52 protein-coding genes, 1 tRNA gene and 1 other annotated feature (2 of these 54 only partly in view) are annotated in these 55,542 nt (G+C 63.9%); of the genes, 24 read left to right on the forward strand and 29 right to left on the reverse strand.

Annotated features, from left to right (window positions below):
• Both ACELLULO517_RS17055 and ACELLULO517_RS17060 read right to left on the reverse strand, forming a co-directional pair.
• A protein-coding gene (locus tag ACELLULO517_RS17055) for a hypothetical protein (protein ID WP_227308604.1) crosses the window boundary here: on the reverse strand, positions 1-146 show its 5' end (the start). The gene continues 478 nt to the left of window position 1, outside the view; the window shows 146 of its 624 coding nt (coding positions 1-146); it begins with the start codon at positions 144-146; the stop codon falls past the left edge of the window.
• Between the two features lie 293 nt (positions 147-439).
• Positions 440-1,894, reverse strand: a complete 1,455-nt coding sequence (locus tag ACELLULO517_RS17060; RefSeq protein WP_227308605.1) for an NCS1 family nucleobase:cation symporter-1 — start codon at positions 1,892-1,894, stop codon at positions 440-442.
• 260 nt (positions 1,895-2,154) lie between these two features.
• On the opposite strand from ACELLULO517_RS17060, the gene ACELLULO517_RS17065 reads away from it, so the two are divergent.
• The 3 genes from ACELLULO517_RS17065 (at position 2,155) to bla (ending at position 5,246) form a co-directional block, all read left to right on the forward strand.
• On the forward strand, positions 2,155-2,946 hold the full coding sequence (locus tag ACELLULO517_RS17065) for an aldolase (RefSeq protein ID WP_227308606.1): 792 nt from the start codon (positions 2,155-2,157) through the stop codon (positions 2,944-2,946).
• Between the two features lie 72 nt (positions 2,947-3,018).
• Positions 3,019-4,386, forward strand: a complete 1,368-nt coding sequence (locus ACELLULO517_RS17070; RefSeq protein WP_227308607.1) for a short-chain fatty acid transporter — start codon at positions 3,019-3,021, stop codon at positions 4,384-4,386.
• Positions 4,387-4,409: 23 nt separating this feature from the next.
• Positions 4,410-5,246 (forward strand): class A beta-lactamase, encoded by an 837-nt coding sequence (gene bla / locus ACELLULO517_RS17075; protein ID WP_227308608.1) that lies wholly within the window; start codon positions 4,410-4,412, stop codon positions 5,244-5,246.
• Here bla and ACELLULO517_RS17080 read toward each other — a convergent pair.
• The gene (locus ACELLULO517_RS17080) at positions 5,243-6,121 is read right to left on the reverse strand and encodes a LysR family transcriptional regulator (protein WP_319796437.1); all 879 of its coding nucleotides are present in this window, start codon (positions 6,119-6,121) and stop codon (positions 5,243-5,245) included. The two genes, bla and ACELLULO517_RS17080, sit on opposite strands and share 4 nt — an antisense overlap.
• Positions 6,122-6,242: 121 nt before the next feature.
• On the opposite strand from ACELLULO517_RS17080, the gene ACELLULO517_RS17085 reads away from it, so the two are divergent.
• The gene (locus ACELLULO517_RS17085) at positions 6,243-6,983 is read left to right on the forward strand and encodes an SDR family oxidoreductase (RefSeq protein WP_227308610.1); all 741 of its coding nucleotides are present in this window, start codon (positions 6,243-6,245) and stop codon (positions 6,981-6,983) included.
• A 123-nt stretch (positions 6,984-7,106) separates the two neighbouring features.
• On the opposite strand, the gene ACELLULO517_RS17090 is transcribed toward ACELLULO517_RS17085, so the two are convergent.
• Complete coding sequence (locus ACELLULO517_RS17090) at positions 7,107-7,313, reverse strand: hypothetical protein (protein WP_227308611.1); 207 nt, start codon at positions 7,311-7,313, stop codon at positions 7,107-7,109.
• Between the two features lie 667 nt (positions 7,314-7,980).
• Between ACELLULO517_RS17090 and ACELLULO517_RS17095 the strand changes: the two genes are divergently transcribed.
• Both ACELLULO517_RS17095 and ACELLULO517_RS17100 read left to right on the forward strand, forming a co-directional pair.
• Positions 7,981-8,907, forward strand: a complete 927-nt coding sequence (locus ACELLULO517_RS17095) for an ABC transporter ATP-binding protein (RefSeq protein WP_227308612.1) — start codon at positions 7,981-7,983, stop codon at positions 8,905-8,907.
• Positions 8,904-9,674, forward strand: a complete 771-nt coding sequence (locus ACELLULO517_RS17100; RefSeq protein WP_227308613.1) for an ABC transporter permease — start codon at positions 8,904-8,906, stop codon at positions 9,672-9,674. Before ACELLULO517_RS17095 ends, ACELLULO517_RS17100 begins: the two co-directional genes overlap by 4 nt.
• Here ACELLULO517_RS17100 and ACELLULO517_RS17105 read toward each other — a convergent pair.
• Entirely contained in the window at positions 9,664-9,834 is a 171-nt protein-coding gene (locus ACELLULO517_RS17105) for a type 2 periplasmic-binding domain-containing protein (RefSeq protein WP_227308614.1), read from the reverse strand. The two genes, ACELLULO517_RS17100 and ACELLULO517_RS17105, sit on opposite strands and share 11 nt — an antisense overlap.
• 161 nt (positions 9,835-9,995) lie before the next feature.
• Entirely contained in the window at positions 9,996-10,583 is a 588-nt protein-coding gene (locus ACELLULO517_RS17110; RefSeq protein WP_227308615.1) for a TetR/AcrR family transcriptional regulator, read from the reverse strand.
• Between the two features lie 189 nt (positions 10,584-10,772).
• On the opposite strand from ACELLULO517_RS17110, the gene ACELLULO517_RS17115 reads away from it, so the two are divergent.
• Positions 10,773-11,093, forward strand: coding sequence for a DoxX family protein (locus tag ACELLULO517_RS17115; protein ID WP_227308616.1), 321 nt, complete (start codon positions 10,773-10,775; stop codon positions 11,091-11,093).
• A 20-nt stretch (positions 11,094-11,113) separates the two neighbouring features.
• On the opposite strand, the gene ACELLULO517_RS17120 is transcribed toward ACELLULO517_RS17115, so the two are convergent.
• The 3 genes from ACELLULO517_RS17120 to ACELLULO517_RS17130 form a co-directional block, all read right to left on the reverse strand.
• Positions 11,114-11,893 carry an RNA methyltransferase gene (locus ACELLULO517_RS17120; protein WP_227308617.1) on the reverse strand — a complete coding sequence of 260 codons (780 nt, stop codon included), beginning with the start codon at positions 11,891-11,893 and terminating at the stop codon, positions 11,114-11,116.
• A complete protein-coding gene (gene cysS, locus ACELLULO517_RS17125) occupies positions 11,890-13,257 on the reverse strand; it encodes a cysteine--tRNA ligase (protein ID WP_227308618.1) in 1,368 nt (455 codons plus the stop codon). Before cysS ends, ACELLULO517_RS17120 begins: the two co-directional genes overlap by 4 nt.
• A 126-nt stretch (positions 13,258-13,383) precedes the next feature.
• Positions 13,384-13,710, reverse strand: a complete 327-nt coding sequence (locus ACELLULO517_RS17130) for a hypothetical protein (protein ID WP_227308619.1) — start codon at positions 13,708-13,710, stop codon at positions 13,384-13,386.
• Between the two features lie 230 nt (positions 13,711-13,940).
• Between ACELLULO517_RS17130 and ACELLULO517_RS17135 the strand changes: the two genes are divergently transcribed.
• Positions 13,941-14,636, forward strand: a complete 696-nt coding sequence (locus ACELLULO517_RS17135) for an aspartate/glutamate racemase family protein (RefSeq protein WP_227308620.1) — start codon at positions 13,941-13,943, stop codon at positions 14,634-14,636.
• On the opposite strand, the gene ACELLULO517_RS17140 is transcribed toward ACELLULO517_RS17135, so the two are convergent.
• Positions 14,597-15,118: a GNAT family N-acetyltransferase gene (locus ACELLULO517_RS17140; RefSeq protein WP_227308621.1), complete on the reverse strand. Its 522-nt coding sequence runs from the start codon at positions 15,116-15,118 to the stop codon at positions 14,597-14,599. The two genes, ACELLULO517_RS17135 and ACELLULO517_RS17140, sit on opposite strands and share 40 nt — an antisense overlap.
• A gap of 145 nt (positions 15,119-15,263) precedes the next feature.
• Positions 15,264-15,320: a sequence feature (sul1 is cis-regulatory element that is thought to sense ions involved in sulfur or methionine metabolism; They are found in Alphaproteobacteria), on the forward strand.
• 68 nt (positions 15,321-15,388) lie between these two features.
• Here ACELLULO517_RS17140 and ACELLULO517_RS17145 point away from each other — a divergent pair.
• Positions 15,389-16,867 carry a SulP family inorganic anion transporter gene (locus tag ACELLULO517_RS17145; RefSeq protein ID WP_227308622.1) on the forward strand — a complete coding sequence of 493 codons (1,479 nt, stop codon included), beginning with the start codon at positions 15,389-15,391 and terminating at the stop codon, positions 16,865-16,867.
• A gap of 158 nt (positions 16,868-17,025) precedes the next feature.
• On the opposite strand, the gene ACELLULO517_RS17150 is transcribed toward ACELLULO517_RS17145, so the two are convergent.
• A complete protein-coding gene (locus tag ACELLULO517_RS17150) occupies positions 17,026-17,676 on the reverse strand; it encodes an HAD family hydrolase (protein WP_227308623.1) in 651 nt (216 codons plus the stop codon).
• An 84-nt stretch (positions 17,677-17,760) separates the two neighbouring features.
• Here ACELLULO517_RS17150 and glmU point away from each other — a divergent pair, with 84 nt between their 5' ends.
• Together glmU and glmS are read left to right on the forward strand one after the other, a co-directional pair.
• Positions 17,761-19,107 carry a bifunctional UDP-N-acetylglucosamine diphosphorylase/glucosamine-1-phosphate N-acetyltransferase GlmU gene (glmU, locus tag ACELLULO517_RS17155; RefSeq protein WP_227308624.1) on the forward strand — a complete coding sequence of 449 codons (1,347 nt, stop codon included), beginning with the start codon at positions 17,761-17,763 and terminating at the stop codon, positions 19,105-19,107.
• A 6-nt stretch (positions 19,108-19,113) separates the two neighbouring features.
• Positions 19,114-20,943 carry a glutamine--fructose-6-phosphate transaminase (isomerizing) gene (gene glmS / locus ACELLULO517_RS17160; RefSeq protein WP_227308625.1) on the forward strand — a complete coding sequence of 610 codons (1,830 nt, stop codon included), beginning with the start codon at positions 19,114-19,116 and terminating at the stop codon, positions 20,941-20,943.
• Positions 20,944-21,285: 342 nt separating this feature from the next.
• Here glmS and ACELLULO517_RS17165 read toward each other — a convergent pair whose 3' ends face one another.
• Together ACELLULO517_RS17165 and ACELLULO517_RS17170 are read right to left on the reverse strand one after the other, a co-directional pair.
• Complete coding sequence (locus ACELLULO517_RS17165) at positions 21,286-22,872, reverse strand: tetratricopeptide repeat protein (protein ID WP_227308626.1); 1,587 nt, start codon at positions 22,870-22,872, stop codon at positions 21,286-21,288.
• Between the two features lie 119 nt (positions 22,873-22,991).
• Positions 22,992-23,068 (reverse strand) — tRNA-Pro (locus ACELLULO517_RS17170).
• A 298-nt stretch (positions 23,069-23,366) separates the two neighbouring features.
• Between ACELLULO517_RS17170 and ACELLULO517_RS17175 the strand changes: the two genes are divergently transcribed.
• The 3 genes from ACELLULO517_RS17175 to ACELLULO517_RS17185 all read left to right on the forward strand — a co-directional run bounded on the left by ACELLULO517_RS17175 (position 23,367) and on the right by ACELLULO517_RS17185 (position 25,166).
• Positions 23,367-24,248, forward strand: a complete 882-nt coding sequence (locus ACELLULO517_RS17175; protein ID WP_227308627.1) for an NmrA family NAD(P)-binding protein — start codon at positions 23,367-23,369, stop codon at positions 24,246-24,248.
• 31 nt (positions 24,249-24,279) lie between these two features.
• Complete coding sequence (locus tag ACELLULO517_RS17180; protein ID WP_227308628.1) at positions 24,280-24,654, forward strand: hypothetical protein; 375 nt, start codon at positions 24,280-24,282, stop codon at positions 24,652-24,654.
• 101 nt (positions 24,655-24,755) lie between these two features.
• Positions 24,756-25,166, forward strand: coding sequence for a MarR family winged helix-turn-helix transcriptional regulator (locus tag ACELLULO517_RS17185; protein WP_227308629.1), 411 nt, complete (start codon positions 24,756-24,758; stop codon positions 25,164-25,166).
• 97 nt (positions 25,167-25,263) lie between these two features.
• On the opposite strand, the gene ACELLULO517_RS17190 is transcribed toward ACELLULO517_RS17185, so the two are convergent.
• The 3 genes from ACELLULO517_RS17190 to ACELLULO517_RS17200 all read right to left on the reverse strand — a co-directional run bounded on the left by ACELLULO517_RS17190 (position 25,264) and on the right by ACELLULO517_RS17200 (position 26,798).
• Entirely contained in the window at positions 25,264-25,530 is a 267-nt protein-coding gene (locus tag ACELLULO517_RS17190) for a hypothetical protein (RefSeq protein WP_227308630.1), read from the reverse strand.
• A 134-nt stretch (positions 25,531-25,664) separates the two neighbouring features.
• Positions 25,665-26,492 carry a sulfotransferase domain-containing protein gene (locus tag ACELLULO517_RS17195; RefSeq protein ID WP_227308631.1) on the reverse strand — a complete coding sequence of 276 codons (828 nt, stop codon included), beginning with the start codon at positions 26,490-26,492 and terminating at the stop codon, positions 25,665-25,667.
• A gap of 12 nt (positions 26,493-26,504) precedes the next feature.
• Positions 26,505-26,798 carry a hypothetical protein gene (locus ACELLULO517_RS17200; RefSeq protein ID WP_227308632.1) on the reverse strand — a complete coding sequence of 98 codons (294 nt, stop codon included), beginning with the start codon at positions 26,796-26,798 and terminating at the stop codon, positions 26,505-26,507.
• Positions 26,799-27,094: 296 nt separating this feature from the next.
• On the opposite strand from ACELLULO517_RS17200, the gene ACELLULO517_RS17205 reads away from it, so the two are divergent.
• From ACELLULO517_RS17205 to ACELLULO517_RS17215, 3 genes are all read left to right on the forward strand, one after another.
• Positions 27,095-27,865: an ImuA family protein gene (locus ACELLULO517_RS17205; RefSeq protein WP_227308633.1), complete on the forward strand. Its 771-nt coding sequence runs from the start codon at positions 27,095-27,097 to the stop codon at positions 27,863-27,865.
• Entirely contained in the window at positions 27,777-29,357 is a 1,581-nt protein-coding gene (locus tag ACELLULO517_RS17210) for a Y-family DNA polymerase (RefSeq protein ID WP_227308634.1), read from the forward strand. The genes ACELLULO517_RS17205 and ACELLULO517_RS17210 overlap by 89 nt, the downstream gene beginning before the upstream one ends.
• Positions 29,358-29,705: 348 nt before the next feature.
• Entirely contained in the window at positions 29,706-29,864 is a 159-nt protein-coding gene (locus ACELLULO517_RS17215) for a hypothetical protein (protein ID WP_227308635.1), read from the forward strand.
• A 238-nt stretch (positions 29,865-30,102) separates the two neighbouring features.
• Here ACELLULO517_RS17215 and ACELLULO517_RS17220 read toward each other — a convergent pair whose 3' ends face one another.
• On the reverse strand, positions 30,103-32,583 hold the full coding sequence (locus tag ACELLULO517_RS17220; RefSeq protein WP_227308636.1) for a hybrid sensor histidine kinase/response regulator: 2,481 nt from the start codon (positions 32,581-32,583) through the stop codon (positions 30,103-30,105).
• A 191-nt stretch (positions 32,584-32,774) separates the two neighbouring features.
• On the opposite strand from ACELLULO517_RS17220, the gene mtnK reads away from it, so the two are divergent.
• Positions 32,775-34,076 (forward strand): S-methyl-5-thioribose kinase, encoded by a 1,302-nt coding sequence (mtnK, locus tag ACELLULO517_RS17225; RefSeq protein ID WP_227308637.1) that lies wholly within the window; start codon positions 32,775-32,777, stop codon positions 34,074-34,076.
• A 5-nt stretch (positions 34,077-34,081) separates the two neighbouring features.
• On the opposite strand, the gene ACELLULO517_RS17230 is transcribed toward mtnK, so the two are convergent.
• From ACELLULO517_RS17230 to ACELLULO517_RS17250, 5 genes are all read right to left on the reverse strand, one after another.
• Positions 34,082-35,575: a Hint domain-containing protein gene (locus ACELLULO517_RS17230; protein WP_227308638.1), complete on the reverse strand. Its 1,494-nt coding sequence runs from the start codon at positions 35,573-35,575 to the stop codon at positions 34,082-34,084.
• Between the two features lie 288 nt (positions 35,576-35,863).
• A complete protein-coding gene (locus ACELLULO517_RS17235) occupies positions 35,864-37,210 on the reverse strand; it encodes an MATE family efflux transporter (RefSeq protein ID WP_227308639.1) in 1,347 nt (448 codons plus the stop codon).
• A complete protein-coding gene (locus ACELLULO517_RS17240) occupies positions 37,207-38,469 on the reverse strand; it encodes a cation:proton antiporter (RefSeq protein WP_227308640.1) in 1,263 nt (420 codons plus the stop codon). Before ACELLULO517_RS17240 ends, ACELLULO517_RS17235 begins: the two co-directional genes overlap by 4 nt.
• Before the next feature lie 2 nt (positions 38,470-38,471).
• Complete coding sequence (locus tag ACELLULO517_RS17245; protein WP_227308641.1) at positions 38,472-39,221, reverse strand: GntR family transcriptional regulator; 750 nt, start codon at positions 39,219-39,221, stop codon at positions 38,472-38,474.
• 162 nt (positions 39,222-39,383) lie between these two features.
• The gene (locus tag ACELLULO517_RS17250; protein WP_227308642.1) at positions 39,384-40,454 is read right to left on the reverse strand and encodes an NAD(P)H-dependent flavin oxidoreductase; all 1,071 of its coding nucleotides are present in this window, start codon (positions 40,452-40,454) and stop codon (positions 39,384-39,386) included.
• Between the two features lie 168 nt (positions 40,455-40,622).
• On the opposite strand from ACELLULO517_RS17250, the gene ACELLULO517_RS17255 reads away from it, so the two are divergent.
• Both ACELLULO517_RS17255 and ACELLULO517_RS17260 read left to right on the forward strand, forming a co-directional pair.
• Complete coding sequence (locus ACELLULO517_RS17255; RefSeq protein WP_227308643.1) at positions 40,623-41,636, forward strand: alpha/beta fold hydrolase; 1,014 nt, start codon at positions 40,623-40,625, stop codon at positions 41,634-41,636.
• Positions 41,637-41,683: 47 nt separating this feature from the next.
• On the forward strand, positions 41,684-42,628 hold the full coding sequence (locus tag ACELLULO517_RS17260; RefSeq protein ID WP_227308644.1) for an alpha/beta fold hydrolase: 945 nt from the start codon (positions 41,684-41,686) through the stop codon (positions 42,626-42,628).
• A gap of 33 nt (positions 42,629-42,661) precedes the next feature.
• Here ACELLULO517_RS17260 and ACELLULO517_RS17265 read toward each other — a convergent pair whose 3' ends face one another.
• Positions 42,662-43,147, reverse strand: a complete 486-nt coding sequence (locus ACELLULO517_RS17265; protein ID WP_227308645.1) for a MarR family winged helix-turn-helix transcriptional regulator — start codon at positions 43,145-43,147, stop codon at positions 42,662-42,664.
• A 174-nt stretch (positions 43,148-43,321) separates the two neighbouring features.
• Here ACELLULO517_RS17265 and ACELLULO517_RS17270 point away from each other — a divergent pair, with 174 nt between their 5' ends.
• Positions 43,322-44,032, forward strand: a complete 711-nt coding sequence (locus ACELLULO517_RS17270) for a GNAT family N-acetyltransferase (protein ID WP_227308646.1) — start codon at positions 43,322-43,324, stop codon at positions 44,030-44,032.
• Positions 44,033-44,108: 76 nt separating this feature from the next.
• Here the strand turns inward: ACELLULO517_RS17270 and ACELLULO517_RS17275 are convergent, their stop codons facing one another.
• The 6 genes from ACELLULO517_RS17275 to ACELLULO517_RS17300 are packed head-to-tail and all read right to left on the reverse strand — an operon-like array spanning position 44,109 to position 50,913.
• Positions 44,109-45,095, reverse strand: a complete 987-nt coding sequence (locus tag ACELLULO517_RS17275) for an aldo/keto reductase (RefSeq protein WP_227308647.1) — start codon at positions 45,093-45,095, stop codon at positions 44,109-44,111.
• Positions 45,096-45,104: 9 nt separating this feature from the next.
• On the reverse strand, positions 45,105-45,950 hold the full coding sequence (locus tag ACELLULO517_RS17280) for an oxidoreductase (RefSeq protein ID WP_227308648.1): 846 nt from the start codon (positions 45,948-45,950) through the stop codon (positions 45,105-45,107).
• Between the two features lie 30 nt (positions 45,951-45,980).
• Positions 45,981-46,970: an aldo/keto reductase gene (locus ACELLULO517_RS17285; RefSeq protein ID WP_227308649.1), complete on the reverse strand. Its 990-nt coding sequence runs from the start codon at positions 46,968-46,970 to the stop codon at positions 45,981-45,983.
• Positions 46,971-46,981: 11 nt separating this feature from the next.
• A complete protein-coding gene (locus ACELLULO517_RS17290) occupies positions 46,982-47,809 on the reverse strand; it encodes an aldo/keto reductase (protein ID WP_227308650.1) in 828 nt (275 codons plus the stop codon).
• Positions 47,806-48,843 (reverse strand): dipeptidase, encoded by a 1,038-nt coding sequence (locus ACELLULO517_RS17295; protein WP_227308651.1) that lies wholly within the window; start codon positions 48,841-48,843, stop codon positions 47,806-47,808. Before ACELLULO517_RS17295 ends, ACELLULO517_RS17290 begins: the two co-directional genes overlap by 4 nt.
• A gap of 48 nt (positions 48,844-48,891) precedes the next feature.
• Positions 48,892-50,913 (reverse strand): AsmA family protein, encoded by a 2,022-nt coding sequence (locus ACELLULO517_RS17300; protein WP_227308652.1) that lies wholly within the window; start codon positions 50,911-50,913, stop codon positions 48,892-48,894.
• Positions 50,914-51,044: 131 nt separating this feature from the next.
• Between ACELLULO517_RS17300 and ACELLULO517_RS17305 the strand changes: the two genes are divergently transcribed.
• From ACELLULO517_RS17305 to ACELLULO517_RS17315, 3 genes are all read left to right on the forward strand, one after another.
• Positions 51,045-51,725 carry a glutathione S-transferase family protein gene (locus tag ACELLULO517_RS17305; protein ID WP_227308653.1) on the forward strand — a complete coding sequence of 227 codons (681 nt, stop codon included), beginning with the start codon at positions 51,045-51,047 and terminating at the stop codon, positions 51,723-51,725.
• A gap of 21 nt (positions 51,726-51,746) precedes the next feature.
• Positions 51,747-53,348 carry a gamma-glutamyltransferase family protein gene (locus tag ACELLULO517_RS17310; RefSeq protein WP_227308654.1) on the forward strand — a complete coding sequence of 534 codons (1,602 nt, stop codon included), beginning with the start codon at positions 51,747-51,749 and terminating at the stop codon, positions 53,346-53,348.
• A gap of 82 nt (positions 53,349-53,430) precedes the next feature.
• Positions 53,431-55,542, forward strand: the 5' portion of a protein-coding gene (locus ACELLULO517_RS17315) for a mechanosensitive ion channel family protein (RefSeq protein ID WP_227308655.1). Its footprint extends 555 nt past the window's final position; 2,112 of the gene's 2,667 nt are visible here — the first part of the coding sequence; it begins with the start codon at positions 53,431-53,433; the stop codon falls past the right edge of the window.

Consider the following 55,542-nt stretch of genomic DNA (forward strand, 5'->3'; position numbering starts at 1 on the left):
GTAGAAAAAATAGTGGCAACGACTACTTCGATAATGGCATCTGAAATCTCGTCCCGAGAGCAATAGGAAAGACGCCCGATAAAGGGACAGAATTTAATCCCGTCCAGGAGACGGGAACAAATAGCCTTGGCTTGCTCTCCGCCCAAAATACGCCCTCTGCCGTGTCACAAATCAAATTATTGTAGCTTCACAAACAATAATGTAGGCCCCTTGTGGGCTAGTCAAGACGACTTAGGCGCTGGACTTTGACACGGCCGCGCTTTGCTGCTTGGTCGTATGTAATAATTAACCTTGCGGCGAATGAAATTTTGTGCCGCGGGGTTGGCTGGCTACGCAATTTAGCCTGCCACGGTTCAATATTCGTCGCGCTTTAGACACAAAAATACGCCACGCCCTTTCGGGACATGGCGCTTACGCGAGGCGCCGCAGAGACTGAAAATCAGCTGCGCATCTTCGAAATCGCCGTATAGATCACGGCCGCGAGGATGCCACCGATGAACAGCGAGAAGGTCGCGATCTGGCCGGGGATGAAGTTCAGCGCAATCGCAATCAGCGTCGCGGGCACAACGGCCATCACCGCCACCGGATTGACGCCGCCCTGATACCAATAGGTATTGCCGGGACGGTCGCTGAACAAAGCCGGCACATCCACTTTCTGCATCTTCACCAGATAATAGTCGGCGAGCAGAATGCCATACAGCGGCCCGATGGCGGCAGCCAGCAGATCGACCGTGTAATGGATCGCCGCCGGGTTGCTGAACAGGTTCCAGGGCGTCAGGAAGATCGAACCGACAGCCGCGATCATGCCGCCCATGCGGAAGCTGATGCGGCTGGGCCAGACATTGGAGAAGTCGAAGGCCGGCGAGACGAAATTCGCCACGATATTGATGCCGATCGTCGCCGTCACGAAGGTAAAAGCGCCGAGCAGGGCGACGGCGGTATTGCCGATACGGCCGACCGTAATGACAGGGTCGGTGATCATCTTGCCGAAGACCGGAATGGTCCCCGAGACGACGACGACGGTGATGATGGAGAAGAACAGGAAATTGACCGGCAGACCCCATAGATTGCCGCGCTTCACATCCTTGTAGCTTCTGCAATAACGCGCGAAATCGGCAAAATTCAGTGTGGGACCCGCGAAATAGCCGGCAACGAGGGCGATGGCGACGATCATTTCCCACACGACCGCAGTACCGTGCAGATGCGTCGCCGACAGATCAAAGCTGATATTGCCCATGCCCGCCACTTCGACGATCCAGAGGGCGAGGGCGATCATCACCGCATAGACGGCAGGGCCTGCCCAGTCGATGAAGCGCTTGATGCTCTCCATGCCGCTCCAGAAAACAATCGCCTGCAGCACCCAGACGAGCAGGAAGCTCAGCCAACCCAGACCGTCCAGCCCGACGAAGCTGGAATGGCTCATACTCTGCATGCCGGGGAAGAATTTCAGCAGCACGATCTCGAGCGCGCCGGAGGCCAGATAGGTCTGAATGCCGTACCAGACGACGGCGATCAGCCCGCGAATGATGGCCGCGATATTCGCGCCATAGACGCCGAAGGAGATGCGCGCCACCACCGCATAAGGCACGCCGGCATTCTGCCCGGCCTTGCCGAGAAGATTGGCGAAGACCTGAACGATGGAAATGCCGACGAGCAGGCAAATCAACACCTGCCAGCCGGTCAGGCCCAGTGCGAACAGCGAGGCCGCAAAAACATAGCCGCCGACGCTATGCACGTCCGCCATCCAGAAGGCGAAGATATTGTACCAGGTCCAGTGCTGGGTTTTTTCACGCGCGGCGCCACTGCCGTCGCGGGCGAGGGGTGCCAGATCATCATTATAGAGCCGGTCCGAATAGGCGGCCGGAATATCATGGGGGGATGTCGCGACACTCATGGCGCGTCTCCCAGCCGGCGCGCTGTGCGCCTGTTGTTCTTTTCCGCCATCATCAGAGGGCTCCTTGCAATGACATGCATTATGGAGCCGCGCGACTAGTGTGACCTTCCTGTGACCAAGCTACCCGAAACCATGCCTCTGTCCAGAAATTTCAACCAAACTGTGTACACTTTTTGTGGCTGGTCGCCTGCGACTTGCCGCGCCTGGGGTGACGATGCCAAGCTTGCGGCTGGAATGCAGCTTCAGGGACGTGCCGCTTCATGGCTCATGAATTCTCGACCGCCGGCCAGTATGCCGGCGCCAATAGTCTGGGTGAGATTGACCAGGCGGCGCTGCGTCAGGCGCGGATCGATCTGGCGGCTTGTTTCCGCATGGCCGCGAAACTGGGGCTGGAGGAGGGGATCTGCAACCATTTCTCCGCTCTCGTGCCGGGGCGGGATGATCTGTTCCTCGTCAATCCTTATGGCCTCGCCTTTCGGGAAATCACCGCCTCCAGCCTGCTGGTCTGCGATTTCCACGGCAATGTGCTGGAAGGCGAGGGCAAGCCGGAAGCGACCGCCTTCTTCATCCATGCGCGTCTGCACAAGCTGCTGCCGCGCGCCCGCGCTGCCTTCCATACCCATATGCCCAATGCGACCGCGCTCAGCATGGTCGAAGGCGAACCCTTCGTCTGGGCCGGGCAGACCGCGCTAAAGTTCTACGGCCGTACGGCGGTGGACGATGCCTATAACGGTCTGGCACTGGACGAGGCGGAAGGCGACCGCATCGCCGGGTCCATGGGGGACGCCGATATCGTTTTCCTGCGCAACCATGGCGTGATGGTCACGGGTGCCTCCATCGCGGAAGCCTGGGACGATCTCTATTACCTGGAACGGGCGGCGGAGGTGCAGGTCAAGGCGCTGTCGACCGGCCGCAAACTGGTGCCGGTGCCGGCCGATATCGCGGCCCGCACGGCGGCGCAGATGCGCGAGGGTGACGCGGAATCCGCGCGTCTCCATCTGGACAGCGTCAAGCGCGTGCTGCGGCAGGACGATCCGGCTTTTGCGACGTAAGACCCGCGCAACCTCCCCAACCGCCCGAAAATCAGGCAGGAAGGGAGAATAGTCGGGGAAACGAATCGGATAATGAGCCAGAACGCCGCGCGACCAGCATCGCCACTCGCCCGCATCACCGGGGTTTTCGTCTATCTGTTCGAGCGGCTGCTGCCGGAACCCTTCGTTTTCGCCATTCTGCTGACGCTCCTGACCGCCTTGCTCGCTTTCATCTTCGCGCCGAAGAACACGGTGACGGAGGTGCTGACAGGCTGGTACGGCGGTATTTTCCAGATCTTCCCCTTTGCCTTCCAGATGGTGCTGATCCTGGTGACGGGCTATGCGCTGACCAGCGCGCCGCCGGTATCGGCCCTGCTGCGGCGGATCGCGGCCATCCCCCGCACGCCGCGCGGTGCCGTGGCGCTGACGGTCTTCGTCGGCCTTACCACCGTCACGCTCAACTGGGGTTTCGGTCTCGTCGCCTCGGCCGTCTTCGCCCGCGAAATCGCCAAGCGCCATCGGCTGGATTTCGCCTGGCTGCTGGCCGGCGCCTATAGCGGTTTCCTGATGTTCCCGCCCGGCCTGTCCAGTTCCATCGCGCTGGCCGAGGCCACGCCGGGGTCGCCGCTCAATATCACGCAGAAGCTGACGGGGGAGATCGTGCCCCTCAGCCATTCCCTGCTGGCGCCCTTCAACCTTGTGCCCTCCATCCTGCTCTTCATCATCCTGCCTTGGCTCTTCAGCCGCATGGAACCGCCGGAGGCGGAGATGCAGCCGGCCGATCAGGCGCGTCTGGCGAAGGAGGACGAGCCCAAGCCGCGTGTGGAAGCCAGCGGTCTGGCGGGCGTGCTGGATCGCGCCTGGATTCTGAACCTCGCCCTTGTCGTCGCGGCCTTCGGCTATATCGGCATGCAGCTTGCGCACGGAACCTTCCATCTCGACATCAATACGCTGATCCTGATTTTCCTCGCCCTTGGCCTGCTGCTGCATTGGCGCCCGATCGCCTATGTCGATGCGGTGAACGGCGCGGCGCGGGTCACGGGGTCGTTGCTGCTGCAATACCCGATCTATGGCGGCATCATGGGGATGATGACGGCGACGGGCCTGGCCGGTGTCATCGCCAAATGGTTCATCGTCATCTCGACGCCCATGACTTTGCCCTTCTGGGCCTTCATCTCCTCCATCATCATCAGCCTTTTCGTGCCGAGCGGCGGCGGACATTGGGCGGTGCAGGGGCCCTTCATCGTGCCGGCAGCGGTCGCCCTTCACGTCAATCAGGCGGCGGCGGCCCAGGCGGTGGGTTACGGTGAGGCGGTCGCCAATATGATCCAGCCCTTCTGGGCGCTGCCCTTGCTCGCCATCGCCGGTATCGGCATGCGGCGCGTGCTGGGCTTCACGGTGATGAGCTTCTTTGTCTCCTTCATCGTTTTCGGCGCTTCCGTTCTCTTCCTCGTCCGGTGATCTCCTTCACCACGCGTCGCGCCATGATGGCGACGGTTATCGCGGTCGCGGCGTCACCGGCCCGCGCCGCGACCGCGACGGATGCCATTGCCGCATTGGAAAGACAGAATGGCGGCCGGCTAGGGGTTTTCGCCGTTGATACCGGCACCAGGCGCAGCATCGCCTATCGGGCCGGGGAAAGATTCCCCCTGTGCAGCACGCATAAGCTGCTGACGGTGGCTGCCGTGCTGCATCGTGTGGACGAAGGCAAGATCACGCTCGACCGGCCTGTGCCGTATGGTCAGGCCGACCTGCTCGACTATGCGCCGATCACGCGCAAGAATCTCGGCGCTGGTTTCATGACGGCCGGTGCGCTCTGCGCTGCCGCGATTGATTGGAGCGACAATACGGCCGAGGACCTGCTGCTGGGGCTGATCGGCGGAGCGCAGGGCTGGACGCGCTTTGCCCGTTCGCTCGGGGACAAGACATCGCGGCTGGACCGGACGGAGCCGACGCTGAACACCGCCATCCCCGGCGATCCGCGTGATACCACGACGCCGGAAGCGATGGTGGCAGACCTTGACGCTGTCCTGCTGGGCGATGCGCTTCGCACAGCATCCCGCGCGCAACTCAATGCCTGGCTGCTGTCGAGTTCCATCGACGGCAATCTGATCCGGGCCGGCCTGCCGCAGGGCTGGCGCGTGGGTGACAAATCAGGCTCCGGCGGGCATGGCACGCGCAACGATATCGGCATCATATACCCGCCCAACGCGGCGCCGATCCTGGCAGCGGTCTATTATACGGAGACGACGCAACCGCTGGCTGGGCGGGAGAAGCTGATCGCCGAGACGGGGCGGATTATCGCTCAGGCGTTCGGCTAAAACGCCGCCGTCTCGAAAATCCCCACGATCCAATCGAGAAAAACCCGCAGGCGCGGCGCCAGTTGGCGGTTCTGCGGATACAAAGCCGAGAGCAGCGTCGGTGTCGGCGGAAAGTCAGGCAGCACCTGCAACAGCGCGCCGCTGGCGAGGTCCGGTGCGAAGCGGTAGCGCGGCGCCTGCACCAGCCCGAAGCCGAGGCGCGCAAGCTCGGCCATCGTATCCAAGTTGCCGACCGTCACCCGGCTGGTCAGCCGCATGGTCCGCAGCACGCCGTTATGCATGAATTCCAGCGGCAAGGTTTCGCCCGTGCGGGAGGAGACGAAGCCCACCATGCGGTGATGGTCCGCCAGTTCGTCCGGCGTCTTCGGCATACCGTGAGCGGCGATATAGGACGGGCTTGCGACCGTCACCTCCTCGATCAGCCCAAGGCGGCGGATGATCATGCTGCTGTCGGTCGGGTCGCCGGCGCGGATGACGCAATCCACGCCCTCGCGCACCAGATCGATCAGCCGGTCGCCTTGGCCCAGATGTAGGTCGATCAGCGGATAGCGCGCCATGAAAGCGGGCAGATGCGGCAGCAGAAAGCTGCGCGTCAGCTGACTATTGGCGTCCACCCGCAGTAACCCGCGCGGCCGCGCATCCCGAAAACTATTCTCAGCCTCATCCAGATCGAGAAGCAGCGCCAGGCAGCGCTGATAGTAGCTCTGACCGTCCAGCGTGGGGGCCACATGCCGCGTCGTGCGTTCCAACAGCCGGACACCCAGATGCGCTTCCAGATCCTTGATCGCCTCGGTCGCGGTCGATCGCGGCAGGCCGATATCGGCAGCGGCGGCGGTAAAACTGCCACGCTCCACCACGCGAATGAAAAGGCGCATGCGGTCGATCCGGTCCATGACGCATTATTCGCCACAGCCGAACACTCTTGCCAAGATGGCCAGGATTATCCAGGCATCGAAGAAGCCTATCTCTGCGGTCAACACATGCAGGAGACAGTCGATGACTGAGACAAAACAGCGCACGGCGATCGTGACCGGTGGCTCCAAAGGCATCGGCGCTGCCATTGCCCAGCGCCTCGCGCGCGACGGGATCGCCGTCGTCGTGAATTACAGCCGGGGGCGCAGCGAGGCCGAGCAGGTGGTCAGTGCCATCGAAAGTGCCGGCGGCCGCGCCGTCGCGGTTCAGGCCGATCTCGGCGCGGCTAATGGCGTCATCACGCTGTTCGACGCGGCGGAGCAGGCTTTCGGTGGCGTCGATATCCTGGTGAACAATGCCGGCATGATGACGCTCGGCGCGATCGCCGAGGTGACGGATGCGGAGTTCGAGGCGCAGCTGGCGTTGAATATCGGCGGCGTCTTTCGCGGCATGCGGGAGGGGGCCAGGCGTCTGCGTGACGGTGGGCGCATCATCAGCTTCTCCTCCAGCGTCGTCGGCCTCTATCAGCCCGGCTACGGCGTCTATGCCGGCACCAAGGCAGCGGTCGAGGCCATGACCCATATCCTGGCGAAGGAAACGGCCAAGCGCGGCATCACCGTCAATGTCGTCGCCCCCGGTCCGGTCGAGACGCAGCTGTTTCTGGACGGCAAGAGTGAGGCGCAGCTGAAGGCCATCGCCGGCATGAACCCCTTCGGCCGTCTGGGCCAGCCGGAGGATATCGCCCATGTCGTCGCGTTTCTGGCCGGCGCGGAGAGTGGATGGATCAACGGTCAGATTATCCGCGCCAATGGTGGCGTGATCTGATGCAGTCGGATTTTCGGAGGGAGAATAGGAAATGTTTTTCGTGAATTTCAAGCTGCCGCAATCATACGGATCTTAAGCGTGGGGCTGCTGCTGCTGCGTTAGCCAATGCAGCAGCCCCCATTCTCAGTAATAAGACCAGTAACCGCTCATGTTCTCGTGGTCCTTGACCCATTTGCGATGCAGGTAGTGATGGCCGTGATGCGTATAATCGCCTCGTTCGATTTTGGCGGGCGATGGGGTGGTATTCGCCATCGCCGTCGACCCGCTCCCTGCAAGCAATAGAATCACGAATGTTGCCAGCAATTTATTGGCACAGGAATCCGTTTTCATAATCGGCTGCTCATTCCCTCGTTACACATTATTATATGTCTGATTGCCGTAGCATGATCAACGCCAAGCCGGATTCATTGCCATGAACTCGGCATCACAGAAAAGTGAGAGCATTCATCCGTGTCAACGGCAAGCGTAAGATAAACGACATGAGTTCGGCCGGCTTCTTACCAACAATTCGCTGCCCTGGTCCGTCTCAGCTTCCAACGGACGTGTCGACGGCGAGTCCGGAAGCATTTCCTGCAGAAGCGAGCGTCCCCCCTGGCGCGAAGGACCGACGCTGGCAGCGGGAGCGGCTCCCTCAAGCCTGTTCAGCCCGCAGCAACGAGCCCTCGCCCAATATCGCACCGCAACGCGCGCAGTGGGTTTTTCCGGCGGTTTTTCGCATGCGTCGTTGGTCTCTCGCATGCAGCACGGCCGCGATCGGGATCAGCAGGGGAAGGGCAATGATCCCCGCAATCATCGCCAGGATTAGGCCTATTGTCTTAATAATGGCATGCTAGCAGCGCTCACTTCGCAGGTCATAAGCTTCTCCCCGTCGCCCTTGACAATAGGAACAATGTTCCGTTTTAAGGTGGGAAAATCTGCGCTTGTGTGAGACATGCCGGTTTCGGCCGACGATCATTAGCTGCAATCACGCGGTCACAAGCCAAAAGCAAGAGAGCCTATGTCACCCGTCTTATCGATTTCCGCTGTCACAAAAACCTATAAATCCGGACAGACCGCCCTTCACGCCATCGATCTTGCGGTCGAAAAAGGCGAGATCTTCGCGCTTCTCGGCCCCAATGGCGCCGGCAAAACGACGCTGATCAGCATCATCTGCGGCCTCGTCTCGATGACCTCGGGCCGCATATCCGTCGATGGCCATGACATCATCACCGACTATCGCGCAGCCCGCGGCATAATCGGATTGGTGCCGCAGGAGATTTCGCTCGATATCTTCGCGACGGTCGAAAACACCGTGCAATTCAGTCGCGGCCTTTTCGGCAAATCCGCAAACCCTGCCTATATCGAACAGATTCTCCGCGATCTCTCGCTGTGGGAAAAACGCGGCGCACGCGTCAACGAACTGTCGGGCGGGATGAAGCGCCGGGTGATGATCGCCAAGGCGCTGAGCCATGAGCCGGATATTCTGTTCCTTGACGAGCCGACCGCCGGTGTCGACGTCAATCTGCGTCGTGACATGTGGGACCTCGTGCGCCGGCTGCGGGACCGTGGCGTCACCGTCATCCTGACCACGCATTACCTTGAGGAAGCGGAGGAGATGGCGGACCGCGTCGGGGTCATCGATCGCGGACGCCTGGTGCTGGTCGAGGAGACGGCGACGCTGATGCGCAAGATGGGCAAGCGGCGGTTGAGCGTCACGATGCAGCAGCGGATGACGGCTATCCCGCCTGCGCTGTCCGGCTGGCCCTTGCGGCTGGAAGCGGACGGCGAACGCCTTGTCTATGAATTCGACGCGAATGCGCCGGATACTGGCATGCCGCTGTTGCTGCGGGAATTGGCCGCCGCCGGGATTGATTACAAAGACCTCGAAACGGGCCGGAGTTCGCTCGAAGATATTTTCGTGGGTCTGGTGGAGAGTGGCGTATGAGCGTGGTCAACCTGCCCGGCATGTGGGCCATCTACCGCGCCGAAATGGCGCGCACGCGGCGGACCGTTCTGCAGAGTGTAGCGACGCCCGTGCTGACGACCGTGCTGTATTTCATCGTGTTCGGCACGGCCATCGGGTCGCGCATGCATCAGGTCGGCGGGGTCGGTTACGGCGCCTTCATCGTGCCGGGTCTGATCATGCTGACGCTGCTGACCCAGGGCATTTCCAACGCCTCGATCGCGATCTATTTCCCGAAATTCACCAAGACGATCTTCGAGCTTTTATCCGCGCCGATTTCCAGCCTGGAAGTGGTGCTGGCCTATGTCGGCGCGGCGGCTACGAAATCGATCATGATCGGTCTGATCATCCTGGTGACGGCGACCTTCTTCGTGCCGGTGCGGATCATGCATCCCGGCTGGATGATCGCCTTCCTTGTGCTGACGGCGCTGACCTTCAGCCTGTTCGGCTTTCTGATCGGCATCTGGGCCGAAAGTTTCGAGCAGCTGGCGATCGTGCCGTCCCTGGTGGTGACGCCGCTGACCTTCCTCGGCGGCGCCTTCTATTCAATCGACATGCTGCCGCAGCCCTGGCGGACGGTCAGCCTGTTCAATCCGGTCGTTTATCTGGTCAGCGGCTTCCGCTGGAGCTTCTATGGCGTGGGCGATGTCGGCGTCGGTATCAGCCTTGTCTTCATCCTGGCGTTCATGGCGCTGTGCCTGGCGGTGCTGTGGTGGATCTTCCGCACCGGCTATCGTCTCAAGCCGTGACGCGCATTGCCGCGATGACGGCCCGCAGACCGGCGGAGATATATTTCCGCGAGGGGTAATAGAGATAAAGCGCGGTCTCCGGCTCTATCCAATCGGCCAGGCAACCGACAAGTCGGCCGCTGTCGATATGGGGTTGCGCGCGATACCCCCCGTCCGCCATGGGCGGTGGATCACACAACTGCCGCGTCGGGGCAGGTATTTTGAACGGGATCGCTCAGTAACGGCCAAAGTATAGACGGTCTCAGCGCAGGATAAGCCAAAAAAAAGCAGTCGATCTGTCGTTTTATAGTGATCCGCTGTGGCGGAAAGCGGGCATTCCGCTTAAGCAGATGCGTCGTTTCCGCAAACGACGATCGCCTGGATGACAAGCGAGATGCGCGCGTCGCGTGCGCTGGGCCTGATCCGGCCTGACCCTTCGAGTGCGGCGAGCCCGTGCAGGGCTGCCCAAAACGTCTCGGTCATCAGGTCAGTATCGACGCAGAACGGTGCGACGACCGCAGCAAGGGCCCCGAACGCGGCGCGGAGTTCCGGTCTGGTATCACCGACGGCGAAGCGCAAATCCGTGGGCAGGATAAACATGGCCTCGTAGAGTGCAGGGCGACTGAGCGCAAAGGCGAGATAGGCCAGGGCGACAGCCTTGAGGGCATTCCCTGTGTCGGTCGCGCCAAGGGCCGCTTCCCGAAGTGCCAGGGTGAATTCCTGAAACCCCTCGACGGCGACGGCGCTTACAATCGCGGTTCTATTCTCGAAATGGGCGTAGAGGACGGGCTGACTATATTCGATCTCATTGGCCAGACGGCGGATGGTCACGGCATCCCATCCTTCGCGCTCCGCGATGACGCGCGCTGCCGCGACAATGCGCTGCTCGCGCTCAGCCCGATCTCTCCCTTTCCGCTCGGCGATGCCCAATCTTCGATCTCCCAGATCGAGGGATCATACCGACGCTTGATTATCTAGCAATGGTATATTATTAATCTAGCGACGCTAGATAATTTCAAATGGCTAGATAGGAAGACGTCATGCACTGGTTTGCGCCTGGATTGGCCTTGCTCCCGGCTGTCGCGTTTATCGCGACCCCGATGATCGCAGGAGTCTGAGATGGTCCATAGTTTTTCAATCTGGCTCATCGCTGCCGGATTCCTCGGCGCGGGCCTGGTCAACGCGATTGGCACGGCCGGGACGCGGAGCGATTTCGCGCGCTGGGGTTATCCGCATTGGTGGGGCCGTGTGACGGGTGGGTTGGAGGTGATATGCGCGGTTCTGATTGCGCTCCCCGTCAGCCGCATTTTGGGTCTGGCGCTGGGGGCGGCCATCATTGCGGCTGCGGTTGTGACGGTTCTACGCCACCGCGATTTTTCGCATCTGGCACCGCTGAGCGTCTTTGCCGCCTTGCTTGTTGTCGCGGCGGTCTTGGTCTGAGAACCCAGCCTGGCCGATCGCTACCCGCCGCGCTTCGCGTTCCGGCCGCGGGCGAGTTCCGTGATCATGCCGTGCAAGGTCCGCAATTCCTGCTCGGTCACTTCGCCGCGCTGGAACAGATGGCGGACATTGCGCACCATGCCGGGGCGCTTCGGCTCATTGCGCAGGAAACCGCAATCGTCCAGCTCGCGCACCAGATGGCCGAGGAAGTTTTCCAACTCGCCTTTGGTGGCGACGCGGGTTTCATTCGTCATCAGCTCGCGGGGGGATGACGGCTCATCCGCCATCCACCATTCATAGGCCATCACCATCACGGCTTGCGCCAGGTTGAGGGACATGAAGGCAGGGTTCAGCGGATAGCGCACCAGCATATCGGCATGGGCCATGTCGTCATTCTCCAGCCCTGCGCGTTCGGGACCGAACAGAATGCCGCTGCGCAGGCCCGTCGCGGTGGCGGCGCGGAGTTCGGCGGCAGCCCCACGGGCCGTCAGGATCGGCTTGATGATATGGCGCGGGCGCGGGCAGGTGGCCGCGACATGATGCAGGTCGGCGACGGCCTCGGCCACCGTCTCGAAAACCTGCGCCTCGTCCAGAATACGATCGGCGCCGGAGGCCATCCGCCAGGCGCGCTCCTGCGGCCAGCCGTCACGCGGGGCGACAAGGCGCAGATGGAACAGACCGCCATTGGCCATGCAGCGCGCGACCGAGCCGATATTATCGGCCAGTTGCGGGCGGACCAGGATCACGACCGGGCTATTGCCGATGGGGCCGATATCGGCCCCCGCGTCACGGCCGGTCATACGCTCGCATCCGCACGGCGCCAGGTCGTGCCGCCGGGTCCGTCTTCGAGCAGAATGCCCTGGGCCAGCAATGCCGCGCGAATGGCGTCCGCACGGGCGAAATCCTTTGCCTTGCGGGCGGCGAGCCGGTCCGCGATCGCCTGTTCAACCGCTGAGCCATCGATGCCGCCCTGAAACCAGCTTTGCGGATCGGCCTGCAGAATGCCCAGCACGCGGCCCGCCGCATGCAGCCCGGCGGCGGCCAGCGCATCCCCGGCCATGGCGCGGTCCGCCAGGCTATGCAGCGCGGCGATGGCAGCCGGTGTATTGAGGTCATCGCAGAGGGCGGCCATCACCTCGGCCGGTACCGCTGCATGCGGTTCCTCGGCGAAGCTCGGCGCATGGCGCGACAGGGCGCGATAGAAGCGGTCCAGTTCGCGGCGGGCTTCCACCAGCCCGGCCTCGGTGAAATCGACCGAAGCGCGGTAATGGCTGCGCAGCAGCAGAAACCGCACGGCCTCACCGGGCGCGATGCTCAGCACGTCACGCACGGTGCGGAAATTGCCCAGGGATTTGGACATCTTCTCGCCGTTCACCAGCAGCATGCCGTTATGCATCCAGGTGCGGGCGAATTGGCTCCCCGGGAAGGCGCAGCAACTCTGCGCCATCTCATTCTCATGATGCGGGAAGATCAGATCGCCGCCGCCGCCATGAATATCGAAATCCTCGCCCAGATAGCGCCAGGACATGGCCGAGCATTCGATATGCCAGCCCGGCCTTCCGTAGCCCCAGGGGCTGTCCCAGCCCGGCATATCGCCGGTCGACGGCTTCCACAGCACAAAATCCCCGGCGTCGCGCTTATAGGGCGCGACTTCCACCCGCGCCCCGGCGATCAGTTCGTCCCGGCTGCGGCCCGAGAGATGGCCGTAATGCGGGTCGCTGGCGACCGCGAACAGCACATGGCCCTCGGCCGCATAGGCATGGCCGTTCGCCATCAGCTTTTCGATGATCGCGATCATCTGCGGAATATTGTCGGTGGCGTGCGGCTCGATATCCGGCGGCAGCGCGCCCAATTCCGCCATATCGGCGTGGAAATCGGCGGTCGTCTGCTCGGTGATCGTGGCGATCGGGACGCCGCGCTCGGCCGCGCGGATCATGATCTTGTCGTCGATATCCGTGATATTGCGGACATAGGTGACGCGGGGGAAGATCTCGCGCAGCAGCCGCGCCAGCACGTCGAAGACGACGACAGGCCGGGCATTGCCCAGATGCGCGCGGTCATAGACCGTGGGTCCGCAGCAATAGAGGCGGACATGCTCGGGGATAATCGGCCGGAAGGCCTCGTCCCGGCGGGTGAGGCTGTTATGGAGCGTGAGCGCGTGCATCCTGGCCTTTTGCCGCCCCGCGCCCTGTCCCGCAAGCAGCGCGTGAGCAAGGGTGGCCAGCAATGGGGAGCAGAGGGCGGAGCGGAGGAGGGGTGCGATCGCGCCGTCCTCCTCCGCAGGGTCGGATCAGCCGCCGTAGGTATAGCCGTAGACATAGCCCTGGGGCGCCGGCGCGTAATACTGGGGCGGCGGCGCGTCATAGCCGTAAGGCGGCGGGGGCGGGCGGTCCCAATGGTGGTGCCAATGATGCGCGTAATCGCCGCGCCATTCATGGCGGTCGTCATGACGCCAATCATGGTGCCAATCATGGTGCCAGTCATTGTGATAGCCGTTCCAGTCGGCCTGAAGGACGGTCGCGCCCCGCGGCGCTGCCGCCTGGGCTAGCTGGGGCGCCATCAGGGGCAAAGCCAAGGCCAAGGCACCGACGGCGAGGGTGGAGGTCAGAAGTCGCATGAGGAACAATCCCCTTTGTGGTCTTGATGAAGAGTCTGGGGATTGCGCGTGGCGGGATCGTCGCGGCGGGATGGCGAAAGCAAGGCGCCCATTCACGAAAGCGCGTGTTTAGGGCAGTGTCGGATGATGATGCAGGGGGAGGCAGGCTGTGGCACTTGGCCTCATACTTGATTGAACAACAACAAGCCGACAAGCTGGTCCCTATCGGCCTGACCTGGTAGGAGAGCGTGATGAAGATGATCGGCCTGATCGGCGGGATGAGCTGGGAAAGCTCGGCCGAGTATTACCGGATCATCAATCAGGGCGTGCGGGATCGTCTGGGTCCTACGGTATCGGCCAAGTGCCTGCTTTGGTCTTTCAATTTCGCTGAGATCGAGGCGCTGCAGCATAAGGGCGATTGGGACGCGCTGACGACGCTCATGCGCGATGCCGCGCGGCGTCTGGAGGACGGTGGCGCGGATCTGCTGCTGATCTGCACCAATACCATGCACCGCATGGCGCCCGCCGTGCAGGCGGCCGTGACGATACCGCTGCTGCATATCGCTGACCCGACGGCGGACCGCATCAAGGCAGCAGGCTTCGCCAAGGTCGGGCTGCTCGGCACCGCCTTCACGATGGAACAGGATTTCTACAAAGGACGGCTTGTCGCCAGTCACGGCCTATCCGTGCTTGTTCCTGGCGAGGAAGACCGCAAGCTGGTTCACCGGATCATTTATGAGGAGCTGGTCGCCGGACAGATAACGGCCGAATCGCGGGAGGCTTACCGGGGCGTGATCGCTCGGCTTGTCGAAAATGGGGCCGAGGCCGTCATTCTCGGATGCACGGAAATCATGCTTCTGGTCCGGCCCCAGGACAGTCCTGTGCCGCTGTTCGACACCACCCAGATTCACGCGGAAGCGGCGGTCAATGCGGCCTTGGCATCCTGAAGGCTCTGCCATTCCCGCCGCAGCTGGGACATCATGACCACATCGACACGGCTTCCATCCGGCAATAGCCGCGCTTCGCGGGCGACGCCCTCCTCGACAAAGCCGCAACTGCGATAGAGGGCGTAGGCTGTGCTGTTGTGGCGGTAGACGCGCAGCCAGAGGCGATGGGCCGTGGTTTCCCGGAAGACCCAGTCGCGGGTCGCCGCGAAAATCTGCCTTCCATGACCTTCCCCCAGAACGGCCACGGCCAGGCGAAGGACATATAGATTGCCGTTCGCGTCCTGCCGATCCTGGACGATGGCAAAACCGACCGGCTGACCCTCGTCACCTTCGCCAATGAAATAGGCATTGTCCGGCGAAGCCAAGGCCGCTTGATGCGCGTCATCCGACCAGCGGTTGACGAAAGCGTCATTACCCGGCCGGCGTTCGACCGCCATGATGAAGGGGATATCCGCGCGCGCTGCCGGTCGCAGGGTGGTCATGGTCGCGTCCTGGTGTGCTTTGTCCGAGCAGGGTGACTTGGCTTGTCCCGCCCGGCAACCAGGATGCTCGCCGGGCAGAGATGAAAGTTTTCTCTGAGAAAATGTTGCGTGTCGCATCTTTCGCCTGCTAGGAAAAAGGCATTCGTCAGGACCCCGGTGAAACTCCGGGTGGCTCTTCCGGCCGCCAATCCGCCGGACAACAGCAAACGTCACGACTGTTCCGCATCGCTGAAGTCGATGCCATCTCGTGCGCTGACTGTAGATATCACGATGAACACACAATCCATCTCTCACTACCGTGCCGAGTGGGGTACCACGCTCGGCGATATAAGGCGCGATATCCTCGCCGGGATGGTGGGCACCTTCGCCCTCATCCCTGAGGTCATCGCCTTCTCCTTCGTGGCGGGCGTGGACCCCGAGGTCGGGCTCTATGCCTCCTTCATCATCGGCATCGTCATCGCCTTCGCGGGTGGCAGGCCAGCGATGATTTCCGGGGCTGCGGGCTCGGTCGCCCTGGTCGCCGCCGCGCTCGTGCGATCCCACGGGCTGGATTACCTGCTCGCGGCCACGCTGATGGCGGGCGCTTTCCAGGTCATTTTCGGCCTGTTGCGGCTGGATGTGCTGATGCGCTTCGTCTCGCGCTCGGTCCGCACCGGCTTCGTCAATGCCTTGGCGATTCTCATCTTTTCGGCCCAGGTGCCGCAGATGCTGGGTGTCAGCTGGCATACCTATGCGATGATCGCGATCGGCCTCGTCATCATCTACCTGCTGCCGCGCCTGACGACGGCGATCCCGTCGCCGCTCGTCTGCATCGTCATCCTGACCGGCATCAGCTTCCTGATCCCGATGCCGCTGCATACCGTCGCCGATCTCGGGAAACTGCCGTCATCGCTCCCCAATCTGGTTCTGCCGCATGTGCCGCTGACCCTGCATACGCTGGGCATCGTCGCCCCCTACGCCTTGGCCATGGCGGTCGTCGGGTTGCTGGAATCGATGATGACGGCGACGGTCGTGGATGACCTGACCGACAGCACCAGTTCCAAGGCGCGGGAATGCACGGGGCTTGGCCTCGCCAATATCGCGGCCGGGCTGTTCGGCGGTATCGCCGGTTGCGGCATGATCGGCCAGACGGTCGGCAATGTCCGCTATGGCGGGCGCGGGCGACTTTCCACGCTTGTCGCCGGGCTGTTCCTGCTGATCCTGATGGTGCTGCTGCGACCCTGGGTGGCGCGCGTGCCGGTGGCCGCCCTGGTCGCGATCATGATCATGGTCTCGGTCAGCACCTTCAACTGGGCAAGCTTCCGGGACGTGGTGCGGCACCCCAAGGTCTCCAGCATCGTCATGCTGGCGACGGTCATCGTGACGGTCGCGACGCATGATCTGGCAGCCGGTGTCGTGGTCGGCGTGTTGCTCAGCGGCGTGTTCTTCGCCTTCAAGGTCATGAACCTGATGAGCGTCGCCAGCCGCTATGACGCGGCCACGGATACGCGGACCTATGTCGTGACGGGCCAGGTCTTCTTCGCCAGCGCCGATATGTTCACCGACCAATTCGATCTGCGCGACAGCGCGACAAGCGTGGTGATCGACCTGACGGGCGCGCATCTATGGGACATCACGGCGGTCGGCGCTTTGGAGACCGTCGTCACCAAGATGCGCCGCCACGGTATGCGGGTGGAACTGGTCGGCCTCAACACTGCCAGCGCGACGCTGGTGGATCGCCACGGTCCGGCGATCCAGGCGGAGGGCTGACCTTTCAGTGTCGCCCGCGCACCCGTTGCGCGGGTCTACCCGCTGGGGCGCCTTGCCGGCCGGGCCTTGCCGGCCGCGCCTAAACGCCGTCGGGGCGCCCTGATGGGTTGGTCCGCGGAACAAGTCCGCGGATGACGAAAGCAGGGCGGCCGCCAGCGTTACGGCCGCAGCGTCTCGCAAAGCGCAGGCACGTCCGCGAAACTCTCGGCCACCGCATCGGCTTCCGCGCCGACCTCACGCGGACCATAGCCCCAGGACGCGAAAATGGTCGGCAGGCCGGCGCCCTTGCCGGCGGCGACGTCATTATGGTGATCGCCGATCATGACGGATTCCGCGACCGTCGCTCCGGCGGCTTCCAGCGTGAAGCGGATATGGTCCGGGTCCGGTTTCTTCACCGGAAAACTGTCGCCGCCGCCGACCGCATCCAGCAGCGGCAGCAGGCCGACATGGTCGAGCAGAATGCGTGCCGGCTCTTCGGGCTTATTGGTGCAGACGGCCAACTGCCATCCGGCCGCTTTCAGCGCCCGCAGGGCCTCCAGCGCGCCAGGGTAAAGATATGTGCCTTCGGTCGAATGCGCCGTATAGTCGGCCAGGCCCAGCGCCATATCCTCATCCGTCGGCACCATGCCGCGCGCCGCGTAACCGCGCTGATACAGCACCATCAGCCCGTCACCCACCATCGGCCGCACCTGCTCCATGGGCAGCGGGTCCTGGCTATAGCGCGCCAGACTGCGGTTCAGCGCGCCCGCGATATCGGGCAGACTGTCGGTGATCGTGCCGTCCAGATCCAGCACCAGACACTTGGCCATAGGTTGCACTCCGATACGAGAATTGTCTCCGAACCCTTTGACACGACAGGCCTCTCGCCGCTACCGCAAGGGTGAGCCCTAGGGATGATCATGACCGCGCCGACCGCTGATACCACCACTGCCGTGATCCTGGCCGCGGGGCTTGGCACCCGCATGAAATCCAGCCTGCCCAAATGCCTGCACGCCATCGCCGGCCGCCCCATGCTGGCGCATCTGCTGGCGGCATCCGGCCAGGTCTTCGATAAGATGGTCGTGGTGACGGGTCCGGAGATGGAGGCCGTCGCCCGCGCGGCCGCCCCGCATCCGACGGTCGTGCAGCAGGACCGCCTGGGCACAGCCCATGCCGCGCTTCAAGCCGTGCCGTATTTCGGGGAAGGCGATGTCGCCATCCTTTATGCCGATAATCCGCTGATCACGCCCGAAACCCTGGCGCGGCTGAAGGCAGCGCGGGCCGGAAACGGTCTCGCTCTCCTCGCCATGCGCCCGCCTGCGCCCGGCAAATACGGCCGCGTCATCACCGATGACAAAGGCGACGTCATCCGCATTGTGGAATGGGCGGATGCGAATGACGCCGAGCGCGCCGTGGGCCTCTGCAATGCCGGCGTGTTCTGCGCATCCGGGCCGGACCTCGCGCGCTGGCTGGCCGCCGTCCGTTCCGACAATGCCAAGGGCGAATATTATCTGACCGATGTCGTGGCGCTCGCCGTCGCCGAAGGCAGGCGCGTCGTCGCCGTCGAGGCCGATCATACCGAGCTGCGCGGCGTCAATTCGCGGAGCGAGCTTGCCGAGGCTGAGGCGACCGTGCAGGCCCGCCTGCGCCTGGCCGCCATGGATGCGGGCGTGACGCTGACCGCGCCGGACACGGTCTTTTTCGCATTCGATACGGTCATCGAAGCCGATGTCATCGTCGGTCCCCATGTCGTCTTCGGTCCCGGCGTGACGATCAAGACCGGCACCGAAATCCTTGCCTTCAGCCATCTGGAAGGCTGTGTGGTGGGCGAGGGATCGCGCATCGGCCCCTATGCCCGGCTGCGTCCCGGCACGGTCGTCGGCCAGCACGCCCATGTCGGCAATTTCGTGGAGCTGAAGGCGACGACGCTGGGCGACGGCGCCAAGGCCAATCACCTCGCCTATATCGGGGATGCCAGCGTGGGGGGCGGCAGCAATATCGGCGCCGGCACCATCACCTGCAATTACGACGGCAATCTGAAGCACCGCACGACCATCGGTGAGGGCAGCTTCGTCGGCTCCAATTCCACGCTCGTCGCGCCCCTGACGCTGGGCCCCGGCAGTTTCATCGCCGCCGGCAGCACCATCACCAAGGACGTCGAAGCCGATGCGCTGGCCTTCGGCCGTGCCAAGCAGGCCGAACGCCGCGGCGGCGGTGCGCTGATCCGCTCGACCTGGACCAAGAAGAAGACGGGAGGCTGAACGCCCATGTGCGGTATCGTCGGAATGCTGGGTGACCGCCCGGCGGCACCCCTGATCCTGGAAGCGCTCGGCCGCCTGGAATATCGCGGCTATGACAGCGCCGGCATCGCCACGCTGGACGGCGGGCGCATCGACCGCCGCCGCGCGGAAGGCAAGCTCGGCAATCTGGCCAGCGTGCTGACCCGCCTGCCGCTGGCCGGCGATGTCGGTATCGGCCATACCCGCTGGGCGACCCATGGCGCGCCGACCGAGGGCAATGCCCATCCGCATGGCACGGCCCGCGTTTCCGTCGTGCATAACGGCATCATCGAAAACCACGCGGCCCTTCGCGCCGAGCTGGAAGCCGCCGGTCAGGAATTCTCGACCGAGACAGACACCGAATGCGTGGCCCAGCTGCTCGACCTTTATCTGCAGCAGGGCATGAGCCCGGAGAAGGCGGCCGGCGCGGCGCTCGCCCGGCTGGAAGGCGCCTATGCCCTGGCGCTGATCTTCGCCGGCCATCCGGATCTGATGATCGGCGCCCGCCACGGTGCGCCGCTCGCCATCGGTTTCGGGGAGCGGGAGATGTTCATCGGCTCCGACGCGCTGGCTTTGGCGCCGCTGACCCGCCGTATCGCCTATCTGGACGATGGCGATTGGGCGGTGATCCGCCGTGACGGCGCGATCTTCTATGACCGGCACGGCGCCCGCGTTGAGCGCGCCATCCGTGAAACCCGCCTGACGGGGGCGGCCATCGGTCGCGGCAATTACCGCCATTTCATGGAGAAGGAGCTGCATGAGCATCCGGTCGTGATCGGCGATGTGCTCAGCCGCATGATCGATCCGGCGTCGCGCAGCGTCATGCTGTGGGATCTGCCCTTTGACCTCGCGACCTTGCCGCGCGCCACCATCAGCGCCTGCGGCTCGGCCTTCTATGCCGGTCTGGTCGGGCGTGTCTGGCTGGAGACGATCGCCCGCCTGCCGACGGATGCCGATGTCGCCAGCGAATTCCGCTATCGCGCGCCGCCCTTGCCGTCGGAAGGCTTGGGCCTGCTTGTCAGCCAATCCGGCGAGACGGCGGATACTTTGGCGGCACTCCGCTACATGCAGGACGAAGGGCAGCATGTCCTGTCGGTCGTGAACGTGCCGGAAAGCAGCATGGCGCGGGAAAGCGATGCCGTGCTGGAAACCCTGGCGGGGCCTGAGATCGGTGTCGCCTCCACCAAGGCCTTCACGGCACAGCTGACGGTGCTGGCCTGTTTCGCGCTGGCCGCCGGGCGGGCGCGCGGCACGCTGGATGCGGCGCGCGAAGCGCTGCTGACCCAGGCGTTGATGGAAGTGCCGGGACAGGCGGCGGAAATCCTTTCGGAAGAAACCACGGCCGCGATTGGCCGGGTGGCCGAACGCATCGCGGAAGCGCGGGACGTGCTTTATCTCGGTCGCGGCTCCTGCTTTCCGGTGGCGCTGGAAGGCGCGCTGAAGCTGAAAGAGATCAGCTATATCCATGCCGAGGGCTATGCGGCCGGTGAGATGAAGCATGGTCCGATCGCGCTGATCGACCGGCATGTGCCGGTGGTCGCCATCGCGCCCTCCGGCCCCTTGTTCGAGAAGACAGCCTCCAATCTGCAGGAAGCCGCCGCGCGCGGGGGACAGGTCATCGTCTTCAGCGATGCCGCCGGGGCCGAGAAACTGAAAGGCATTGCCGCCGCCACGGTGGTGCTGCCGACCTGCGATCCTTTCGTCGCGCCCATTCTGCACACCATCGCCGTGCAGATGCTGGCCTATCGCGTCGCGTTGCTGAAAGGCACGGATGTCGATCAGCCGCGCAATCTCGCGAAATCGGTGACGGTGGAGTAGGGGGTTGTCTGCAATGCGTTGTGATGCACCAAGGTATGGATCACCGGTCTGAACACTTGACCCGGGGATCCACACGGTGCCGTTAGCAATGCGGTCCTATAAATAATAACGAAAACAAAACAAAAATCTGGACAAATCGCCTGATTGCGTATAGGAAAGGGAAGTCTTCCGCGACCTTGGTCGGGAAAACATCCCCCTTCATGACAATCTGGAATCCTCATGCTCGACCGTGGCAAGGCGCAGCCTTTTCCCGATACGCCCGGCATGGCTCATCAACGTCAGATCCAGGCCCTGGCCGATGCGCAGCTTGCGCATAGGGAGATGGAGCGGCAGCGCGTCGCCTTAGCCCGTCCGGCCAGTCTCAGCGCGCAACCGCGCCAGATCGGCGCTGACCTCGGCCAGAACAGCCTCCCAGTCGCCGGGGTTCTGCTGCCGATAGATCGTCAGGCCAGGATACCAGGGGCTGTCCCGCCGGCCCAGCATCCAGCGCCAGCAGGGATCGGTGCGGTCCAGCAGCCAGACCGGCTTGCCGAGCGCCCCGGCCAGATGGGCGACCGCGCTATCGACCGCGATGACGAGGTCGAGATTGGCGACCAGGGCAGCGGTATCCGCGAGATCCCCCATCTCCCCCATAACGTCGAAGGCGGGCAAGGTATCGGGCAGGCTGGGCTTACCCTTCTGCAGGCTGACGAAATGGACGCCGGGCACCTGCCACAACGGGGCGAGCCGCGCGGGGGCGATGGACCGCCGCCGGTCCATCGCCGTGCGCGACGGGTTACCAAGGCTCGGGTTGCCGGCCCAGGCGAGGCCGACGCGAAGACCTTGCCCAAGCCGCCCTTGCCCAAGCTGCCCTTGCCACAAGGCGACGGCAGCTGGGTCAGCGCTGAGATAGGGCGTGGCGGCCGGAATGCTGCCAAGCCCCGTGCGAAACCGTCCCGGCAAGCTCATGAGCGGCAGATGCAGGTCGAAAGCGGGCAAAGCCTCGCCCTGAACCACGACCTCGGTAACACCGTCGAGCGTCGCGCAGATGCGGACGAGGGGTTTCGGCACTTCCAGAATGACCGTGAAGCCGAGGGCCGCGACCAAAGGCAGGTAGCGGCAGAATTGCAGCGTATCGCCCAGCCCTTGCTCGGCATGGATCAGAAGGCGTCGGCCCGTCCCCGGCTGACCGCCGCTGGCTTCGCCCTGCCATATGGGGGCCGCGAACCGCCGCTGGGTCGCGACCATCTGCGGGGTCTGCCACCGCCACTCATACTCCCCCCAGGCGTCTTCAAGCCGGCCGGCCGCCAGCAAAGCCTGGGCGCGGTTGAAATGCCCGTCGGCGTAACCGGGCGCCACCGCGATGGCGCGGCTATAGCTGTCGATGGCCTCATCCAGTCGGCCGAGGGCGCGCAGCACATTGCCGCGCGTATTCAGGCTCTGGACATCGCGCGGCGCGAGACGAAGGGCCGAATCGGCGTCGCTCAGCGCTTCCGTGAAGCGGCCTTCGCCGCTCAGCACCAAAGCCCGCGCATCGAAGGCGGCCAGGAAATCCGGCTTCTGGGCCAGCGCATTCCCGTAAGCCGCGATCGCCTCGTCGGCCCGGCCAAGCGCCCAGAACGCATTGCCAAGGTTGAGATGGGCGATGGGATAGGTCGGGCGCAGCGCCAGCGCCTGGTGGAACCGGGTCAGCGCTTCCGCCGGGCGGCCAAGATCATTCAGCGCGCTGCCGAGATTCTGCAGCGCATCGGGCTGGTTCGGGGCAAGGGCCAGGCTGCGCTGATAGCGCGGCAGGGCCTCGGCCAGCCGCCCGGCCTGATGCAGGCGGATCGCTTCCCCTAAAGCGAGTTGAGCGGGGGCCATCTGGGCGGGTGAGGGCGCCTGAGCGGCAGAGCCAGTGGCGGCGCTGGCCTTCTGCTTGGTCTCTGCGCGGCGCTGCTGCCTGTTCATCGCGGTCCTCAATCCAGCCAAGCACGCTGAACCTGATGCCCCGAGCCGATGGCAAGCCATCGCTCAGCCGGGCCAGCAGCAGCGGAATAGGATTTTAGGTTGTTTTCAGTAAATTAGAATGGTCGGGCAGGCGGGATTCGAACCCACGACCCCCAGTCCCCCAGACTGATGCGCTACCAGGCTGCGCTACTGCCCGTCATTCTAAACTACTGACACGATCACCGCGGCGCTGAGGGCGCTGCGGATGCGACCCTGTAGCAGCGGGCGTCCGGCTCCGCAACCTAGCGGTCACAGATTATCGCCGGATGTCAGGCATGACGGGGGTAGCGCTTGCGCGGCCCGCACGGCCTGAGTCGCCAAGCCGGCCGGGCATCCTGATGCAATGTCGGCGTCAGCAATTCCTGACGGATCGAAGCGCCTTGACAATAAGAGCATATGCTTTTACACGATCCGTATAAGAGCATATGCTCTCATATAGTGTGGAGTATCAGGTCATGAGTGAAGCTGAAATTCTTGTCAGTGGTGCGACGGGGCGGACAGGCGGCACCGCGATCGACGAATTGCTGAAAATGGGCCGGCGCGTGCGGGCCTATCTGCGCGCGGATGATGAGCGGGCGGCGGCGCTGAGGCAGCGCGGCGTCGATATCGCCATCGGCGATTTTACGGATATCGATGCCATCCGCGCGGCGATGGAAGGCATCGGGTCGGCCTATTTTCTTTATCCGATCGCACCGGGCATCATCGGGGCCGCAGCCTATTTCGCCCAGGCCGCGAAGGAAGCGGGCGTCGGCGCGATCGTCAATATGTCGCAGATTTCGGCGCGGCGTGAATCGGCCAGCCATGCAGCGCAGGACCATTGGGTGTCCGAGCGCGTCTTTGACTGGTCAGGCGTCCCCACCACGCATCTGCGCCCCACCTTCTTCGCCGATTGGCTCGTCTACCCGCATTTTGGGAAGGAGATCTGGGCCAGGAAAGCGATCGAATTCCCCTTTGCCGATGGCCGCCATGCGCCGATCGCCGCCGATGACCAGGGCCGTGTCATTGCCCATCTTCTGGCCAATCCTGAAGGCCAGGGCGGCAAGATCTACACGCTGCATGGTCCGGTCGAGATGAATCATACCGAGATCGCTGCCGCCATGAGCGAGGTGCTTGGCACCAAAATCGACTATGCGCCGACCTCCATCGACGCATTCCGGCAGAAAATGGAACAGCAATACAAATTCCCGCCCTTCCTGGTGCAGCACCTGGTCGAAGTCGCGCAGAACTACCGTGACGGCATCTTCGCGGGAACCAATGACGTGGTCGAGACGATCACCGGAACGCCGGCGCTGTCGGTTCAGCAATTCATCGCCAAGAACCGCGCTGTCTTCGCCTGAGATGGGTCTGCAGAACAATTGGGATTGAGTGATGTCACATCATCAGAATGAGCGTCATCCGTTTCTGGATGATCTGACGGCCGACGCGGAACTGGTCACTTCGGTGTTGCGTGGTCCCGTCACCGGGCGCAACGATATCCGGCTTGCGGTCGCGGCGGTCGGAACATTCTACGCCTCGCAGAGGCCGACTTTTCTGCAAACCGTCGGTTCAAGGCTTTTCCTTGAATACGAGGCGGTTCTGACGAATGGCGAGACGCTGACCGCGACCGTGGTCGTCGACCACAATCCGGACGGATCGGTGCCGCGCGTCAGCGTGCGGATGAGCCCGCTTGGCGCTATGCTGTCTCTCGCGGGCCATCTGCGGCAGACATTGTCGAAGCAGTTGCCGGAAAGTCTTTTTCTTTGAACGGACCTTCCGTCGGCAGGGTTTTGACGCGTTATTGAAAGGGCAAAGAGATGTTGCCGGTAAACCAGCCTCTTGGCATAGATCAATGCAACTGTTTCACCATGCGGAAGGCGAACCGGCAGATCTCTCGCTTCTACGACGCCCAGCTTGAGCCGGTTGGTCTCCGCATCACGCAATTTCTGACCTTGGCGGCTTTGAACGAGCTCGGCAGTGCGGCGGTCAATGTCCTTGCCGAACAGCTCGACATCGAACGGACGGCCATGGGCAAAATGGTCGGGTTTCTGGAACGTGACGGTCTGGTCAGCATTCGACCATCGCTGACGGATGGCCGCAGCAGGCTTGTCGAGCTGACGGATGCAGGCCGCCATCTGCATGATCAGGCAAGGCCGCTTTGGCAGGGCGCGCAACGACAATTCGCGCAATTGAACGGCGCGGACAATGTCGCCGCGTTGCGGGGCGCCTTGAAGCATATGGTCGTCGGTGAGACCAAGGCGGACTCATCCGAGGATTGAGCCGCTGGGCTGTTTCGCGAAAGACCAAGCATCAAGCATCACGATCGTCAGCAGGCTCTCGCGATCCAGCTCCGGCTGCATCGCGAGAGACCCGGATTTAGTTGGACGCGCCGGTCGTCATGACCTTATTTTTCTTCGCGAGCCCGCCGGCCTTCTGTCCGCTGGCGGTCGACATGCCGCCGCCGCCGGTACCGTTGGTGGTCTTGGACGACATACCCGTCGATGAGCCGGAGCTTGTCGTCGCACCCGGTACGGCGGCGTTTTTTGTCTGGGGTTCGACGTCGGAGCCGTTGCCGGCCCAGCTGCTGGCGATGGGCAGGGCCGTGATCGCCGCTGCAACCATGATCATGCGCAAGTGATGCATTTTTGTCTCCTGGGTCCAAGGCGCGGAATTTGCGCCGCTTGGTCTAATAAGGAGGCAAGGACTGCATTTTTTCAGAGTGAGCATCATCACGTTTCGTATAGAGTTTCCTTGATGCGCAATCTTGTGAAACCCGCCTAAAGATAACCGAAACGCTGCATGACGGTGCCGTGGTCGCGCTCGATGCGCGCGCTTTGTTCCGGCGTCAGGATGCTGCGCCACGCGCCGCTGCGGCCTTGCCGAAAAAAGGCGTCCTGCGATTGCGCAGGCTGCTCGACAAAGCCGTTTTCCTGTTCCTGGCGGCGAAGCTCGGCGAAATCGCTATGTGCCACGGCCCGCGCCAACCGCTCGGGCGTGGGCGTCTGTCCCAGAAAGCGGATCAGAGAACCGAAGGCCGTGCCGGGATCGGCCAGAAGATCCTCATAGCGCAGCACAAGCAGCGTCGGGTGCGGTTGCCTTGTCCAGAAGTGGACATGGCCGGACCAGGTCGCGAGACGGACATAGACCGTGCTGTCCTTGCCGCCGGTCGCGGCTTCCGGGTCGTTCATGAAATCGATGGTACGATCCAAGGAAAGACCGAGATGCCTACTATAGGAAATGACGATATCGCGCGGATCGCGCAGAATATAGATGGCGCCGCCCGTCACCGCTTTGGTGATCAGCTGCACGCCCTCCACGACCAGCTGCGCGTTATGGGTTTTGACGAAGACCAGGCCGGGATGCGCGTCCGCTATCGCCTGATGCACGCGCGGGCGCATGGCCTGCACATCGCGGATGCTATAGCGCGACGCCGGGCGCGGATCGAAAGCGTGATAGCGGCTGGCGGCATTCTCTCCGGTTGACAGGTCCATCAGCCGGTTGATGTCGTAAGGCGTCGCACTATCGGCGATGTAATTGTGCAGGAAAGCGCGCAGCCAGGTGCTGCCGGATTTAGGGTAGGAGGCGATCCAGGCGATCCTGCCCATATAACGGGCAGATCAGGTGCTGTGCCGGCGGGTGATCTCGTCGAAAAGATCGACGATCTCCTGCGCGATACGGCCGAGTTCGAAATCCCACCATTGTTCCAGCGCGACATCGCGCCGCCCCTGGGGGGCGACCTCTTCCCGCAGCGTGACGAAACGGTCCCACAGATCGGGCCAAGGCATCTCATGCTGCCGCAGGACCAGCAGGTCCGGCACCAAAGCCAGACGCAGCCGCACCTTCAAGGTGCCGGTGCCGGAGGCGAGGACGCGGGTGGCGGTCAGGAACTTGTTGCGGGTTTCGCTCGCCATCCTCGTCAGCCTCAAGTCGTGGAATGAGGGCAACGGGCCCTTCTGTCCCGAAGGTTAAACGGTTTGCCGGCGCCTGCGCCATAGGGCTGGACGCATAGGTCGGCCAGCCTTTCGGGGGGCCTTTCGTGGGCCTTTCGGGGGGCCGACAGGGCGGCTGCTTGAGAAGCAGGATGAGGCGATTCGCTTAGAGATCTGAAATCCTTGGACGAGTCGCCATAGCGACGTTTCCCTGCCGAGAAAGGGCTTTTCACACACCAAATGTTCACGTTATGTTCCTGTTCTGACAAGGCGATATCGTGACCGGATTTTTGGAAAAACAACAGCTTAGCGATCTGCGGACGATGATCGCCGGCCTGGAAAGGCTGAGCGTCAGCAAATCCGCAGGGCAGGTGCTGCCCTTCGGCGTGGCGCCGCTCGATCGGCATCTGCCCTGGGGCGGCTTGCGCCTGCCGGGTCTGCATGAATGGGCCGATCTTGGCCTCGGTCAGCCCTATGCCAGTGCGGCCGGGCTGATGGTCGCGGGCATTCTCGCCCGGCGGGATGGCCCGGTTCTATGGGTAAGCGAGCGCCCCGATCTTTACGCCCCCGCATTGGGCAATGTGGGGTTGAGCCCCGACCGTGTCCTGCATGTGACGGCGCGGCGGACGGTCGCGGCGGTGATGGAGGAGGCGCTGCGCCTTGGCCGTTTCGCCGGCATCGTGGGGGAGGTGCGGCAGATCGAGCCCACGGCCGCGCGCCGCCTGCAACTGGCGGCCGAGGCGGCCGGCTTGCCCGCTTTCGTGCTGCGGCGTCCGCCCAGGCGTGAAACCGCCATTGCCCCGATCGCCGCGCTGACGCGCTGGCGCATCGCGCGCGTGCCGTCCGGGCCGGTACTGCCCGAGGCCCCTCATGTGCCGGGCCTGGCCCCGGCGCTCTGGCGGCTGGACCTCATCCGTTGTCGCGGGGCCGAGGCCGCATCCTGGATTGTGGAGGCATGCGATGCGACGGGTCATATCCGTCTACCTGCCGCTCTGGCCGACCGATCGGTGGCGCCGGCAGCAGCAGGGCCGCAAAGCCGGGCAGGCTAGAGACCCGGCGGAACCCGCGCTGGCGCCGAGCGCGGCCGAGGATAGCAACCGTCCCGTCATCACCCGCCTGCATGACGGTCGGCGCCATGTCGTGGGTGCGGCCGATGCGGCGGCGCGGCGTCTGGGCGTCATGCTCGGCCAGCCCTTGGCGGAAGCCCAGGCAATGTATCGCGATCTGACGATCGTCGATGCCGATCCGGAGGGGGACGCCACCGGCCTGCGCGCGCTGGCCGCCTGGTGCCAGCGCTATGCGCCGCTGACAGCGGCGGACCTGCCGGACGCGATCCGCATCGACAGTACCGGTGCGGACCATCTTTGGGGGGGAGAGGCAGCGATGATGGCCGATCTCCATCGCCGTCTTTCTGACGTCGGCCTGTCCGTGCGGATGGCGGTGGCCGATACCCCGGGCGCGGCCTGGGCCTTGTCCCATTATGGGGCGGAGACGATCACGCTTTGCCCGGCCGGACGCGTGGCAGAGGCATTGCACCCGCTGCCCATCCCCAGCCTTCGCCTCTCGGCCGATACCGTGCAGGGGCTCGACCGCATGGGGTTTGCACGCGTCGGGGAGTTGATGGCGGCAAAGCGTGCGCCGCTGTCCCGTCGCTTCAGCGCCGATTTGCTGCGCCAGTTGGATTACGCGACCGGCGCCAGCTTCGAACCGCTGGAGCCTCAGGCGGCTGCGCAACTGATCCGCGAGCGGCTGACCTTCGTCGAGCCATTGGTCACGGCGGAAGCCTTCGCCACCGTCATCGACCGTCTGAGCCGTCTCGTCTCCACTGAGTTGGAACGGCGCGGGGAGGGCGCGCGGCGGCTGGATCTGGTCTGCGAGCGCGTCGACGGCAGCCAGCAGTTGATCGCCCTCGGCACGGCGCGGCCGGTGCAGTCAGCCAAGCAGCTTGCGCGACTGCTGGCGGAGCGGATCGAGACGATCGATCCCGGCCTGGGGGTGGAGGCGATGGTGCTGTGGGTCGCAAGGGCCGAACCCACGACGCCCGCGCAGATCGAGGCCTGGTCGCCGCAAAGCGGGGTCGCCAAAAGCCTCGGCGAACTTGCCCCGCTGATCGACCGTCTGGTGGCGCGCTTCGGCGCAGGACAGGTTTACCGTCTGGCACCGGTGGAAAGCGATGTGCCGGAACGCGGCGTCAGGCGTATCGGGCCTTTGGCGCCGCCTGACGGCCGTGCCTGGCCGCCCAACCTGCCGCGGCCGCTGCGGCTTTTGACCCCGCCGCAGTCAGTGCAGGCCATCGCCCTGCTGCCCGATCAACCGCCCGTCGCCTTCACCTGGCGGCGTCAGCGCCATCTCATTCGCCGCGCGGATGGGCCGGAGCGGATTTTCGGCGAATGGTGGAAGCGGGACAGCGAGCGCACGCTATCCCGCGACTATTGGGCGGTGGAGGACGAGGCGGGCGACCGTTTCTGGCTTTACCGCAACGGCGATGGAGAGGATCCCGAGACCGGGAATCTGGCCTGGTTTCTGCACGGGATTTTTTGACATCTTTTCGATCTTGGCTTTTCAGAATTTATTTTGAAATCAAATCAATGATGGTTTTATCATCAATCGATGTCGCCGCATCATCCAGGTTTTTGTTCAACGAACCGTGATAGCGGATAGATTTTTCGCATTCCTGCCACAGTTTTGTCCTTAACAGGGATGATGTGTCAGGTTCGAAAGACCCGGCGCATCGTTTGCGAGTCAAAGTCGACAATCATTATGTTGATTTTGCAATGAAACCCCCGTCTCCGCGCTGACAGGCGCGGGGATTTATGAGGCGGTATTACCCCGCCCGCTGCCCGGACGGTTGTCCGGACAGCGCTTCAGTTGATATCGAAGGATAATTGCATGCGAAATTGGAAACAGGTGCTGATCCTGGTCGGTATGCTTTTCGCGGCCGGTAGCCTCTCCGCCTGTTGCGGTCCCTGGGGTCGCGGCTATTGCGGTGGCTGGGGCCATCATGGCGGTGGTGGCGGCGGTCAGGGCGGCTATCACGGCGGCCCGTAAGTCATACCAGACAGCGGGCTTTGGCGTCTGCCGGGTTTGCCCGGAAGCGCCCCAAGTCCGTCATGCGCGGGCCCCGACCCGCGCATCTACCCGTCTGAGTAGGCAGGCGGCCGGCGAGGCGCCACCATGGGTAGTTCCGCGCAACGCGTGCGCGGGTGACGACGTGTGGTGGGCCAGACTTCTATAAAAACCTGACAGACGCTCGCGGTCCGCTGTCGCCCGCGCAGTTCCGGAAAATCTATTTCCCGCCGCCCCCTGCCTTGGCTTCGCCCAGCATGCGCTCCACCCGGCGGATCAGATCATCGATCGAGAAGGGCTTGGTCAAAACCTCCATGCCCGGCTCGATATGGCCGTGGTTCAGCACGGCATTCTCGGCATAGCCGGTGATGAAAAGCACACGCAGATCAGACCGGATGGCGCGCGCGGCATCCGCCACTTGCCGTCCGTTCAGTCCGCCGGGCAGACCGACATCGGTGATCAGCAGATTGATGTCCGGCTCGCCTTCGAAGATCTTGAGCGCGGTCGCGCCGTCCTCCGCCTCGATACAATGATAGCCAAGATCACCTAACGCGTCTGCCACCAAAAGCCGAACGGTTGGCTCGTCATCGACAATCAGAACGGTTTCGCCGTGATAATTGAGCCGTGGGGCGTGGGCCGGCTCCACTGTTTCGCGCTCGTCCTGCGCACCGTGATGGCGCGGCAGATAGATGGTGACCGTCGTGCCCTGGTCGAGTTCCGAATAGATGCGCACCTGGCCGTGGCTCTGGCGGGCGAAACCATAGACCATGGACAGGCCAAGTCCCGTGCCCTGGCCGATCGGCTTGGTCGTGAAAAAGGGATCGAAAACGCGATCCAGAATAGATTTGTCAATGCCGGAGCCGGTATCCGTCACGCTGACGGCGACATACTGGCCTTTCACCATATTGCGCTCGCGCGCCGTGCGCTCGTCCAGCCAGCGGTTTGAGGTTTCGATGGTGATGCGGCCACCGTCGGCCATGGCGTCGCGGGCATTGATGCAGAGGTTGAGGATGGCGTTTTCCAGCTGGTTGGCGTCGACCTGCGCTGTCCATAAGCCGCCGGCGGCGATCGTCTCGACCGCGATCGCCGGTCCCACTGTGCGCTGCACAAGCTCCACCAGATCCGACAGCAGCTTGTTGATGACGGTCGGTTTGGGCGACAGCGTCTGGCGCCGGGCGAAAGCCAGCAGCCGGTGGGTGAGGGAGGCGGCGCGGCGCGCGGCACCCTGGCCGGCGGCGATATATTTCTCCACATCCGCCGTGCGGCCTTGCGCGGCGCGGATGCCGATCATCTCAAAACTGCCGGAGATTCCGGCCAGAAGATTGTTGAAGTCATGCGCCAGGCCGCCCGTCAACTGGCCCACGGCTTCCATCTTCTGCGCCTGGCGCAGCGATTCCTCGGCGACGCGCAACCGGTCCTGCTCGGCCAGACGGTCAGTCACATCATAGCCGAACTGATAGGCCCCGATCAGCTGGCCCTTGGCGTCGCGCAGCGGGCTGAAATGCTGCTCGTAATAGCGGCGGTCGCGTGACGGATCGCCGTATTCATCGACGATCACGTAATCCTCGCCCGCATAGGCGCGTGCCCAGGCCGTCTGCACGTCCGCGAGCAGATCGGGCTGCTCCGCGAGCAGTTCGGCGATCCTGTCGCCGACCCGCGGCAGCACGCCGAAAACCCGCTCGAATTCCTGGGCGGCGGCAGCGTTGACCGCCAGATAGCGCATTTCCATGTCAAGGACATGGACGAAGGCATGGGTATTCTCCACGATCCCGGCGAGCAATTGACGGTCGGCGACGGCGGACACGACCCGCGCCCCCAGCGTCTCATTCACCTCGCGCAAGACGCGTTCGATACGCTTGCGGTCGGTGATATCCTTGAACAGAACCGCGACCTGACGGCGGCTGGGCGGTTCGATTCGGAAGGAGGATACTTCCAGATAATGGCCGGTCGCGACCAGTTCCTGCTCGAAGCGGATCGGCTGGCCGGTCGCCAGCACCGCGCCGTAGCGGGCGACCCAGGCATCGGCCTCGTTCGGCACTATCTCACGCAGCGTCTGGCCGACGACATTCGGAATGCCGGCATGGACCGCATAGGCGGGATTGGCATCGACATGAATATAGTCGCTCAAAGCCCCATGCGGACCGTCGAAGAATTCGATGACACAGAAACCCTCGTCCATCGCTTCGAACAGCGTGCGGTAATGCGCTTCGCTGTCCGTGAGAGAGGTCGGGGGCAAGGCAGGGCGCGCGTCCGGATCAAGCTGCACCAATAGACCCGCAATGGCGCCGTCCGCCGCCCGCAAGGGAGAGATCGCGACGGTGCCGTGGATCAGCACCGCATCGGCCCCGCGCGCCAGCGGCAGGATGCCGGCCTGGGTCGGCTCGCCGGCCAAAGCGCGGGTCACCAACGGATGCAGCCATTCCCAGGCGTCAGCCAGCACAAGGTCAAGCCGCAGCCCCGCGCCTTTGACCTTCAGCAGCGCCTCAAGCCGTGGGTTGGGCAAGACGGTCAGCGCGGACCCCCAGGCGACCAAAGCCGGCCCCGGCAGGTCCTGCACCAGGATGGCGGCGGCAAGGAGGGCGGGAGGCCAATGCGCGACATCGCCCAAAGGCGTCGCCGGCCAATCCGCCAAAGCGTCAATGGCCGCCCCCGGCGAAGGTTGGGCGGCCGAACGGCCAGGGGAATGCTCGGTATTCGACATCGTCGTCCAGTCTATGCGGCGATTTCGACTTGAAGGCCAAGGCCCGGATCGTCAAGCGAATGGCGCGACCTATCGAGCGAGTGTGATCGCGGGAGCCTGACGGCATCATCGTCCCGCGCTAAGCTGGCTGTCTTTGGCTCAGAAGCCGGCTCAAGCCGGTCAAGCTTCACAGAAAGGCAGCCGGCGCGCCCATGCTCGATAACCCTAATTCCGACTATCGGATTCTGACCTTGGCGGACCTGCCGGCCTATCTGGCTGGCCTGCCGGATATCGCTGCCATGCTGGGCGGCGGCACAGCCGATTGGCGGTGTGAGGATGTCGCGGACGGCAATCTCAATTCCGTCTTCCTGGTCGATGGTCCGGCGGGTGGGCTCTGCGTCAAACAGGCGCTGCCTTATGTGCGGGTCGCAGGCGAAAGCTGGCCCATGGATGTCCGTCGCGCCTTCTTCGAGGTCAGCTACGCGCGGCGCATGGCGCCCTTCGTGGGCAGTCTGGCGCCAGCCATCCATCACTTCGACGCCGCGCAGTTCATCATCGTCATGGAGAAGCTGGCGCCGCATATCATTCTGCGCAGCGCTTTGATCGCGGGCGCGCATCATCCGCGCGTGCCGGTGGATGTCGCCGACTATATCGCCGCCGCGTCCTTCCATACCTCGGATCTGGCAGCGCCCTTCGAGACCAAGGCCGCCGATCAGGCGCTTTTCGCGGGCAATATCGGGCTGCAACGCATCTCGGTCGATCTCGTCTTTACCGATCCTTACGTGATCCATGAGCGCAATCGCGTCACCGTGCCGCTGGCGGGCTGGGCGGCGGCTTTTCGCGCCGATATCGACCTGAAGGAAGCCGTCACGCGGGCGCGCCTGGCCTATCTGACCCATGCGCAATCGCTGCTGCATGGCGATCTGCATTCGGGTTCCATCATGGTGACGGCCACGGAGACGCGTGTCATCGACGGTGAATTTGCGCTTATCGGGCCGTCCGGCTTCGATATCGGCAATTTCATCGCCCATTATGTCATGGCGTGGTTCGCGAAACCCTTTCACGGATCTGGCCCGGCGGAGACAGCGCGATTCCGCGATCTGCTGGCCGCCGATATCCTTGTCTTCTGGCAGCGCTTCGAAGCGCAGTTCCTGGCCCATTGGCGCGGCTTTGCCGGCGCAGCGGACGGTCTGCCGGCCAGCCATTTCGCGGACCCGGTCGCGGCGGCGCGGGCCGAGACCATGCGTCGGTCCTATGTCGCGGATCTGTTCCGGGACGCGGTGATGTTCATGGCCTGCAAAATCATCCGCCGCGTGCTGGGCTTCGCGCAGATCGCGGATTTTCTGGTCATCCCGGATGAGGTGGTGCGGGCGCAGGCGCAAGCCGCAGCACTCGCTTTCGCGCGCTCAGTTCTGCTCCATCCTGCGCGTTACGGCGATATCGCGGCGGTCGTCGCCGCCATGCCGCGGTTCGAGGGCGCGGGGCTGGACCCCGCGCCGACCCGGTTGCTTTAGCGGCGTTACGCGGCGGCGCGCTGCGGGGAGCGCGCCAGCATCGCGCGGGCGGCGATGACCGGGGGGCCGGTCACGACGAGCGGCGCGCAGCCCGCCACGTCCCAGCACCAATGCAGGAACTCAGGGTAGATCTGCGTCACGCCACCGCCATTGTCGAAAGCGTCGCGCGGTGCATGGGGCAGAAAGCTTTCCGTAGTCAGCCCTTCGGCGGTCAGCACGTCATGCTGATCGAGTTGAACATGGTAATAGGTCACCGCGTCGCGCGGCACCTGGCAGACGGCATCCCCGTCGATGAGATGTTTGACGGGGATCAGCACATCACGCAGGTAGATCGCGTGATCGGGCGAAAGATAGAGGTCGCGGCCGGGCTGGTCCTGCCCGAAAGCATGGGCGCGGACGCGCACCGGCCAGACGCTGGCAGGGTCGGGGTGGCGCGCACAATCCACCTGGCGATGGCCGACCCAGCGCACCGGCTGCGGCCCGCCGAACAGGCTGTCGACGATCATGCCTGGGACCAGATCTTCCACCGCCGTCGCGCCCGCGGGCGTCGCGATCCTGCTGCCGGCCGCGAAACAGGGCAAGGTCGCGATATAGCCGTTGATGGCATCCGAGCTGGAGGTTGTGTAGACACCGACAGCCTCATTGCCATAGCCGGAATTGCCGGATGTCATGGTGGTCGTATCAGGGACGGTCGGGGGGACCGAAAGATCGGTCCAGACGATATCGGTAAAATTGCTGACCTTGGCTGAAAAGGCGCCCTCGGTCCCGTCCGCCAGGACAAAGTCGCCGGTCATGATATAGCTGCCGGCCGTGCTGCCCCCGGTGATGCCGTCGAAATGCGTCACCACCGCGACTTGAGCACCAGACTGATAGGAATAGGTGTAGGATTTCCCGGTCGACTGATCCAAAAGATAGGCGTCGGTTACTTGGACGCCGTTATCGGTCAGGTCCACGCCGCCGGCGATCACATCGTTCCAGATGCCATAGGCCGTGGTGCTGATCGCATCCGGAATAACGATCGTCGTGAAATTTTTGGTTGCCATGTCATAAAGAAAGGCATTGCCGCCGGACGGATAGACGGCATAGTCGTTATTGGCTGTCGTCAGGTCGTCGTAATTGCCGACGACATACTCGCCGTAGGTGCTATGGGGAATTGTGTCCGTCGCACCCGGCATGTCGATCGTCGTATAGGTCCCGTCGGCGGCATTGTAGATGAAGCCGTTATCCTTGTCCTCGCCGGCAAGCTTATAGCTGCCGACGACGATGATGCTGGCGGTGTCAGCCAAGCTCGGGCCGTAAGGCACCGTGCTTGCCGCACCCGGATAGCCGATCAGGATGAATGTCTGCGTCGTCTCATCATAGATGAAACCGTTGTCGATATCGCCGGCGGTGACATACATGCCGACGATATTTTCGCCGGCGATACCGGTCAGATAGGTGGAATAGGTCAAGCCTGACGCGGTGTAATTGAGCGTCTGGTATTCAATCCCTGTCGCCATGAACCTGACCTGCTGCTCTTGGCTTGGCGCGCGCGCCAGGCCGGCCTCATTCCTTCGGCCTTAGCGATACCCCCTTAATGGTTAATACTTCTTGACGGAGGGACGGGACCTTGCGGTTAGGCAAGGACTCTAGAGTTTGTCTGATTTTAACTGAAGCTTGTCCCGAATATCGTCATGCCCGGCCCCAGAGCCGGGCATCCATTCGTTGGGGCGCCCAAGGACTGGATGACCGGGTCAAGCCCGGCCATGACGGGGCAAGGGGTCGTTTCCACCTAAACCTGACGGACTCTAGTCGCCGAAGGCGACCAAAATGCGTCCGGACTTCATACGGTTGAGCAGAACTATGCCGAGCGTGACACCGCGTACGCCCAAAAAGATGAGGAAGGCCGCCCATAACCCGGCATTGGCGAAGGCCGGCATCAGCACCGCCCAGGCGACCAGAAACACCGCGAGCGATAGCAGCATCATGTTGCGCATGTCGCGCGACCAGGTGGCGCCGATGAAAACGCCGTCCAGCTGAAAGGCGCCGGCCGCCATCACCGGCACGAGGGCAGCCCAGACCAGGCTGGTGCCAGCGTCCGCGCGCACATCGGCGGCGGTCGTCAGCAGGGCGACGAAGTCCTGGCCGAAGACGAGATAAACCAGGGTGATGGCCGCACCGGAGATGAGGCTCCAGCCGAAGGTCAGCCGCACGGCGCGGCGGAAGCCGCCGGTATCGCGCGCGCCGATCATGCGGCCGGCCATCTGTTCCGCCGCCGCCGCGAACCCGTCCAGGCAATTGGCGCTGAGCGCGAAGAACTGCATGTGAATGGCGTTCGCCGCGAGCGTCGCCGCACCGAAGACCGCACCCTGGCGGGTGAAGAAGGCGAAGGTGAACAGCAATGCCAGACTGCGGATCAGCGTGTCGCGGTTCAGCACGCCCATCTGCCGCCAGCCTGTGCCGTCGCGCCATGCCGCCGTCAGACCTTGACCGAGCAAGGGACCGGTCGACAGCCTTAGCCATACTAACCCAGCGACGAAGGCCAAGGTCTCACCGCTGACCGCCGACAGGGCAGCGCCCCGCACGCCCCAGTGCAGCACAAGAACCGTCCAGATACAGCACAGGATATTTGTGCCGTTGAGGATGAGTTGCAGGGCCAATCCCGCTATGGCGCGGCCGCGCCCGAGCAGGGCGCCGAGGATCGCGTAATTGCCGAGTGCGAAGGGCGCCGACAGAACGCGGATCACGGCATAGCTGGCCGCCGCCTGCAACACCGTGCCATGCGCGCCGAGCAGCGGCAGGCCGATGCGGATTTCCCATCGTCCGAGGACCAGAATGACAAGACCCAGCCCGACGGCGAGGATGAGCGAGCGTTGCAGGATGGCCTTTGCCTTGTCCGTGCGGCCCGCGCCCAGCGCGATGGCGGTCAGCCCCAGCGTCGTGCTGCGCAGGAAATTGAGGCTGTTGAACAGAATATCGAACAGGATGGCACCGATCGCGATCCCGGCCGAAAGGTCCGCCCGGCCGATCTGCCCGATCGCCGCGATCGACACCGCGCCCACCAAAGCGGTGCTGAGATAGGCGAACATCATGGGGAAGGCGATTTTCAAAACCGCGCGGTGGGTGATCTCCTCGGCCTGCGGCAGCATCGTCATGCCGTTTCGGCTGGCTCTTGCCCACGGAAATTCCGCACCAGACGCGGCATGGTCAGCCCCTGCGCGATGATGGTGAAGACGACGACGGCGTAGCAGACCGGCAGCAGATGCCCCCGGGGCGCGGCCTCGGGCAGGCTGAGCGCGAGCGCCACCGAAATGCCGCCGCGCAAACCGCCCCAGGTCAGGGCGGCGATCGCATGCCGGCCCATCACCTCATGCAGCCGGAGCAAGTAAATCGGGATGATCACGCTGACGGCGCGGGCGAAGAGCGACAGCGCAATGGCGATGACGCCGGCCAGCAGATCCAGCCCGGTGATCGGCACGGAGACGACTTCCAGCCCGATGAGCAGAAACAGCAGCGTATTCAGCAATTCGTCGATCATCGACCAGAAGGTCATGACGTGATGGCGCGCGACCTCGCTCATCGCTGTCTGGCCAGCTTCGCTGCCCATGGCAAGCCCGGCCATGACGACGGCGATCGGGCCCGAGAGGCCAAGCCCATTGGCCAGGCTATAGGTGCCGGTCGCCAGCGCCAGGGACAGCATGAGTTCGAGGTTGTAGTCATCCACCCGGCGCATCAGCCGCAGCGCGACCCAGCCGGTCACGAAGCCCAGGATACCGGCGCCGACGGCTTCGATGAGGAAGGAGGAGATGACGCCGGCGACCGTCTCGGCATGGCCGCTGGACGTCGCGACACCCAGCAGCACGGTAAAGACGACGACGCCGACACCGTCATTGAACAAGGCCTCGCCCGCGAAGATGGCGCGGAAACCGGCCGGCAGGCCAAGGCGTTTGAGCAATCCCACGACCGAGACCGGGTCGGTCGGCGCCAGGATCGCGCCCACGACCAGACACCAGATCAGCGGCACGGCAACGCCGAGTGCCGCGAAGACCAGCCAGATGCCGATGCCGAAAACCGCGACGGCGATGATGGTGCCGAAGGTCGCCAGCGCCAGCACCGTCCATTTCCGGTGCAGAAGCTCACGGATATCGACATGCATGGAGCCGGCGAACAGCAGAAAGGCCAACGCCCCGTTCATCAGCGTCGAGGGCAAATTAACCGTATGCAGCAGCTCCAAGGCCCAGTGCCGGAAGCTCCAGGGCGCGATCAGCGGATCGAGGGCGACGGCGATGACCGAGACAGCGAGGGCGATGATCAGCACGCCGGTTGAGGCATGCACGCGCAGCAGCCGGTAATTGATGATGCCGAAGACAGCCGACAGCGTCAGCAGAATGGCGATAAACCCCAGACCGTCCACGTCTAGGATTGTCCGGTGACGGTCTGGCAGGTCAAGGCGCGGCGGCCGGAGGTCGGCAGCTCGGCACGCTCCCCCACCGCCGTCAGGTGCTGCGCCATCTGGTTCAGCGTCGCGGGTCCGTCACCGCGCGCCAGGCTGTCGATCAGCGCCTGATGCTCCTGCACCGCGCATTGACCGGAATGGGGCAGGTGCTGGTCGGATAGCAGCAGGGAGCAGCGGGAGACGAGTTCCGCGACATAGCGCGCCAGCAAAGGGCTGCCGGCGGCTTCCGCCAGGCGGACATGAAATTCGCCGGACAGGCGGATCGATTCCGCACCGCCGTCGTTCAGCGCGCGCTCCTCCTCGGCGACATGGGCGCGCAGCGTGGCGAGCGTCTCCTCGGGCAAGGTGCCGTCCGTCAGCCGGCCGATGACGATGAGTTCGATGCTGCGCCGCAGGTCCAGAATATCGGCGGCTTCGTCCGGGCTGGGCTTGGCGACGCGCGCATTCTGGTTGCTGGGACGGACGACGAGCCCTTCGGCGATCAGACGGCCGAAAGCCGCCCGGATGACGGTGCGGCTGACGCCGAAGCGCTGGGCGATGTCGCCTTCCGGCAGTTTGGTGCCGGCGGGCAGGCGCCGCTCGATGATATCCCGGCGGATGGCGGCATAGACCTTGTCCGGCCCATCACCGGCGCGGATCGGGGCTCTGCGCGGACGGGCGCCAGAGTCTGGCTTTCGGGTCGGTTCAGGGTCGGAGAGAGCAGGGGCCATGGCCCTGCCAGTCCTAACGAAAGCGGGCTGCCTTGGCCATGGCGATCGGCATGGCCAAGGCATTTAGGGCGAATCACAGTCAGATGGAATCATCTGACTGTGTGAAGATGCGCGCAAAAACAATAATCTAGAGCAGGAAACGCGCTAGGCGGATTGTCGCGTTTATCGCAGCAGCGCCGTCGCCTCAGCCCAGACCTGACGCATGATCTCGCTGACCGGTTGCGGCCGCGCCAGTTTCGCGGATTGCCCGGCCCAGGCCTGCATCCGGTCCATATCACCGGCAGCGTTTGCGGCCGCGCGCATGGGGGCGGTCAAGCCGCGCTGCACCGGATAGGGCGCCGGCTGCGGCGCGTCCGCCTGGGCCGCGGCGCGGCTGAAGGCGCCTGCGATCGTCCGTCCGGCACGGCCGGAAAAGGCGCGGGTCAGCATCGTGTCTTCCGGCGCGGTCTGGCCGATCGCCTCGGCCCAGGCGGCGCTGATCTGAGCCTCCGGACTGCGCAGGAAACCGGTCCCGATCTGCACGGCGCTCGCGCCCAGCAGCAAAGCCGCCGCGATCCCGCGTCCATCGGCGATGCCGCCTGTGGCGATGAGCGGGACGGTCAGGCGATCGGCCAGGATCGGCAGCAAGGAAAACAAACCGACCGCCTGCCCTTCGGCGCGGCTCGCGTCGAAGGCGCCGCGATGGCCCCCGGCCTCCGCCCCTTGGACGATGATGGCATCCGCGCCGGCCGCTTCGGCCGCCAGGCCCTCGGCCAGGGTAGTGACGCAGGCAAACCAGGCGATCCCCTGGGCTTTGATCTGGTCCAAGACGCTCGGGGGATAAAGGCCCATGATGGAGGAGACAACGGCAGGCCCGGCCGCCAGCACCGCCGCGCATTGGTCTGCAAAGTCGAGCGGAGCCGCGTCACCGGCCTCCGCCGGAACCGGCGGCCCCCAGCTGTCAAGAAAGCTGCGTTGCCGGGCTTCCAGGTCAGGATCGCGGACAGGATCGGGGTCCGGTATCCACAGATTGATCTGAAAGCCACCGTTGCTGCGGCTGCGAAAGGCAGCGGCCCAATCGGCGATGCCGTCGGGCGTGGAGAGCAGCGCCCCCAGCCCGCCCAAGCCGCCGGCATTGGCGACGGCGGCCGCCAGTTCCGGCGGACAGGCGCCCGCCATCGGCGCCTGCAGGATCGGCACGCCGAGGCCGAAGCGGTGGCAGAATGCCTCAGCCCGGGCGCGGGGGGGTGTCATGGCATGGGGCTCCGATTGTCCGACGCTGGGACGATAACGGTATTTTCCGGAGGATTGGACAATAGGGGCGTAGGCGGTGATATTATGGGCATATACATATAATGGTCCGAGGCAGGATGTTCAGCTGCCGCTCGCCCAGACCGCGTAACAGTCCCTGTCGAGGATGATATGGCCCCGATCCTGACCGCCCAGACCATCCAGTCGCCCCGGCACAGAACGCATTACTGGGAAGCCGGTCCAGCCGATGGCCCGCTCATGGTCTTTATCCATGGCTGGCCTGAGATCGGGTTGATGTGGCGGGCGCAGATGGAGGTTTTCGCGTCCGATGGCTGGCGTTGCATCGCGCCCGACATGCGCGGTTATGGCGGATCCTCGGCGCCAACCTTGTCCGAGGACTATGCGTTTGAGGAAATCGTCCAGGACATGGTCGAACTCCATGACCATCTCGGCGGCGGCGCGGCTATCTGGGTCGGCCATGACCTGGGATGCCCGGTCATCGGGCTGTTGGCGGCCCATCACCCTGACCGCAGCCGCGGGATTGTGCTGCTCTCCGTTCCTTATTTGCCGCGGAGTTTCGCGCTGCCGAGCCTTATCCCGCTGGTCGATCGGACGCTTTACCCGGCCGATCCTTATCCGGACGGGCAGTGGGACTACTACCGCTTCTATCTCACCCATTTCGATCAGACAGTCGCGGACTTCAACGCCGATATTGCAGCGACGCTGTCAGCGATCTATCGGCGCGGCAGCCCGGAGTCCATCGGACAAATCTCCCGCTCCGCCAAGGTCACCGCCCTTGGCGGCTGGTTCGGTGCGGCGCGTCTTGCCCCGGCGATAGCGCCCGATACCGCGCTGTGGCCAGCGGCCGATTTCGACGCGCTGATCGCGGCCTTCCGCGTCACCGGTTTTCGTCCCGGCAACGCGTGGTATCTGAACGACGCGGCCAATATCGCCTACGCCGATAGGGCGCCCGATGGCGGCGGTCTGCGCCAGCCCTTGCTGTTCATCAACGGCGCGTGGGACAGCATCTGCGATATCAACCGCAGCCGTTTGGGAGAGCCCATGCGCAACGCTTGCGCGCAGCTTACCGTGACGACGATCGAGGCCGGGCATTGGCTGCCGCTTGAGCGTAAGGCGGAGGTTTCCGAAACGATCGCGTCCTGGCTGCACGCGCAGAAACCGTAATAGTCCAATTCTCAAAGCAGATTTTAAGACGGTTCGGGAGGATTGTGATGAAGCAAAGTTACATAGAAACGAACGGGATCACCCTCCATGTCAGCGAGGCCGGCGCAGGGCCGGCCGTCGTCTTCTGTCACGGTTTTCCCGACACGTCCTACACCTGGCGCCGACAGATGATGGCCGTCGCTGCGGCGGGCTATAGAGCGATCGCGCCGGACATGCGCGGCTATGGGCGAAGTTCCGCTCCGGCTGACGCGACCCTGTACACGCCTCTGCAAACAGCGGGCGACCTGATCGGGCTGCTCGACGCGCTGCAGATCCCCAGCGCGGTCCTGGTGGGTCACGACTGGGGGGCGACGCATGTCTGGAACGCCGCGATGATGCGCCCTGACCGGTTCAAGGCCTTGTTCTGCCTCAGCGTGCCTTATGTGCCGCGGGGCGAGGTGAGCGTCTTCAAGCGGATGCGCGCGGCCGGCCATCAGGACCGCTTCTATATGTTCGAGCAGATCAAGCCGGAGGCCGATCACATTTGGGCCGAAGCCGCGGTCACCATTCCGGGCATTCTCTACTGGGCATCGGGCGCCGCGCCACCGGACCAGCGCTGGAGTCCCATGGACCCCGCGCGAAACTTTCACCGCCCGGCGCCGGGACCGCTGCCATCCTGGGCAGATCCCGCCTATGTCGCGCATAGCATCGCGGAATTCCAGCGCACCGGTTTTCATGGGGCGCTGAACTATTACCGCGCAGCGGAGCCTTATTTTTACCTCTCCGCCGCATTCAAAGGCGCGAAGATCGCTCAACCGTCTTTTTTCATCTGGGGGAAGGCTGACGGTTTGAAGGAACTCTATCCGCTGACGCTGGACCAGATGCGCGCAGGGCTTCCAGGGCTGCTGGGCGGTTTGGAACTCGACAATATCGGCCATTGGGTCCAGCACGAAGCGGCCGAGGTGGTGGATGCCGAGCTTTTGGCCTTTCTGCGCAAGGTCAGTCCAGCCTGACCCTTAAGGTGAAACGCGGTAAGCGCCGGACGCTCACAGACCCTCGTCGAAATCCTCCGCCGCGATAAGGGCGAGCGTCTCGCGAAGAGCCCTTGCTGTCTCGACGCCAAATTTATGCTCGAAGCGTGTCTGCGCAATCTCCCAAAGGCCAGCGGTTTCGCGGAGTTTGATCTGGCCCTGCTGCGTCAGCTTCGCCCGCCGGTTGCGCCTATCCTCGGGGTCGACCTCAAGGGCGACCAAGCCGTCTCTCTCAAGCGGCTTCAGATTATGGCCGAGCGCCGAGCGATCCAGCACCAGGGATGCCGCGAGCTGGCCCATGGTCGGGCTTTCGAACCGCGCGATGTTCAGCAGAATGGATCGCTGTGTGGAGCGCAGACCTGTCGGTGCCAGCACGGAATCATAGAGTTGCGAGACCCGGCGCGTCGCTTTCCGCAGCGCCGTGCTGTTGCATCGATTGAGGTCGCCGAGCGCCGTACTCTTGTCGTCTGGTCGCCCGGTCGAGGCCGCCTGTTTCCGCAAGGTCCTATCCCTTCAATCGTCACGCGCCAGATCCGCCGCAGCAAACGCCCTGGATCGCAAATAGGGGCATATCGCTGCCTATGCGACAAACCGCGCTTCCCTTGATAGAAAGGGGGCACTTGCCCATAATATCGCGGAAGCTTTGTCTGGCAAAACAGTCATGGGGAGAACGGGATGTCGACCGCCGTGCAGGAAACTACGCAGGACCACCCGTTGCTGGATAACCCGATCTGGCAGGCTCTCAATTCCAGGCATCGATCCTTCAATCGCGGGACGGGTCAGGCCGCGCGCTATCCCGCCGGTATCTCCCGGTTCGCGGCCTTGGAGCGGCCTGACGCAGCGGCGTTCGATGATCTGGCAACCCTGGTCCAGCCCGGCGAGACGGTGGCGTTTTTCACCGCCGAGCCGCTTGATCTGCCAAAGGGATGGGAGGTTTTGCGCGCGCGTGCTTTGGACCAGATGGTTTGCGAACGTCTGACAGGCAGCGCCGCGCCGTTGACGCTGCCCTTGGAGACAAAGGACGTCGGGGAGATGCTCGCCCTCGCCTTGGCCACTGAGCCGGGGCCGTTTTCCGAAGGTACGATCCGCATGGGGCGCTATTTCGGATTTCGATCCGAGGACGGCCGGCTTGCCGCAATGGCAGGCGAGCGCCTTTGCCTGACAGGCTATAGCGAGATCAGCGCTGTTTGCACCGACCCGGCCTTTCGGGGGCGCGGCTACGCGAAAGCGCTGGTAGTGGGGCTGGCCGCTATGGCTCTGGCCGAAGGCAATCTGCCTTTCCTGCATGTCAAAACGGAGAACGGCGCCAGGGGGCTATATGAGGCGCTCGGCTTCCGCCTGCGCCGCGCCATTCAGTTGACGGTTCTCAGCCGGAAAAGCGCCTGACCCGATCAGGCGCTTCCTATGTCCGGCAAAGAACGGGACGATCCCATCAGGGCCGCGACCCTGATGGGATCGGCTTTTACAGGCCGACGGCCTTCATGCCTTCGGCCGGGTAGCGATGGCCTTGGAAGGCGTCGGGCGGCAGAATGCGGTCGATCTCTGCCAGTTCCTCGGCCGACAGGGTGACGGTCGCGGCACCGAGGTTTTCTTCTAGGAATTTTCTCCGTTTCGTTCCCGGAATAGGAATAATGTCCTCCCCCTGCGCCAGGACCCAGGCGAGCGCCAATTGTCCCGGCGTGCAGCCGCGCGCCTTGGCGAATTCCGCGATCTTATCGGCCAGATCGACGTTCTTCTGAAAATTCTCGCCCTGGAAGCGCGGCATATTGCGCCGCCAATCGTCCGCCTCCAGATCGTCCGGGCTTTTGATCTGCCCGGTCAGGAAACCGCGGCCGAGCGGGCTATAGGGGATGAAGGCGATGCCGAGTTCGCGGGTCACTGCCAGAATCTCAGCCTCCGGGTCTCGGCTCCAGAGCGAATATTCCGTCTGCAATGCCGCGATCGGATGCACCTTCGCGGCGCGGCGGATCGTCTCCGGCCCGGCCTCGGACAGGCCCAGGTGAAGCACCTTGCCCTCGGCCACCAGTTCCGCCATCGCGCCGACCGTCTCCTCGATCGGGACATTGGGGTCGACGCGATGCTGGTAATAGAGATCGATGACGTCGAGGCCGAGGCGCTGCAGGCTCGCCTCGCAGGCCGATTTCACATAGGCCGGATCGCCGCGCACCGGGCCGCGCTTGCCCTCGCTGTCCCAGGTATTGCCGAATTTGGTGGCGATGACGACATGATCGCGCACCGGACCCAGCACGCGCCCGACCAGCTTCTCGTTCTCGCCCATCCCATACATATCGGCGCTGTCGAAGAAGGTCACGCCGAGTTCGACCGCGTGCTGCAGCGTCGCGATCGATTCCGCCTCGTCCCGGCCGCTGTAATAGGCGGACATGCCCATGCAGCCGAGGCCGATTTCACTGACCAGGGGACCGTTGGTCCCTAATTTCCGTTGTTTCATTTGCTTGCCTCAGCCTTCCGGAAAGTCGGCGCCACGCGTCGTCTCTTCCCAGGTATCAAAATCGGTTTTCAGCATGTCGAGTTTCTGCCGCGCGCCGTCCATGGCCATTGCGCCGAGCAGAAGACGCAGCGGCGGGTTCGGCGCCGCCACGACATCGATGATCGCCTGCGCCGCGCGGATCGGGTCGCCTTTCTGGCTGCCGCTATAATCCGCCATCATGCGCAGCCGCGCATGGACCGTGCTGTCGTAATCCGCGATGACGGTGTTCGAACGACCCAGCGACCGGCCGGCGAAATCGGTGCGGAAGGGGCCGGGTTCCACCAGCAGGACCTTGATGCCGAGGGGCGCGCCCTCCTGCGCGAGGGATTCCGACATCGCCTCCACCGCATGCTTGGTCGCGGAGTAATAGCCGCTGCCGGGGAAGGCGCGCAGTCCGGCGATGGAGGAGAGGTTGACGATGAAGCCCGCATGGCGGGCGCGCATGCCGGGCAGCACCGCTTTGGTCATGTCGATCAGGCCGAAGACATTGGTATCGAACATGGCGCGGATCGGCGCATCCTCGCCTTCCTCGATCGCCGACATATAGCCATAGCCGGCATTGTTCACCAGCACGTCGATCTGGCCGAATTTCTGTTCGGCCTGTTTCACGGCATGGCCGATGGCATCGGCGTCGGTAACGTCAAGCGCCAGCGCGAGGGCCTTATCCTCATGCCCGTCGACAAGGTCGGTGATCTTGGTGACGTCGCGGGCGGTGGCGACGACGCGATAGCCCTGGCCCAGCAGCAAGGTCACAAGATCGCGGCCGAAGCCGGTGGAGCAGCCGGTGATGAACCAGACAGGGGATTCTGATGTCATATTAGGATTTCTTTCCTATTATCCGTTGATTCAGCGATCAACCATCGCCATAGCGCGTTCGGCATAGCGTGGGCCGGAGATTTTGCCCGGTGCCAATGCGTCTTCAAGTTTCGAGATATCGCCGTCATCCAGCCGGATCGCGGCCGCCGCGACATTGGCGTCCAGATTGGCGGTATGGCGTGTACCAGGGATAGGAACAAAATCCTCTCCCTTATGCAAAACCCAGGCGAGGGCGATCTGCGCCGGGGTCGCGCCCTTGGTCGCGGCGATCTGCCGCACCGCGTCCGCAGCCTGCATATTGGCGTCGAAATTCGCCCCCTGATAGCGCGGATCGTTACGGCGGAAATCGGTTTCCGGATAATCCTCCGCGCGCTTGACCTGACCGGTCAGGAAGCCACGCCCGAGCGGGGAGAAGGGCACCAGGCCGATGCCCAGTTCCTGCAGCGCCGGGATGACATCCGTCTCCAGATTACGTTCCCAAAGCGAATATTCGCTTTGCACGGCCGAGACCGGCTGCACCGCATGGGCGCGCTTTATGGTGCTCACGCCCGCTTCGGACAGACCGAAATAGCGCACCTTGCCGGCGCGGATGAGGTCCGCGACCGTTCCAGCCACATCCTCGATCGGCACCGACCGGTCAACGCGATGCTGGTATAGAAGATCGATATGATCGGTGCGCAGGCGTTTCAATGACGCTTCGACCGCCTCACGGATATGCGCAGGCCGGCTGTCGGTGCCGGTATTTTTCCCGTCTTCGATCTTGAAGCCGAACTTGGTGGCAATGGTTACCTGATCCCGCTTGCCGCTAAGCGCGCGGCCTAGCAGATCCTCATTGGTGAAGGGACCATAGACCTCGGCGGTGTCAAAGAAAGTGCAACCAATTTCAATGGCCCGATGAATCGTTTTCATCGATTCCGATTCCACCGCCGGCTCGTAGGACTGGCTGAGCCCCATGCAGCCGAGGCCGATTGCCGAAACCTCCAGGCCCTGACGGCCGAGAGCGCGTTTCTGTAAGGCCATGTATTTCCCCGTTACAGCATCTCCAGCGACGACTTGCGACGTGGAGGCGGAAAGGCCCGGTCGATCTCGGCCAGGTCTTCCGCGGTGAGTTGAAGCGACAAGGCACCCAGGTTTTCCTCAACCCGGGCCAAGGTCGCGGTTTTTGGGATTGTGACGACACCAGGGTGGCGGATGCCCCAGGCCAGGATGACCTGTCCCGGTGTCGCGTTATGACGGTGAGCGACGCCGGCAATCGCGGCGTTTTTCAGGACCGCACCGCTCTGTCCGAACGGTGTATAGGCCATGATGGGAATTTGGTGGGACTGGCAGAGCGGCAGCAGGCTGTATTCAATGCCCCGCGACTGAGGGTTATACAGCACTTGGTTCGCGCTGCATTCTGTGAGATCGGGAATATCTTCCAGGTCGTCGACGTCGAAATTGGAAACGCCCCAGGCCCGAATCTTGCCTTGAGCCTTCAATGTCTCGAAGGCGTCAATGGTTTCGGAGACCGGAACGCCGCCACGCCAATGCAATAGATAAAGGTCCAGGGTCTCGATACCAAGATGGGTCAGGCTGCCTTCGCAGGCGCTGATGGTGCCCTTGCGGGTCGCATGGCTCGGCGCCACCTTGCTGACGATGAAAGCGCTGTCGCGGCGGCCAAGGATAGCCTCGCCGACGACCCGTTCAGATCCGCCATTGCCATAGATCTCGGCCGTGTCGAGCAGCGAGATGCCAAGGTCCATCGCCTTCTGAATGACGCGGATTTCGGCGGCCTTGTCAGACCTGGCTTCGCCCATGCGCCAGGTGCCCAGCCCCATCACGGGCAGGCTGCGTCCGTTCGGCAGATCGACCGTTCTCATTTTGTGGTTTTCTCCTCGGCCATGCGCAGCAGGCGCAGGAAATTGCCGCCCCACAGGGCCGCGATCGCCTGCGTGTCATAGCCGCGGCGTATCAGTTCCGCCGTCAGATGCGCGCTCTCGCTTGCATCGCGGAACCCGACCACGCCGCCGCCGCCATCGAAATCGGTGCCGATGCCGACATGCGCAATCCCCATATGCCGCACCGCATAGTCGATGTGATCGACATAATCAGACAAAGTGACCTCGGTCTCCTTCGATCCGCGCTTGAGGAAGAAGGAGACGAGGGTGATCTGCATCAGCCCGCCGCTTTCGGCCAGCCGGTCCATCTGCTCGTCATCCAGGTTGCGGGGGTGATCGCAGATCGCGCGAACCGAGGAATGGGTCGCGATGACGGGCGTCTGCGACACGTCGATCGCCTGCAGCATGGCGGTTTTGGCGACATGGGAGATATCGACCAGCATGCCCAGCTTGTTCATGCGGGCAACGACGGTGCGGCCGAAATCGGACAGGCCGCCATGCAGTTCGGGTCCGTCGCCCAGGTCCTTGCGCGGCACGGCGCTGTCGGAAATCTGATTGTGACCGTTATGGGTCAAGGTCATGTAGCGGGCGCCGAGCGCACGGAATTCATCGAGACGGTTGAGGTCCAGGCCCAGGGCATAGCCGTTTTCGACGGCAGGAATGACGGCGGGCGCGCCATCGGCGCGGGCGGTTTCGATTTCGGCGACGGTGGTGGCGATGCGGCCGGGCAGGCGGGTGGCGTCACCATTGTCCTCGCCCATCTCATGAATGGCGCGCAGCATGGCGGTGGCACGCTCATAGGCGGCCTGGAATCCGGCCTCGTCATTCTTGCCTTGCGGGATATAGGCCGCGAAACAGCCGGCCCCCAGGCCGCCGCGCCGCATTTTGGGCAGATCGACGCGCCTTGGCCCGTCCTCGAAAGGACTGGCGCCGGGCGGCCAGGGAATGTCGATATGCGTGTCGATGGTCAGCAAGGCGTCGTGCAATTGCTGTTCAGTCTGGGTCGGAGCGTTCATAGCCCAAGGCTTCGCCCAGAAGCGGTTTCCGTCAAGCCCATCGGACGGCTAGTTCTTGCTGGCCGGCAGACCCTTGACCTTCGCGCCCGGCACGGCCTGTCCCGGCTTGCCGCGCGCGACCTGGGATTTCACCTCCGCCACCAGTTCCCCGCATTTATGCGGATCGCCGACGCCCAGATCGATCGTCGGCAGGATGGCGAGCGGGGCGGCCAGGAAGCCGAGGGCGACCGCGATGCCGCTGCGCGCCACGAGCGGCTTGATGCCGATGCCGATGGAGGGTTTGCCGAATGTGCCGCCGATTTCGATCGGTGCCGGCAGATTGCCGACGCTGAAATGCTTGGACCGCGTTTCGATCTCGAATTTGAGCGCTTCGGTCGCCAGATTGGCGGTGCCGCTGCCGCCGATCAGCGCCTCCCCCGTATCGACCAGCATGGCGCGGGTGGTGACAAGGCCATGGTTAAGCGCGAAATCGGTGATCATGCAGTCGACATTGGTTTGGCTGGGCACGCCGAGGGCGGACAGAATCGCCTTGCCGAATTCCAGACCGGAGAGGTCGATCAGCAAGGCGCTGAGATTGCCGCCGGCCATATACAGGGCGAGGCCGCCATTGCCGTCGCCGAGCAGGGTCGCGACCGAATTGCCGGTCCCGTCGATGGTCGCCCGGCCGCCGATGGCGCCGGCCCCTTTAAAGGCATGGGTCGAGGCCATGATGCGCGACAGATCGACATTGTCGAAATGCACATCGGCTTTCAGCGCGACCCGGCTTTCGGACGCCGGCGCGACCGAGATATCGCCCTGAACCCGACCTTTGCCGATGGTGAGGATGATCGGATGCAAGGTAATGGCGCCGTCGACCAGATCCATGGTCACGATCAGGCTGTCCAGGGGAATGGAGCGGCCTTCGATATGATGTCCGTCATAGGTCAGATGGATATTGGCGGCGTTCAGCTTGGGCAGATTGATGGGCGTCGTCGGCAGAATTCTGCCGCTCGCGGCCGCCGGCCTCGCGGTCTTGGCCGTGCCGCTGCCCGGTTTCCCGCCTAGAAAGCCAGCAAGATCCGCGAGATCGACATTGCGGGACGCGAGCGCCATCGTCACGTCGGGCTTCTTGGCCTGTGGCTGCTCGGTGATAGTGCCTTCGACATCGGTATGGCCGACGACGCCGCGGAAATTGTCGAAGCGGATGCGCTGGGTCGCCGTCTCGTAATTCAATTTGCCGCTGATCTTATAGGGCGGCGTATCGGGGATCGGGATGCTGGTCAGATGATAGAGATCGGCCATATTCGCGCCCGACAGGACAAGGTCCAGGTCGGTGCCGGCGAAGGCGAGCGGGTCCTGGATGGTGCCGGCGAGCGACACATGGGTCAGGCCATTGGCGATCTTCAGGGATAGCGGAAAGGGCTTCGTCGCGTCCGTCACGGTCAGCAGCGCGCCGGTCACCAGCGAAGCGGTGATGGGCTGGCCGGTATAGGTGCCTTTCGCCTCGGCTGAGAGTTCGGTCGTCTGGCCCTGGGCGGCAACGACGCCTTCGGCGGGTTTCGTCTCCAGATTGGCCGTGAAATCGGTGCGCATTTTCGCGATCTGGGCGTGGATCTGGCCGTTTTCGATGGTCAGATCGCCCAGCTTGGGCGCCGGGCTCGGCTTCTGGCCGGGCTTGGGCGGGGCCGCCTTCTTCATCGCCAGCGTATAGTTGTTGCGGCCGTCGGGCAGGCCGCGCACCTCCATCTGCGGACCGTTCACGTCGATCAGCGGCACGGAAATGATGCGGTCATGGATATAGGCCATTACATCGAGATCGATGCCCAGATGGGCGATGCGGGCCAGGGGCGGGACGTCACCTGGGAAGTCTTTCGGGTTCGCGACGACGACGTCATCGGCCACAATCCGCGTCGTGCGGCCGAGCTTCACATGCAGGTGTGCGATGGTGACAGGACGGCCGATTTGCGCCGATGCCTGGGATTCGACGATGGGAATGAACCAGTCCCAGTTCCAGAACAGGATCACCAGCACGATGACGAGGACCGGAAGCCCAAGAAACAAGCCAAGTTTCGTGCCGCCGCGTCGCGTCATGCCGTTTTCCCCCTGATTTGCATCAAGTTGGGACGCGCGCGGGAAATGTCACCGGGTCTTCTGCCCTGGGCCAGGGCGGGCTAGGCTTCGTCCCCAAGCCATCGTCCCAGAAAGAGTCGAAGGATCGTCCGATGATCAAGTTCTACTACAACATGGCCCCCAACCCCATGAAGGTGGCGCTGTTCCTGGAGGAATCCGGGCTGGACTACGAGGCGATCCCGGTCGATACGCGGCGCGGCGACCAGCATCAGCCGGGCTATGCGGCGCTGAACCCCAATAGCAAGGTGCCGACCATTCAGGATGACGGCGTGACCGTCTTCGACAGCAACGCCATCCTGCTCTATCTCGCGGAAAAGACCGGCAAATTCCTGCCAGCACCCGGTCTGGCGGCGCGGGCCGAACTGCTCTCCTGGCTGATGTTCGTCGCGACCGGCGTGGGGCCCTATTCCGGCCAGTCCGTCCATTTCCGCCATTTCGCGCCCGAGCCGAAGGAGTACCCGGTGGAGCGCTATGTCTTCGAGGCGAAGCGCCATTACGGCATTATCGATGCGAGGCTGGCCGATCGGCCCTTCATGCTGGGCGAGACCTATACCATCGTCGACATGGCGCTTTGGGGCTGGGCGCGGATGGTGCCCTTCGTCATCGCCGAGAATGCCTGGGAATTTCTTCCTAACTTGAAGCGCTTCATGGATGCGATGGCCGAGCGTCCGGCGGTGCAGCGCGCGATGGCGCTGAAGGATCGCCATAGCTTCAAGACCGAGACGGATGCGGAAGCGCGCAGTCATCTGTTTCGCCATATCCAGCCTGCCTGACCCGATACGCCGGAGAGAATGATGAAAAACGGAATAAGCCGCGACTTTCAGCAGCCCGGCCGGTCGGTCGCGGTCGGCGCCAGCGGTATGGCGGCGACCTCGCATCCGGCGGCGACGCTGGCCGCCGTCGATGTGCTGCGCGAAGGCGGCAATGCCATGGACGCGGCGATCGCGGCGGCGGCCGTGCAGGCGGTGGTGGAACCGGCCATGACCGGCATCGGCGGCGATTGCTTCGTGCTTTGGGCGCCCAAGGGCAGCGCCCGTGTCACCGCCTTCAACGGCGCCGGCCGGTCGCCCAACGCCATTTCTGCGGCAACGCTTCGCGGCCAGGGCCTGGCCTCGATCCCGGATCGCTCGCCCCATGCCGTCACGGTGCCGGGCGCGATCGACGCCTGGTGCCGGCTTTCGGCCGATCACGGCAAGCTGCCGCTCGGCCGGCTGTTTGAACCCGCCATCGCCTATGCTGAGCAGGGTTTCGCCATCACGCCGCGCGTCGCCCATGACTGGGCGGAGACCGAGCCGCTGCTGCGCAGCCGCCCGACCACGGCAGCCACCTATCTGATCGACGGGCGCGCGCCGATGCCGGGCGAGCAGTTGAAACTGCCGGCGCTGGGCCGGACGCTGCGCGCCATCGCGCATGGTGGGGCCGACGCTTTCTATGAAGGCCCGATCGCGGCGGAGATGGTGTCCGTCCTGCGCGCCGAAGGCGGCTTTCATACCCTGGCGGATTTCGACGATGCCGGCGGCCGCTATGTGACGCCGATCTCATCCCAGTTCCGGCAGTACAAGGTCCATGAATGCCCGCCGCCCGGCCAAGGCATCATCGCCCTGCTGATCCTCAATATCCTGTCGCATTTTCCGGGTTCCGGCGATCCGATGGACCCGGCGCGACTGCATATCGAGATCGAGGCCGCGCGCCTGGCCTATGCCGTGCGCGGCGCCATTCTGGCCGAGAATTCGCCCGCCACCGGCCGGCACATCCTGTCGCCGGAATTCGCGGCCGGCCTCGCCGCGCTGATCAGCCCGGAAAAGGCGATGACCGATCTGCCGTCCTTCGCGGGACCCGAGCATAAGGACACCGTCTATCTCACCGTCGTCGACCGCGACCGCAATGTGGTGAGCTTCATCAATTCGGTCTTCGAAAGCTTCGGCAGCGGCATCCTGGCACCCGACAGCGGCGTGCTGCTGCATAACCGGGGCATGTGCTTCACGCTGGAGGAGGGGCACGCGAATACGCTCGGCCCCCGCCGTCAGCCGATGCATACGATCATCCCGGCGATCATGACCGAGGGCGACCGCGTGGCGATGAGCTTCGGCGTCATGGGCGGGCATTTCCAGGCCATGGGCCAGGCGCATCTCGTCTCCAAGGTCGTGGATTTCGGCATGGATCTGCAAACTGCCATGGCGCTGCCGCGCCTGTTTCCGGTGCCGGGACACGATTATGTGGAGGCCGAGGCCCCGCTGCCGGCCTTCGCGCGTGACGGTCTGACGGCGCTCGGCCACAAGATCGTGACCACGGATGACCCGATCGGCGGCGCCCAGGCGATCTGGCTGGACTGGGAAAAAGGCGCGCTTTACGGCGGGTCAGAGCCGCGCAAGGACGGTTTTGCACTCGGCTATTGAGGCCCGGACGGCAGTCGCCCTGGGCTGCCGTCATCCCCGCGGGCGTTGACAGGAACCCTGCCCGCGTGATCGGGGATGCGCCATGCGATTAGTTCTTTCGACCGTATTCACGGCGCTTCTTATTCTGCTGGCGGCTTTGCCCGTTTTGCCCGCTGCCGCCCAGGGGACAGCGAAGACCGCCGCTGTTCAGGCGCCAGCTGTCGGGGCGCCGGCCGCCGTAGCCCCTGCAGGGCTGAGTGCGGCCGAGGCGCATCAGCTGCTCTCGGTATTGCAGAGCCCGCAACAGCGGACGCAGCTCATCAATACGCTGCAGAGCCTGGAGAAGGTGCTGCCCGCGACGGCGACGCCCGCGACGGCCGACAGCACGGCAAAGCCGGCTACCACCACGGCCGCCGCGACACCTGCTGCGACACCGGCCGCAACGCCCGCGAAACCAGCGGTCGCGCTGAAGCCCAATAGCCTGGGTGCCGACCTGATCGACCAGGCCGACAGCATCCTCAGCGAACTCGATACCTCGGTCATCGTGACCTTGACCAAGATCACCCAATATCGCGCGGTCGGTGACTGGGTGACCGAGACGGTCAGCGACCCGATCATCCTGCAGATCATCCTGTCGGCGGTCTGGCGTCTGGCGGTGGTGCTGCTGATCGCTTTCGCCTGCGAATATGGCGTCTGGCATTTCACCGCGCCGCTTTACGAGCGGTTGGGCCGGAACTCCCGCGCGGCTGACGCGAAGGCCAAGGCCGAGGTTGCGCAAACGCCGGGTCTGCCGCCGCCGTCTGCCGATGGCGGCGCGGAGAGCGCGGAGGAGGTCTCGGAAGGCGCCGAAGGTACCGAGGATGAAAGTGCGGCCCGCGCGATCGCCGCGCAGGAAGCGGCATTGGCCGAGCCCGAGCCCGCCTCATCGTCGCTTCCGGCCCCTGTTCCGGCTGGGCGCCGCAACCGGTTGCGGCCTTTGCAGGGCGGCTGGCCGCTGCTGCGGCGTCTGCCTTTCATTCTGGGGGCGATGGCGGTGGATGCGCTACCCGCAATCGCCTTCCTGGCGGCGGCCACGCTGTTGCTCGCGTCACCGCTGGTCAGCGACATCCTGATGCGGCTGATGATCGAGGCCGTGGTCAACGCCTATGTTCTTTGCCGTCTGCTGCTGGTCGCGGCGCGGGGCACGTTCTGTGCGCCCAGCAGCAAGCTCAGGCTGCTCCATATTTCCGATAGCGGCGCGGCCTTCCTGGCCTTCTGGTGCCGGCGCATCGCGCTCGTCATCGTGCTCGGCTTCACCGTCGTCCAGGTCGGCGGGCTGTCCGGCATGGAACACCGCGTGCAGCACGGCATCGGGCGCGTGTTCGGCCTGATCATCCATCTGATGCTGGTGGTCATGGTGCTGAAGCGGCGGCGCGAGGTGGAGGCCTGGCTGCGCGGTCGGCCGGGCGAGACGCACACCTTCTGGCATAATATGAAAGCCCGCCTGGCCAGCGTCTGGCATTGGCAGGCGATCATCGTGATCATGCTCGGCTGGATCGTCTTCGCGACCGAATTCATGAACCATGTCCAGCATCCGACGCGCCTTATCCTGGGCACGCTCGCGATCCTGGTTCTGTTCCGTGTGCTGCATATCGTGCTGCTCGGCGGGCTTGAGAAAGTCTTTGCGGTCGGTGCCGATTTCTCCGATCCGCGCCGGGCGCTGATGGCCCAGCGGGCGGCGCGCTACCACATGCCGCTGCGTGTCATCATCAACTTCGTCATGATCGTGGGGCTGCTGGTTGTCCTGATGCAGTTCTGGGGTGTGAACATCCTCGACTGGCTGCGTGTCGGCGATCTCGGCACCCGGTTGTTCAGCTCGCTCGGCACCATCGCCGTCACGCTGGTGGTCGCGGTGGTGATCTGGGAAACGCTGAACTTCGTCATGCAGATCTATATGGACGAGCTGTCCCAGCAGGGGTCCTTCGTCCGCGCCGCGCGTATCAGGACGGTGGTGCCGATCCTGCGCAACACCGTGCTGATCACCCTGCTGGCGATCTTCATCCTGACGGTTCTGAGCGAGATCGGCGTCAATATCGCCCCGCTTCTGGCCGGCGCCAGCATCATCGGTGTGGCGCTGGGCTTCGGTTCCCAGAAGCTGGTGCAGGATTTCATCAACGGCATCTTCCTGCTGCTGGAAAATGCCATGCAGGTGGGGGATTGGGTGACGGCCGGCGGC

Source organism: Acidisoma cellulosilyticum (assembly GCF_020621385.1).
GTDB lineage: Bacteria > Pseudomonadota > Alphaproteobacteria > Acetobacterales > Acetobacteraceae > Acidisoma > Acidisoma cellulosilyticum.

Coding starts and splice junctions, on each gene's coding strand:
- ACELLULO517_RS17060 (WP_227308605.1), bottom strand. CDS start 1,894: ATGAGTGTCGCGACATCCCCCCATGATATTCCGGCCGCCTATTCGGAC.
- ACELLULO517_RS17065 (WP_227308606.1), top strand. CDS start 2,155: ATGGCTCATGAATTCTCGACCGCCGGCCAGTATGCCGGCGCCAATAGT.
- ACELLULO517_RS17070 (WP_227308607.1), top strand. CDS start 3,019: ATGAGCCAGAACGCCGCGCGACCAGCATCGCCACTCGCCCGCATCACC.
- bla (WP_227308608.1), top strand. CDS start 4,410: ATGATGGCGACGGTTATCGCGGTCGCGGCGTCACCGGCCCGCGCCGCG.
- ACELLULO517_RS17080 (WP_319796437.1), bottom strand. CDS start 6,121: ATGCGCCTTTTCATTCGCGTGGTGGAGCGTGGCAGTTTTACCGCCGCC.
- ACELLULO517_RS17085 (WP_227308610.1), top strand. CDS start 6,243: ATGACTGAGACAAAACAGCGCACGGCGATCGTGACCGGTGGCTCCAAA.
- ACELLULO517_RS17090 (WP_227308611.1), bottom strand. CDS start 7,313: ATGAAAACGGATTCCTGTGCCAATAAATTGCTGGCAACATTCGTGATT.
- ACELLULO517_RS17095 (WP_227308612.1), top strand. CDS start 7,981: ATGTCACCCGTCTTATCGATTTCCGCTGTCACAAAAACCTATAAATCC.
- ACELLULO517_RS17100 (WP_227308613.1), top strand. CDS start 8,904: ATGAGCGTGGTCAACCTGCCCGGCATGTGGGCCATCTACCGCGCCGAA.
- ACELLULO517_RS17105 (WP_227308614.1), bottom strand. CDS start 9,834: ATGGCGGACGGGGGGTATCGCGCGCAACCCCATATCGACAGCGGCCGA.
- ACELLULO517_RS17115 (WP_227308616.1), top strand. CDS start 10,773: ATGGTCCATAGTTTTTCAATCTGGCTCATCGCTGCCGGATTCCTCGGC.
- ACELLULO517_RS17120 (WP_227308617.1), bottom strand. CDS start 11,893: ATGACCGGCCGTGACGCGGGGGCCGATATCGGCCCCATCGGCAATAGC.
- cysS (WP_227308618.1), bottom strand. CDS start 13,257: ATGCACGCGCTCACGCTCCATAACAGCCTCACCCGCCGGGACGAGGCC.
- ACELLULO517_RS17130 (WP_227308619.1), bottom strand. CDS start 13,710: ATGCGACTTCTGACCTCCACCCTCGCCGTCGGTGCCTTGGCCTTGGCT.
- ACELLULO517_RS17135 (WP_227308620.1), top strand. CDS start 13,941: ATGAAGATGATCGGCCTGATCGGCGGGATGAGCTGGGAAAGCTCGGCC.
- ACELLULO517_RS17140 (WP_227308621.1), bottom strand. CDS start 15,118: ATGACCACCCTGCGACCGGCAGCGCGCGCGGATATCCCCTTCATCATG.
- ACELLULO517_RS17145 (WP_227308622.1), top strand. CDS start 15,389: ATGAACACACAATCCATCTCTCACTACCGTGCCGAGTGGGGTACCACG.
- ACELLULO517_RS17150 (WP_227308623.1), bottom strand. CDS start 17,676: ATGGCCAAGTGTCTGGTGCTGGATCTGGACGGCACGATCACCGACAGT.
- glmU (WP_227308624.1), top strand. CDS start 17,761: ATGATCATGACCGCGCCGACCGCTGATACCACCACTGCCGTGATCCTG.
- glmS (WP_227308625.1), top strand. CDS start 19,114: ATGTGCGGTATCGTCGGAATGCTGGGTGACCGCCCGGCGGCACCCCTG.
- ACELLULO517_RS17165 (WP_227308626.1), bottom strand. CDS start 22,872: ATGAACAGGCAGCAGCGCCGCGCAGAGACCAAGCAGAAGGCCAGCGCC.
- ACELLULO517_RS17175 (WP_227308627.1), top strand. CDS start 23,367: ATGAGTGAAGCTGAAATTCTTGTCAGTGGTGCGACGGGGCGGACAGGC.
- ACELLULO517_RS17180 (WP_227308628.1), top strand. CDS start 24,280: ATGTCACATCATCAGAATGAGCGTCATCCGTTTCTGGATGATCTGACG.
- ACELLULO517_RS17185 (WP_227308629.1), top strand. CDS start 24,756: ATGCGGAAGGCGAACCGGCAGATCTCTCGCTTCTACGACGCCCAGCTT.
- ACELLULO517_RS17190 (WP_227308630.1), bottom strand. CDS start 25,530: ATGCATCACTTGCGCATGATCATGGTTGCAGCGGCGATCACGGCCCTG.
- ACELLULO517_RS17195 (WP_227308631.1), bottom strand. CDS start 26,492: ATGGGCAGGATCGCCTGGATCGCCTCCTACCCTAAATCCGGCAGCACC.
- ACELLULO517_RS17200 (WP_227308632.1), bottom strand. CDS start 26,798: ATGGCGAGCGAAACCCGCAACAAGTTCCTGACCGCCACCCGCGTCCTC.
- ACELLULO517_RS17210 (WP_227308634.1), top strand. CDS start 27,777: ATGCGACGGGTCATATCCGTCTACCTGCCGCTCTGGCCGACCGATCGG.
- ACELLULO517_RS17215 (WP_227308635.1), top strand. CDS start 29,706: ATGCGAAATTGGAAACAGGTGCTGATCCTGGTCGGTATGCTTTTCGCG.
- ACELLULO517_RS17220 (WP_227308636.1), bottom strand. CDS start 32,583: ATGTCGAATACCGAGCATTCCCCTGGCCGTTCGGCCGCCCAACCTTCG.
- mtnK (WP_227308637.1), top strand. CDS start 32,775: ATGCTCGATAACCCTAATTCCGACTATCGGATTCTGACCTTGGCGGAC.
- ACELLULO517_RS17230 (WP_227308638.1), bottom strand. CDS start 35,575: ATGGCGACAGGGATTGAATACCAGACGCTCAATTACACCGCGTCAGGC.
- ACELLULO517_RS17235 (WP_227308639.1), bottom strand. CDS start 37,210: ATGACGATGCTGCCGCAGGCCGAGGAGATCACCCACCGCGCGGTTTTG.
- ACELLULO517_RS17245 (WP_227308641.1), bottom strand. CDS start 39,221: ATGGCCCCTGCTCTCTCCGACCCTGAACCGACCCGAAAGCCAGACTCT.
- ACELLULO517_RS17250 (WP_227308642.1), bottom strand. CDS start 40,454: ATGACACCCCCCCGCGCCCGGGCTGAGGCATTCTGCCACCGCTTCGGC.
- ACELLULO517_RS17255 (WP_227308643.1), top strand. CDS start 40,623: ATGGCCCCGATCCTGACCGCCCAGACCATCCAGTCGCCCCGGCACAGA.
- ACELLULO517_RS17260 (WP_227308644.1), top strand. CDS start 41,684: ATGAAGCAAAGTTACATAGAAACGAACGGGATCACCCTCCATGTCAGC.
- ACELLULO517_RS17270 (WP_227308646.1), top strand. CDS start 43,322: ATGTCGACCGCCGTGCAGGAAACTACGCAGGACCACCCGTTGCTGGAT.
- ACELLULO517_RS17275 (WP_227308647.1), bottom strand. CDS start 45,095: ATGAAACAACGGAAATTAGGGACCAACGGTCCCCTGGTCAGTGAAATC.
- ACELLULO517_RS17280 (WP_227308648.1), bottom strand. CDS start 45,950: ATGACATCAGAATCCCCTGTCTGGTTCATCACCGGCTGCTCCACCGGC.
- ACELLULO517_RS17285 (WP_227308649.1), bottom strand. CDS start 46,970: ATGGCCTTACAGAAACGCGCTCTCGGCCGTCAGGGCCTGGAGGTTTCG.
- ACELLULO517_RS17290 (WP_227308650.1), bottom strand. CDS start 47,809: ATGAGAACGGTCGATCTGCCGAACGGACGCAGCCTGCCCGTGATGGGG.
- ACELLULO517_RS17295 (WP_227308651.1), bottom strand. CDS start 48,843: ATGAACGCTCCGACCCAGACTGAACAGCAATTGCACGACGCCTTGCTG.
- ACELLULO517_RS17300 (WP_227308652.1), bottom strand. CDS start 50,913: ATGACGCGACGCGGCGGCACGAAACTTGGCTTGTTTCTTGGGCTTCCG.
- ACELLULO517_RS17305 (WP_227308653.1), top strand. CDS start 51,045: ATGATCAAGTTCTACTACAACATGGCCCCCAACCCCATGAAGGTGGCG.
- ACELLULO517_RS17310 (WP_227308654.1), top strand. CDS start 51,747: ATGAAAAACGGAATAAGCCGCGACTTTCAGCAGCCCGGCCGGTCGGTC.